At 35.3% G+C, this 57,671-nt stretch carries 55 protein-coding genes, 2 rRNA genes and 1 other annotated feature (1 of these 58 running past the window's edge); of the genes, 39 read left to right on the forward strand and 18 right to left on the reverse strand.

Annotated features, from left to right (window positions below; genetic code table 11):
• Both BUC25_RS07845 and rrf read left to right on the forward strand, forming a co-directional pair.
• Positions 1–309, forward strand: a 23S ribosomal RNA gene (locus tag BUC25_RS07845); the annotation flags it as partial.
• A 91-nt stretch (positions 310–400) separates the two neighbouring features.
• Positions 401–517 (forward strand): 5S ribosomal RNA (gene rrf / locus BUC25_RS07850).
• A 547-nt stretch (positions 518–1,064) separates the two neighbouring features.
• Here rrf and BUC25_RS07860 read toward each other — a convergent pair.
• Positions 1,065–2,324, reverse strand: coding sequence for a BaiN/RdsA family NAD(P)/FAD-dependent oxidoreductase (locus BUC25_RS07860; protein ID WP_073201333.1), 1,260 nt, complete (start codon positions 2,322–2,324; stop codon positions 1,065–1,067).
• 153 nt (positions 2,325–2,477) lie between these two features.
• Here BUC25_RS07860 and BUC25_RS07865 point away from each other — a divergent pair, with 153 nt between their 5' ends.
• Positions 2,478–4,118, forward strand: coding sequence for a putative polysaccharide biosynthesis protein (locus BUC25_RS07865; RefSeq protein ID WP_244535161.1), 1,641 nt, complete (start codon positions 2,478–2,480; stop codon positions 4,116–4,118).
• Positions 4,119–4,135: 17 nt separating this feature from the next.
• Entirely contained in the window at positions 4,136–4,837 is a 702-nt protein-coding gene (locus tag BUC25_RS07870) for a pseudouridine synthase (protein ID WP_073201335.1), read from the forward strand.
• A 51-nt stretch (positions 4,838–4,888) separates the two neighbouring features.
• Here BUC25_RS07870 and BUC25_RS07875 read toward each other — a convergent pair whose 3' ends face one another.
• Entirely contained in the window at positions 4,889–5,107 is a 219-nt protein-coding gene (locus BUC25_RS07875) for an HTH domain-containing protein (RefSeq protein ID WP_073201336.1), read from the reverse strand.
• Positions 5,108–5,251: 144 nt separating this feature from the next.
• Between BUC25_RS07875 and BUC25_RS07880 the strand changes: the two genes are divergently transcribed.
• From BUC25_RS07880 to BUC25_RS07895, 4 genes are all read left to right on the forward strand, one after another.
• Positions 5,252–6,268: a potassium channel family protein gene (locus BUC25_RS07880; RefSeq protein ID WP_073201337.1), complete on the forward strand. Its 1,017-nt coding sequence runs from the start codon at positions 5,252–5,254 to the stop codon at positions 6,266–6,268.
• Between the two features lie 2 nt (positions 6,269–6,270).
• Positions 6,271–6,822, forward strand: coding sequence for an RNA 2',3'-cyclic phosphodiesterase (gene thpR / locus BUC25_RS07885; protein ID WP_073201338.1), 552 nt, complete (start codon positions 6,271–6,273; stop codon positions 6,820–6,822).
• Positions 6,823–6,831: 9 nt separating this feature from the next.
• The gene (locus BUC25_RS07890; RefSeq protein ID WP_073201339.1) at positions 6,832–7,755 is read left to right on the forward strand and encodes an NERD domain-containing protein; all 924 of its coding nucleotides are present in this window, start codon (positions 6,832–6,834) and stop codon (positions 7,753–7,755) included.
• Between the two features lie 139 nt (positions 7,756–7,894).
• On the forward strand, positions 7,895–8,698 hold the full coding sequence (locus BUC25_RS07895) for a phosphotransferase (RefSeq protein ID WP_073201755.1): 804 nt from the start codon (positions 7,895–7,897) through the stop codon (positions 8,696–8,698).
• On the opposite strand, the gene BUC25_RS07900 is transcribed toward BUC25_RS07895, so the two are convergent.
• Positions 8,679–8,960, reverse strand: a complete 282-nt coding sequence (locus BUC25_RS07900; RefSeq protein ID WP_073201340.1) for a YtzH-like family protein — start codon at positions 8,958–8,960, stop codon at positions 8,679–8,681. The two genes, BUC25_RS07895 and BUC25_RS07900, sit on opposite strands and share 20 nt — an antisense overlap.
• A 225-nt stretch (positions 8,961–9,185) precedes the next feature.
• On the opposite strand from BUC25_RS07900, the gene trmB reads away from it, so the two are divergent.
• Positions 9,186–9,827 carry a tRNA (guanosine(46)-N7)-methyltransferase TrmB gene (trmB, locus tag BUC25_RS07910; RefSeq protein WP_073201342.1) on the forward strand — a complete coding sequence of 214 codons (642 nt, stop codon included), beginning with the start codon at positions 9,186–9,188 and terminating at the stop codon, positions 9,825–9,827.
• 304 nt (positions 9,828–10,131) lie between these two features.
• Here trmB and BUC25_RS07915 read toward each other — a convergent pair whose 3' ends face one another.
• Complete coding sequence (locus tag BUC25_RS07915) at positions 10,132–10,449, reverse strand: PepSY domain-containing protein (protein WP_073201343.1); 318 nt, start codon at positions 10,447–10,449, stop codon at positions 10,132–10,134.
• A 224-nt stretch (positions 10,450–10,673) separates the two neighbouring features.
• On the opposite strand from BUC25_RS07915, the gene BUC25_RS07920 reads away from it, so the two are divergent.
• The 11 genes from BUC25_RS07920 (at position 10,674) to ytxJ (ending at position 20,944) form a co-directional block, all read left to right on the forward strand.
• Positions 10,674–11,741: a M42 family metallopeptidase gene (locus BUC25_RS07920; protein ID WP_073201344.1), complete on the forward strand. Its 1,068-nt coding sequence runs from the start codon at positions 10,674–10,676 to the stop codon at positions 11,739–11,741.
• Between the two features lie 8 nt (positions 11,742–11,749).
• Entirely contained in the window at positions 11,750–12,262 is a 513-nt protein-coding gene (locus BUC25_RS07925; RefSeq protein ID WP_073201345.1) for a DUF84 family protein, read from the forward strand.
• A gap of 122 nt (positions 12,263–12,384) precedes the next feature.
• Positions 12,385–12,912, forward strand: coding sequence for a hypothetical protein (locus BUC25_RS07930; RefSeq protein WP_073201346.1), 528 nt, complete (start codon positions 12,385–12,387; stop codon positions 12,910–12,912).
• Positions 12,913–12,914: 2 nt separating this feature from the next.
• Positions 12,915–13,232: a thioredoxin family protein gene (locus BUC25_RS07935; RefSeq protein WP_073201347.1), complete on the forward strand. Its 318-nt coding sequence runs from the start codon at positions 12,915–12,917 to the stop codon at positions 13,230–13,232.
• A gap of 260 nt (positions 13,233–13,492) precedes the next feature.
• Entirely contained in the window at positions 13,493–14,296 is an 804-nt protein-coding gene (locus BUC25_RS07940) for a DUF1444 domain-containing protein (protein ID WP_073201348.1), read from the forward strand.
• Positions 14,297–14,311: 15 nt separating this feature from the next.
• On the forward strand, positions 14,312–14,845 hold the full coding sequence (ytpR, locus tag BUC25_RS07945; RefSeq protein WP_342039392.1) for a YtpR family tRNA-binding protein: 534 nt from the start codon (positions 14,312–14,314) through the stop codon (positions 14,843–14,845).
• A 350-nt stretch (positions 14,846–15,195) separates the two neighbouring features.
• The gene (locus BUC25_RS07950) at positions 15,196–17,316 is read left to right on the forward strand and encodes a DNA translocase FtsK (RefSeq protein ID WP_073201349.1); all 2,121 of its coding nucleotides are present in this window, start codon (positions 15,196–15,198) and stop codon (positions 17,314–17,316) included.
• Positions 17,317–17,566: 250 nt separating this feature from the next.
• Positions 17,567–18,865 carry a UDP-N-acetylmuramate--L-alanine ligase gene (gene murC, locus BUC25_RS07955; protein WP_073201350.1) on the forward strand — a complete coding sequence of 433 codons (1,299 nt, stop codon included), beginning with the start codon at positions 17,567–17,569 and terminating at the stop codon, positions 18,863–18,865.
• A gap of 819 nt (positions 18,866–19,684) precedes the next feature.
• Positions 19,685–20,092 carry a DUF948 domain-containing protein gene (locus BUC25_RS07960; protein ID WP_073201351.1) on the forward strand — a complete coding sequence of 136 codons (408 nt, stop codon included), beginning with the start codon at positions 19,685–19,687 and terminating at the stop codon, positions 20,090–20,092.
• Between the two features lie 21 nt (positions 20,093–20,113).
• A complete protein-coding gene (locus BUC25_RS07965; RefSeq protein ID WP_073201352.1) occupies positions 20,114–20,548 on the forward strand; it encodes a YtxH domain-containing protein in 435 nt (144 codons plus the stop codon).
• 75 nt (positions 20,549–20,623) lie between these two features.
• Positions 20,624–20,944: a bacillithiol system redox-active protein YtxJ gene (gene ytxJ / locus BUC25_RS07970; RefSeq protein ID WP_073201353.1), complete on the forward strand. Its 321-nt coding sequence runs from the start codon at positions 20,624–20,626 to the stop codon at positions 20,942–20,944.
• 96 nt (positions 20,945–21,040) lie between these two features.
• Here ytxJ and pilM read toward each other — a convergent pair whose 3' ends face one another.
• Positions 21,041–23,164, reverse strand: coding sequence for a pilus assembly protein PilM (gene pilM / locus BUC25_RS07975; RefSeq protein ID WP_073201354.1), 2,124 nt, complete (start codon positions 23,162–23,164; stop codon positions 21,041–21,043).
• A 158-nt stretch (positions 23,165–23,322) separates the two neighbouring features.
• On the opposite strand from pilM, the gene BUC25_RS07980 reads away from it, so the two are divergent.
• The 4 genes from BUC25_RS07980 to motS all read left to right on the forward strand — a co-directional run bounded on the left by BUC25_RS07980 (position 23,323) and on the right by motS (position 27,946).
• The gene (locus tag BUC25_RS07980) at positions 23,323–24,387 is read left to right on the forward strand and encodes a bifunctional 3-deoxy-7-phosphoheptulonate synthase/chorismate mutase (RefSeq protein ID WP_073201355.1); all 1,065 of its coding nucleotides are present in this window, start codon (positions 23,323–23,325) and stop codon (positions 24,385–24,387) included.
• Between the two features lie 871 nt (positions 24,388–25,258).
• Complete coding sequence (gene ccpA / locus BUC25_RS07985) at positions 25,259–26,254, forward strand: catabolite control protein A (RefSeq protein ID WP_073201356.1); 996 nt, start codon at positions 25,259–25,261, stop codon at positions 26,252–26,254.
• An 86-nt stretch (positions 26,255–26,340) separates the two neighbouring features.
• A complete protein-coding gene (motP, locus tag BUC25_RS07990) occupies positions 26,341–27,165 on the forward strand; it encodes a flagellar motor protein MotP (RefSeq protein WP_073201357.1) in 825 nt (274 codons plus the stop codon).
• Positions 27,155–27,946: a flagellar motor protein MotS gene (gene motS / locus BUC25_RS07995; protein WP_073201358.1), complete on the forward strand. Its 792-nt coding sequence runs from the start codon at positions 27,155–27,157 to the stop codon at positions 27,944–27,946. The genes motP and motS overlap by 11 nt, the downstream gene beginning before the upstream one ends.
• 634 nt (positions 27,947–28,580) lie before the next feature.
• Here the strand turns inward: motS and BUC25_RS08000 are convergent.
• The 4 genes from BUC25_RS08000 to BUC25_RS08015 all read right to left on the reverse strand — a co-directional run bounded on the left by BUC25_RS08000 (position 28,581) and on the right by BUC25_RS08015 (position 34,230).
• On the reverse strand, positions 28,581–29,750 hold the full coding sequence (locus BUC25_RS08000; RefSeq protein WP_073201359.1) for an acetoin utilization protein AcuC: 1,170 nt from the start codon (positions 29,748–29,750) through the stop codon (positions 28,581–28,583).
• Positions 29,740–30,390: a CBS and ACT domain-containing protein gene (locus BUC25_RS08005; protein ID WP_073201360.1), complete on the reverse strand. Its 651-nt coding sequence runs from the start codon at positions 30,388–30,390 to the stop codon at positions 29,740–29,742. The genes BUC25_RS08000 and BUC25_RS08005 overlap by 11 nt, the downstream gene beginning before the upstream one ends.
• A gap of 12 nt (positions 30,391–30,402) precedes the next feature.
• On the reverse strand, positions 30,403–31,023 hold the full coding sequence (locus tag BUC25_RS08010) for a GNAT family N-acetyltransferase (RefSeq protein ID WP_073201361.1): 621 nt from the start codon (positions 31,021–31,023) through the stop codon (positions 30,403–30,405).
• Between the two features lie 195 nt (positions 31,024–31,218).
• Positions 31,219–34,230, reverse strand: coding sequence for a transglycosylase domain-containing protein (locus BUC25_RS08015; protein WP_073201362.1), 3,012 nt, complete (start codon positions 34,228–34,230; stop codon positions 31,219–31,221).
• A 122-nt stretch (positions 34,231–34,352) separates the two neighbouring features.
• Positions 34,353–34,564, forward strand: a binding site (T-box leader).
• A 68-nt stretch (positions 34,565–34,632) separates the two neighbouring features.
• On the opposite strand from BUC25_RS08015, the gene tyrS reads away from it, so the two are divergent.
• Positions 34,633–35,904 carry a tyrosine--tRNA ligase gene (tyrS, locus tag BUC25_RS08020; protein ID WP_073201363.1) on the forward strand — a complete coding sequence of 424 codons (1,272 nt, stop codon included), beginning with the start codon at positions 34,633–34,635 and terminating at the stop codon, positions 35,902–35,904.
• Positions 35,905–35,991: 87 nt separating this feature from the next.
• Here tyrS and BUC25_RS08025 read toward each other — a convergent pair whose 3' ends face one another.
• The 3 genes from BUC25_RS08025 to BUC25_RS08035 form a co-directional block, all read right to left on the reverse strand.
• On the reverse strand, positions 35,992–37,020 hold the full coding sequence (locus BUC25_RS08025; protein WP_073201364.1) for a DUF3231 family protein: 1,029 nt from the start codon (positions 37,018–37,020) through the stop codon (positions 35,992–35,994).
• Between the two features lie 237 nt (positions 37,021–37,257).
• Entirely contained in the window at positions 37,258–38,277 is a 1,020-nt protein-coding gene (locus tag BUC25_RS08030; protein ID WP_073201365.1) for a cytochrome d ubiquinol oxidase subunit II, read from the reverse strand.
• Between the two features lie 6 nt (positions 38,278–38,283).
• A complete protein-coding gene (locus BUC25_RS08035) occupies positions 38,284–39,621 on the reverse strand; it encodes a cytochrome ubiquinol oxidase subunit I (protein ID WP_073201366.1) in 1,338 nt (445 codons plus the stop codon).
• 273 nt (positions 39,622–39,894) lie between these two features.
• Here BUC25_RS08035 and BUC25_RS08040 point away from each other — a divergent pair, with 273 nt between their 5' ends.
• Complete coding sequence (locus tag BUC25_RS08040; protein WP_073201367.1) at positions 39,895–40,350, forward strand: SRPBCC family protein; 456 nt, start codon at positions 39,895–39,897, stop codon at positions 40,348–40,350.
• A 145-nt stretch (positions 40,351–40,495) separates the two neighbouring features.
• Complete coding sequence (locus BUC25_RS08045) at positions 40,496–41,923, forward strand: alanine/glycine:cation symporter family protein (protein ID WP_073201368.1); 1,428 nt, start codon at positions 40,496–40,498, stop codon at positions 41,921–41,923.
• A gap of 62 nt (positions 41,924–41,985) precedes the next feature.
• Here BUC25_RS08045 and BUC25_RS19870 read toward each other — a convergent pair whose 3' ends face one another.
• The gene (locus BUC25_RS19870) at positions 41,986–42,288 is read right to left on the reverse strand and encodes a LysR substrate-binding domain-containing protein (RefSeq protein ID WP_084543412.1); all 303 of its coding nucleotides are present in this window, start codon (positions 42,286–42,288) and stop codon (positions 41,986–41,988) included.
• A gap of 215 nt (positions 42,289–42,503) precedes the next feature.
• On the opposite strand from BUC25_RS19870, the gene tnpB reads away from it, so the two are divergent.
• The 6 genes from tnpB (at position 42,504) to BUC25_RS08080 (ending at position 47,146) form a co-directional block, all read left to right on the forward strand.
• Positions 42,504–43,634, forward strand: coding sequence for an IS200/IS605 family element RNA-guided endonuclease TnpB (tnpB, locus tag BUC25_RS08055; protein WP_073201370.1), 1,131 nt, complete (start codon positions 42,504–42,506; stop codon positions 43,632–43,634).
• A gap of 234 nt (positions 43,635–43,868) precedes the next feature.
• Positions 43,869–44,762 carry a sigma-70 family RNA polymerase sigma factor gene (locus tag BUC25_RS08060; protein WP_073201371.1) on the forward strand — a complete coding sequence of 298 codons (894 nt, stop codon included), beginning with the start codon at positions 43,869–43,871 and terminating at the stop codon, positions 44,760–44,762.
• A 24-nt stretch (positions 44,763–44,786) separates the two neighbouring features.
• The gene (locus BUC25_RS08065) at positions 44,787–45,224 is read left to right on the forward strand and encodes a carboxymuconolactone decarboxylase family protein (RefSeq protein ID WP_073201372.1); all 438 of its coding nucleotides are present in this window, start codon (positions 44,787–44,789) and stop codon (positions 45,222–45,224) included.
• A gap of 319 nt (positions 45,225–45,543) precedes the next feature.
• Positions 45,544–45,756, forward strand: a complete 213-nt coding sequence (locus BUC25_RS19775; protein WP_342039393.1) for a VOC family protein — start codon at positions 45,544–45,546, stop codon at positions 45,754–45,756.
• Positions 45,756–46,532 (forward strand): DNA alkylation repair protein, encoded by a 777-nt coding sequence (locus BUC25_RS08075; protein ID WP_073201373.1) that lies wholly within the window; start codon positions 45,756–45,758, stop codon positions 46,530–46,532. The genes BUC25_RS19775 and BUC25_RS08075 overlap by 1 nt, the downstream gene beginning before the upstream one ends.
• 20 nt (positions 46,533–46,552) lie before the next feature.
• Positions 46,553–47,146: a TetR/AcrR family transcriptional regulator gene (locus tag BUC25_RS08080; protein WP_073201374.1), complete on the forward strand. Its 594-nt coding sequence runs from the start codon at positions 46,553–46,555 to the stop codon at positions 47,144–47,146.
• 113 nt (positions 47,147–47,259) lie between these two features.
• Here the strand turns inward: BUC25_RS08080 and BUC25_RS08085 are convergent, their stop codons facing one another.
• Both BUC25_RS08085 and BUC25_RS08090 read right to left on the reverse strand, forming a co-directional pair.
• Entirely contained in the window at positions 47,260–48,231 is a 972-nt protein-coding gene (locus BUC25_RS08085; RefSeq protein WP_073201375.1) for an aldo/keto reductase, read from the reverse strand.
• Positions 48,232–48,302: 71 nt separating this feature from the next.
• Positions 48,303–49,055, reverse strand: a complete 753-nt coding sequence (locus BUC25_RS08090; RefSeq protein ID WP_073201376.1) for an SDR family oxidoreductase — start codon at positions 49,053–49,055, stop codon at positions 48,303–48,305.
• 141 nt (positions 49,056–49,196) lie between these two features.
• On the opposite strand from BUC25_RS08090, the gene BUC25_RS08095 reads away from it, so the two are divergent.
• Entirely contained in the window at positions 49,197–49,640 is a 444-nt protein-coding gene (locus tag BUC25_RS08095) for a MarR family winged helix-turn-helix transcriptional regulator (RefSeq protein ID WP_073201377.1), read from the forward strand.
• Between the two features lie 747 nt (positions 49,641–50,387).
• The gene (locus BUC25_RS08100; RefSeq protein ID WP_073201378.1) at positions 50,388–50,930 is read left to right on the forward strand and encodes a DinB family protein; all 543 of its coding nucleotides are present in this window, start codon (positions 50,388–50,390) and stop codon (positions 50,928–50,930) included.
• Between the two features lie 24 nt (positions 50,931–50,954).
• Here BUC25_RS08100 and rpiA read toward each other — a convergent pair whose 3' ends face one another.
• Positions 50,955–51,623 carry a ribose-5-phosphate isomerase RpiA gene (gene rpiA, locus BUC25_RS08105; protein ID WP_073201379.1) on the reverse strand — a complete coding sequence of 223 codons (669 nt, stop codon included), beginning with the start codon at positions 51,621–51,623 and terminating at the stop codon, positions 50,955–50,957.
• Between the two features lie 390 nt (positions 51,624–52,013).
• Here rpiA and BUC25_RS08110 point away from each other — a divergent pair, with 390 nt between their 5' ends.
• Entirely contained in the window at positions 52,014–52,586 is a 573-nt protein-coding gene (locus BUC25_RS08110; RefSeq protein WP_073201380.1) for a dihydrofolate reductase family protein, read from the forward strand.
• Between the two features lie 141 nt (positions 52,587–52,727).
• On the opposite strand, the gene rpsD is transcribed toward BUC25_RS08110, so the two are convergent.
• The gene (rpsD, locus tag BUC25_RS08115) at positions 52,728–53,330 is read right to left on the reverse strand and encodes a 30S ribosomal protein S4 (protein WP_058307086.1); all 603 of its coding nucleotides are present in this window, start codon (positions 53,328–53,330) and stop codon (positions 52,728–52,730) included.
• 239 nt (positions 53,331–53,569) lie between these two features.
• Positions 53,570–54,049 (reverse strand): GAF domain-containing protein, encoded by a 480-nt coding sequence (locus tag BUC25_RS08120; protein WP_084543413.1) that lies wholly within the window; start codon positions 54,047–54,049, stop codon positions 53,570–53,572.
• Positions 54,050–54,450: 401 nt separating this feature from the next.
• Between BUC25_RS08120 and ezrA the strand changes: the two genes are divergently transcribed.
• The 3 genes from ezrA to BUC25_RS08135 form a co-directional block, all read left to right on the forward strand.
• Entirely contained in the window at positions 54,451–56,157 is a 1,707-nt protein-coding gene (gene ezrA / locus BUC25_RS08125; protein WP_084543414.1) for a septation ring formation regulator EzrA, read from the forward strand.
• Positions 56,158–56,180: 23 nt separating this feature from the next.
• Positions 56,181–56,501 carry a hypothetical protein gene (locus BUC25_RS08130; RefSeq protein ID WP_073201382.1) on the forward strand — a complete coding sequence of 107 codons (321 nt, stop codon included), beginning with the start codon at positions 56,181–56,183 and terminating at the stop codon, positions 56,499–56,501.
• Positions 56,502–56,667: 166 nt separating this feature from the next.
• Positions 56,668–57,671: the 5' portion of a cysteine desulfurase family protein gene (locus BUC25_RS08135; RefSeq protein ID WP_073201383.1), read on the forward strand. The gene runs 136 nt beyond the window's last position; only the first 1,004 of its 1,140 coding nucleotides appear in the window; the start codon lies at positions 56,668–56,670; its stop codon lies off the right edge, out of view.

Consider the following 57,671-nt stretch of genomic DNA (forward strand, 5'->3'; position numbering starts at 1 on the left):
GTCGTGAGACAGTTCGGTCCCTATCCGTCGTGGGCGTTGGAAGTTTGAGAGGAGCTGTCCTTAGTACGAGAGGACCGGGATGGACACACCGCTGGTGTACCAGTTGTTCCGCCAGGAGCATCGCTGGGTAGCTACGTGTGGAAGGGATAAGTGCTGAAAGCATCTAAGCATGAAGCCCCCCTCAAGATGAGACTTCCCATCTATTCGATAGAGTAAGATCCCTCAGAGACGATGAGGTAGATAGGTTCGAGGTGGAAGCATGGCGACATGTGCAGCTGACGAATACTAATCGATCGAGGACTTATCTATACTAAAATAAAGTGCGGTTTGTTTGAAGCTTGTTTTTCTTTTCTTATCTAGTTTTTAGTGTATATCCCTTTTATTATAATATAAGCCCGAGTCTGGTAACGATAGCGGAGAGGTCACACCTGTTCCCATGCCGAACACAGCAGTTAAGCTCTCCAGCGCCCATGGTAGTTGGGGCTCGCGCCCCTGCAAGAGTAGGACGTTGCCAGGTATATAAAAAAGCTTAGTAATCATTTAAATGTTTACTAAGCTTTTTTTGTATCTATTTATTGATTGTATTTACATTGCCATAAACCAAGGAACTAATCGAAGGTTAAAGCGCATAACTACTTTTCAGTTATTATTTCTTCTTTACTATAAATTTCATACGCAATATAGCCTAACAAATAGCCTGTTCCTGCTCCTAAACTTATTGTAAATAGTACAGGAAGTGAAGAAAACATACCTATGATTATGCCTAAAGCGCAACCAAAAATCATTCCTAATGGTATTAAACTACCTAACAAATTTTGAGCGCTATGAGGCTTTTTCTTGCCGAGAGTTCCTTGGATTTGTCTTTTTTTAGCATATTAATTACAAGTAATACAATTTCTCCCACAATTAACATAGGCAAAATAGCTATAACAAAACCCATTTATAAACCTTTTGATTTTGAAGACAAAGCCGAATATTCATTTTTTCACGGTTCTTCATGGTTTAACTGTTATAATGCAAGAACAGAACATTAAAAGACAATTGCTTTCTATACGAATATTTTTTTATAAGCTCATGGTTTCCCATGCTGCATGCATTCCTGCAACTCTCCCTGTTACCATTGCCGCAGTAATATTGTATCCTCCGGTGTAGCCATGTATATCTAAGACTTCACCACAGAAATATAAACCATGCATTAATTTAGATTGCATCGTATTTGGAATAACTTCTTTTATCGAAACACCGCCACCCGTTACAAAGGCTTTCTCTAAAGGCAAGCTGCCATTAACTTTAAAAGAAAACCCTTTTAAGTCATCAATAAAATGCTCTAATTTTTCCCGGGAGATATTGGCGTTTTTGATGTCAGTAGATATACTACTACGTTCTAATAAAAAATCTAAATATCTTTCAGGCACCATGCCTTTAGTTGTATTTTTAAAAGTTTTTTTAGGGTTTTCATTAATTGCGTTTAATAACTCCTGAATAAGTTGATTAACAGTTTTATCAGGTATTGCATCGATAGTAACATCAACACTTTTTTGACCTTTCATTAATAGCTTGACAATATACTGGGAACAACGCAATACAGCAGGACCTGAAATACCGAAATGTGTGAACAACATATCCATTTGATGGGTAACCACTTTTTTCCCTTTATTATCATATACGGTTAGACTAACATTTCTTAGTGCTGTACCTTGTAAAATTTTTTTCTTAATAAACGTTTCATTAGAAACAATCGGTACTTCGGTAGGATATAGCTCTGTTATCGTATGACCCGCTTTTTTAGCCCAGGGAAAAGCATCACCTGTTGAACCTGTATGGGGTACGGCTTTTCCTCCTGCCGCTATTATAATAGCTTTCGTAGAAATTTTTGTTCCATCTTTTAAAATAATATGATGAATAGTCTCTCCATAATCGATTGCTTGTACTACAGTATTCTTCTTTACCGTTACATTCCATTTATCTAACTCATTCAATAAGGCGTTGACAACATCGCTCGATTTATTACTCATCGGAAACATTCGACCATGATCTTCTTCTTTGAGGGCTACTCCAAGCCCTTCAAAATATTCGATAATATCGTAATTATCAAAAATAGAAAAAGCACTATATAAAAATCGACCATTTCCAGGAATATGTTTAATTACCTCATCTGCAGGCAATCGATTTGTGACATTGCACCTGCCTCCACCAGAAATAGCGAGTTTCTTTCCTAATTTATTTCCTTTATCAATCAATAAAGTTTGGGCGCCTTGTTCAGCTGCAGCAATTGCAGCCATTAACCCAGATGGACCACCACCAATTATTGTTACGTCTACCATAGTTATATTACTTCCTTCCGCTTTGTTCACATACTGTATTAAAATTTTATATCAAATGGGGGAGAATCACAAATATATAAGTGTAATTATCTGTCGAAATCAATAACATTAATTGGATTGCTATGTTAAAATAGTTTTGGTTAGATTATTTTAATGAATAAAGGTGAAAGTATGTCGAGTTCGAATTTTTTACGTGGAACACTCTTGCTTACGGGAGCAAGTTTTTTATCCAAATTTTTAGGGATGATCTATACCATTCCCTTTACAAATATGGTTGGCGAAACAGGTATGGCGCTTTATGGATATTCGTATATTCCATACACAATAATGTTGAGCATGTCTACAATAGGTGTCCCATTAGCTGTTTCAAAATTTGTTGCTAAATATAATTCTTTTAATGATTATTATTCGAGTATGAGAATGTTTAAAGTCAGTACCGTGTTAATGCTGATCACTGGTTTTATAGCTTTTATCATTATGTATTTTGGTGCCGGAGTATTTTCTGGCTGGATATTGTCCGAAGAAAACAAAAATATTACACTGAATGAGGTAAAAGATGTTATACAAATGGTAAGTTTTTCACTTATCATTATTCCTAGCATGGCCATTATGAGAGGTTTTTTTCAAGGAAACAAATCAATGGGGCCTACCGCTGTATCACAAGTGATTGAACAAATTTTTAGAATTGCATTCTTGCTTGTTGCCGTTTTTATAGTGGTAATCGTTTTACAGGGTGAACTAGCAACTGCAATAGGTTTTGCTGCTTTTTCAGCATTCATTGGTGCTATTGCATCATGGGGCGTATTAGCTTTTTATTGGAAAAAAAGAAAAAAATACTTAGATGCTGCAATTGAAGGTCAGAAAAAGAAGGAAAAAATTCCTGTTTCTACTCTATTAAAAGAGTTATCTCGATATGCGGGTCCGTTTGTATTAATTGGAGTTGCGATTCCCCTGTACCAGCTGATTGATTTATTTACCTTTAATCATGCGATGGCTGAAATTGGTAAGGCGGATGTAGCTGATATTGCTTTCTCTGTTTTCAATGTTCAAGGGCATAAGCTTGTGATTATTCCAGTGACAATCGCTACTGGATTGTCTCTTGCATTGATTCCTGAAATAACAGATGCTTATAACACGAAAGATACCCTAAAATTAAAAAAACTAATTAATCAGGCATTACAAATCATTATGTTTTTCGTGTTGCCAGCTATAGTTGGATTAATTCTCTTATCAGACTCTATTTATGGAAGTTTGTTTAGTTTAGATAATATTGATGTTGCAGGGAAAGTGTTTGCTTGGTATGCACCTGTTGCATTAACATTTGCGTTTTTTACTGTTACTTCATATATTTTACAAGGTGTAGAAAGACAAAACTTCACTTTAATAAGTTTATCAGCAGGTATATTAACTAAAATTTTATTGAATTCCTTATTTATTCAAGTATTTGCAGAAATCGGAGCAATACTTGTGACGCTTATTGCTACTAGCATCGCGGTGATCCTTAATGTATGGCAAATAAAAAAGGCGATCGATTTTCAATTTAAGAATTTTTATAAACTAACTCTTTTAATGTTAATTTTTACTGCAATTATGACGATTGCTGTATTAATTGTAAAAGGTATTTTAGGAGTCTTCTTAGAGGTTGATAAAAATCGTTTCGATGCGATTATTATGATGGTGGCAGGTGTTGGTGTTGGCGGATTCATTTACCTGTATTTAGGCTATGCATCAACTTTATTTGAGAGAATTACAGGTAGAAGAATAGCTGTTATAGACAAACTGCTCAGAAGATAGAGAAGGAGGTTTTCCGAATCCGACTAGATAAGTTTCTGGCCAATATGGGTTATGGTAGTCGAAAAGATGTGAAAGCATTGATTAAGAATAAAAGAATAACCGTCAATGATGAGATCATTAGAAAATCTGATATAAAAATTGATCGTTATCAAGATCAAATAAAATGTGATGATCATATCATTACATATCAAGAATTTATCTATATCATGTTACACAAACCATCTGGTTATTTATCTGCAACAGAGGATAACAAGCAGAAGACAGTGTTAGATTTAATTAAAAAGAAGGATAAGATATTAGATCCGTTTCCTGTTGGGCGATTAGATAAAGATACGGAAGGTCTATTATTGTTAACCAATGATGGGCAGTTAGCTCATGAATTATTATCACCTAAAAAGCACGTCGATAAAAAATATATAGCAACCGTAGCAGAAAAAGTCACAGAAAGCGATGTGAAACGTTTTTCAGAGGGTGTGGTATTAGATGATGGTTATCTAACAAAACCAGCCCAATTAAGCGTAATTGGGGAGTATAGGGTGCAAATTATCATTACTGAAGGGAAATACCATCAAATAAAAAGAATGTTTGAAGCAATTGGGAACAAAGTATTATATTTAAAAAGAATTTCGATGGGGAGTTTGACTTTAGATCGTGATTTAGATAAAGGAAAATACCGTGAACTAACAAAAGAAGAAATAACGCAATTACGAAGAAAATAAAATACCAGTATTTGTAACAAATACTGGTCAAGAATTTATACATTAAACGTTTCAGGAGATTTTTACTTTTTTGTTTGTGATTATCCAACTTCCCCGATTCGGACTGTTAACGAGTCCATTAAATGCTAGCAAATGCAGGTCTCGTTGTACGGTACGATCTGTAATACCAAACTCTTCAGCTATTTGACTCGTGGTCACTGGTCCATTATCTCTTATGAATATATAGACAGCTTTTACACGAGTGAGCATGCGGGTGGTTGATTGACTCAAAAAATCACTCCTTCAAAGTTTTCACTTAAAACCTTGTTAAAGTATATTCATGTTGTACTTACTATTTTACACTTTATTGAAGAGTTTTTCTAGCTTAAAACATATAATTTACAGATAATTTAAAAAATTGGAGGTCTTACAGTTATGTATATACTCAAACATCTGATGAGAAAAGTAGTTCAAATATCCAATTATGTACTTTTTATAGCAAGCTTTTTACTTGTTATTTTTTCATCAGTGTTCATTATGTTAATAGAAAAAGAAACTTTCCCGACTTTTTTTGATGGTTTCTGGTGGGTAATGACTACGGTGACCACGGTCGGATACGGAGATTTATATCCAGTAACAGTGGCAGGCAGATGGTTGGCATTATTCTTATATGTATTTGGTATAGGGTTAATCGGTATTGTCATTGGAAAAATTATCGATGGTTTAGCAGTCTATCGAAAAAAACGTGAAGAAGGTGATATTGTGTATAAAGGAAAAGGGCATTATATTATTATCGGGTGGTCTCAAAAAGCGAAGTTCGCGATCAAAGAAATGATTGCTACTAATACGGAAATTGAGATTGTTATTATTGATCAATTAGAGAAAGCACCGATTTTAGATCATAACATTTTTTACATAAAAGGTAATGCTAGTGAGAAGGGTCCATTAGAAAAAGCCAATATTCATGAAGCAAAGTCTGTTTTGATTTTTTCCGATGATGCTATATCTGAAGGTCAGTTAGCGGATGGAAAAACCCTACTGATTGCGTCAACTATTGAATCAATGGCTCCTGAAGTTCATACAATTGTTGAAGTAATGGAAGAAAGTCATATAAAAAATTTCAAATATATGAATATTGATGAATTTATTATCTCTAATGAAACGATTTCTTCCTTGTTTGTACGTTCGGCGTTTCGTAACGGTGTGTCTAATATTTTTGGTCAATTACTTCGTCGTTCACATGGAGATGATTTATACCATGTACCTTCAAAACAATCTTGGGCTACATATAGAGATGCTTTTAATGAACTGATTGAAAAAGGAGCAACACTTGTAGCAGATCGTGATCAATTGAATATTAATCGTATGCTCGATCAACCGATTCCGAATGAAGCAGAATTATATGTTATTTGTGATAAAGCTACGTATCATTCTATTTTAAAGGCAAATTAATTATGAAAGATTCAAATAATCATTACTTTATCGCAGTTAAATTAGACGATAAGACTAAAGAATGGATTCATGATATTCAAAAAACGTGTAGAGACACGTTTGATTTTAAACAATGGGTAGACCCTAATGATTTTCATATAACTATGCATTTTTTTGGTGCAATCGCTCAAAAGACATTAACGCAAATTGCCAGTGATTTAGAACAAATAACCGTGCGCAATAGTTTCTCATTAGAAATTGGACAACTGTCAACTTTTGGTCAATCATTAAAACCACGTGTTTTATGGATCGGTGTATCCAATACTCCGGAATTGACATCTTTGCATCATGAGGTTCAAACGGTTATTGGTCAATATGTGAATACAGATAAGAGAAGCTTTACACCACATATTACATTAGCAAAAAAATGGGCAAATACTCACACTATTAACAAAGAGAATATCAATTTTACTACAAAAACAAAAGAGATTAAGATAAATGAAATAGTAATTTATGAGATACACCCTGATAAAAAACAAAAATACCTGATATGGGATCAATTTAAATTGAAATGAGGTGGCAGTGTGGCTCAATTAATTAAACTTGATAATTATATCTCCCGTTATGAACGAGATATTTTTCATTATCCTAGTCAGTTTTCTCGGTTGAAAACAGAAAATTGGGAGAGGTTAAAATATTTGTGGGAAGATCAACTGCAATTAAAACTAGAAGTGGAAGATCAAGAAGAATTAAATGAAACAAATTTCTCAAAATGGCGTTCATTTTTTAAGAGTCGCTCAGAAGCTGAAACAGAGGAAGCAGAAGATGAATATGACCTAGATTATTTGCCAGAGACGGAAGAAGCGTTAAAGCAATATTTTTTAGATGCGTTATTCCCTTTTCAATTAAAATGGGCTTCGACTACCATTAATGAAATGTCATTTATTGATAAAGGATATTATCATGATTATTTATTAAAATATTTTTTACAGAGAATCCCTGATACACATTTATTGATGTATTTTCCTGTTTTTCAAATAAAGAATGGGCCACTAGAAGGGGATATCATACTCATAAGTCCTTTAGAAATTGAAATAATTACTTTAATTGATAAACCAAGTAATCAAACGATTATCCCTAATGATAGCCGGGTTTGGTATTTGGAAGAAAATAATATACAAAATAAGTTTTTAAGCCCTCTTATTAGCACTAAAAGAACGGAAAAGGTAATTCAAAGTATTTTAAATAAATATCAACTAGATTTTCCAGTAAAAAAAGTAATTTTATCGAGAACCAATACTATGAATTATCAACTTGAGCCTTATAATACTAAGTTTGTTGATCGCGACCATCACGAAGAATGGTTAAAACACAAGCAACAATTATATACACCTCTAAAGCATCAGCAATTGAAAATAACAGAAGCATTATTAAAGCATTGCGAATCCATTGCAGTACAGAGACCGGAATGGAAACATGAAGATACAACAGAATCATTCTGGAAGTGACAAAAAAAGCTATTATTTTTGTCGAAAAATAAATTTTTACTTGAAATTGTACCTAATTTTGCGTTAATCTATTATTACTATTCCCTTTTTATAGATAAAGAGGTTAAGAGATTTTTTAGAGGAATTGAGGGTGACAGCTGTGGAACATATTTTAGGAGAAGATTGGACGATTTTCCCTGCCGGTGGATCAACTGGTGCGGCTTATTATGCCCAATCGAATCACAAACAACTATTTTTAAAACGTAATTCATCTCCATTTTTAGCTGTATTATCTGCTCAAGGAATTGTACCGAAACTTGTATGGACGAAGCGTCTTGAAAATGGTGATGTAGTAACAGCTCAACAATGGCTTGATGGAAAAGCATTAAATATTGAAGAAATGCAGCACCCTAAAGTAGCTAAGCTATTAAGTAAGATACACCATTCCTCGGAATTATTAGATATGTTGTTACGTATTGAAAAAACAACAGTTGTACCAGATCAAACCTTAGTACGTGTAAAACAATTTGTACAAGGTAATATACAGGCACGTAATTCGATTTCTGTTTATAAGGCGATCAAATTCTTGGAAAGTCGCTTAATGGATATATATTTTGAGCAACAAGTTGTATGTCACTGTGATTTGAATCACCATAATTGGATGTTATCTACTAATGGTGAATTATATTTGATAGATTGGGATAATGCACGTGTTGGAGATCCGGCAATGGATATAGGAAGAATACTCCAATCTTATATACCGAAACAAGAATGGGATCAATGGTTAGAGCATTATGGAATGGCGAATAGCAAAAATTTTATGCAACGTATGCATTGGTATCTCATAGTGGATGAGATTATTGGATACATCTGGAGTGAAAATCGCAAAAAACGAAAAGAAGCTAATACTCATTTACATGAGTTAAATCAGCTTCTGGAACAAGTTAATGATTGGAATCTTTAATAATTTGTAACCACTGTTGAATATCAGGCTGGTGGCTGGTTATATGTTCATCTAAGTTATCAGAATTGGCACCTAAGTTTCCATATTGATCAATTCCATCCAAAATATCAACAAGTTTACTGTTCATATTAGGCTGTTGTTGAATCGATTTGATTAATCTGGAAATTTGTTGACATTCAGAAGAGCTTCCACAACATTCTTCAGCATGTAAGCTTAAAAGATCATGTAATAAATCTAATTGGTTGTTTACGTTTAACACCATGACTAATATCCCACCTTTTAGGATTAGCATAAACGAAATAAAAGAAATTATACATTTCTTAAGAGAGAAGGCTTTTGCCAACTATTTGGCAAAAGCCACTTTCATGTACGATAGCAAAAAAACAAGAAAGCACCTGCTAAAAGGTGAAGTGAATGTTTATTTTATTTATAAAGATATAATACAAAGGTAATCATACTAAAAACAGAGCGTAAAGGAGAACCGAAAATGAGAGCAAGACACAAACCTTGGGCAGATGATTATTTAAAAGATAATCCAGACATAGTGGAATTAAATCCCTCAGAGTATAAAGGAAATTGGCAACACTTAAAAAGTGGTGATAAGCCTATTCACTTAGAAATTGGTTCAGGTAAAGGTCAATTTATTGAAGGTATGGCAAACCAACATCCAGATATTCATTTTGTAGGGATGGAAGTTGTAAAAAGTATTATTGTATCAGCGGTTGAGAAAGTTAGTGAGGCTGGATATTCCAATATTACTCTAATTAATGAAAATGCTCAAGACTTGTCAGAGCTATTTGAAGATAATGAAGTCGATCAGATCTATTTAAATTTTTCTGACCCTTGGCCAAAGAATAGACATGAGAAGAGAAGATTAACATATAAAACTTTCTTAGAGCAATACTATAGAATTTTAAAATCTAATGGAGAGTTGGTAATGAAAACAGATAATAAAGGTTTGTTTGAATATTCTTTGGAAAGCTTTTCGCAATATGGTTGCATTTTAGAGGAAGTATCCTTAGATCTGCATCAATTGCAGGATCCATTAAATGTTATGACAGAATACGAAGAAAAATTTTCTGCCAAAGGACAACCCATCTATCGCTGTCGCGTTCGCTTTCCTGCATAACAGAATTCAAGCGAAAAAGCAGGGGAATCTACACAATAAACGGTGTGGTTATTGTGAAATCGATATTTTGCAGAGATTGCTTCGCTTTTACATATGATAGCGCTAGGCGTCCACTTCGATTTCAGAGAATTAGTATGGTCTTGAAGATCTACTTTGAAAATCGTTTTCCTTTTCAAAGATAGCTGAGAAGCATTTCTCTCGGAAAACGAAGTGGGCAAGCCGTAGCAGTTGTATCGCAATCTCTCTTTCAAAATTACAATTTCAGATATTACATAATATGTGCCCCAAACTTCATATGTAATCACTACTTATGCTGGGGAAACATTTCAAGCAGGGTGCCGGTATGGGCATCTATATAGAACTCATATGGAATGTATTCGCCGTTGGTATGTTTTGTGATACCACCATGATATACATCGTATTGCAGGTCATTTTTTTCAAACGGTTCCGGCTTCATATAAATCCATGAACCACTAACTTCGTATTTCCTTTGAAACCTTTCTTTAACTGACTTTAAGACCTTTTCCGGCTTAAGATGTTGTTTTTCTTCTTGTTGTTGCCTGAGTATGTAACCTATAATGAAGGCGATACAGGCAATAATAATCGTATTATTCTTTTTCATCATTTCACTCCATCCATAAAAATAAGTTGTCTGACGAAACATATACTTACATCTTAAAGATAATAATAGAAAAAAAGCAAGTAAAAAGATGTGTTAAAATATAGGAAGAATTCAATCAACAGGAATTTCAAACTTTTGCTATTTGATAGCGATACCTGTCACAATGACGATAACAATAATAGTTACACTTATAAAAAGGCATAAAGTGAAAGGATGAGATAACAATGAATCAAGAAACATTGGAATTGTTTAGAACATTAACTGAATTACCTGGAGCACCAGGTAACGAACATAAGGTACGATCTTTTATGAAACAAGAATTAGATAAATATGCAGATGAAGTCATTCAAGATCGTTTGGGAGGTGTATTTGGAATTAAAAAAGGGAAAGGCCCTAAAGTTTTGGTAGCCGGACATATGGACGAAGTAGCGTTTATGGTTACACAAATTACTGATAATGGGATGATCCGCTTCCAACCATTAGGTGGATGGTGGTCACAAGTTCTATTATCCCAACGAGTTGAAATACATACAAATGACAAAAAGATTATAGGGGTGGTTGGGTCAATTCCTCCACATAATTTGACGCAAGCAGAAAGAGCGAAACCAATGGAACAAAAAAATATGTTAATTGACATTGGGGCAGATGATAAAGAAGATGTTGAAAAAATGGGTGTAAAACCAGGCCAGTCCATACTACCTGTTTCTTCTTTTACTCCAATGGAAAATGAAAAAAAAATATTAGCAAAGGCTTGGGATAATCGTTATGGCTGTGGATTAGCAATTGAGTTATTGAAAGAACTACAAGACGAAACCTTGCCTAATCAACTATATTCAGGTGCTACCGTACAAGAAGAAGTGGGATTAAGAGGAGCCAAAGTAGCAGCAAATATGATTCAACCTGATCTTTTTTATGCACTTGATGCTTCACCAGCCAATGATATGTCAGGAGATAAAAAAGAGTTCGGTCAACTTGGTAAAGGAGCACTTCTTCGTATATTTGATCGTTCTATGATAACACATCACGGTATTCGTGATTTTGTGTTAGATACAGCTGAAACCAATGATATTCCTTATCAATATTTTGTATCTCAAGGAGGAACAGATGCTGGGAGCGTTCATTTGTCTAATCACGGAGTGCCTTCAGCAGTAATCGGGATATGTTCACGTTATATCCATACACATGCTTCTATCATTCATATTGATGATTATCAGGCAGCCAAAGAATTACTGATTAAATTAGTTAAAACAACCGATCAAAATACAGTAGACATGATTCGTTCTAAAGGATGACAGAAAAAATGATTATAATGGTGGGTTCTTTCAATAAAGCAAAAGTAAATGCAGTGAAAAATGTCTTTTTAGATGCAACGATTACTAGTGTAGAGGTAGAGTCGGGTGTCAGTACTCAACCGAGAACAGATAAAGAAACAAGAGAAGGTGCGATTAATCGTGCAATGGCAAGTAAAGATGTAAAAGAAGATAGTTATGGTATCGGGCTTGAAGGTGGGGTTATGCAAATAGGCGATCAATTATTTCTATGTAATTGGGGGGCACTTGTAACACCAAGCAATGCATGTTTTACAGCTAGTGGAGCAAGGATTCCATTACCTAATGAGTTTGCAAAACCACTATTAAATGGGGAAGAATTAGGAGATGTTATGCAAGAATGGACAACTATCAAAGATATTCGCCATCATCAAGGGGCAATAGGTATATTTACCAATGCAACAATTTCACGAGAAGAGATGTTTACACATGTTGTTCTACTCCTAAAAGGGCAAATGGAACAGCAGACGCATTCAGGGAAATAGGTAAGGAATGATGGTTTAACTGATTTATCTTGAATTGGAATGAATTTTCTCTTGTGAAATATATAAAAAATAGTATGATAGTAAAAGGGGGAAAAAAGAACTAAAATATCAGGAGGATTTTTATGAAGTTTGAAAAAACTGGTTTAGTAGTTATTTCCTTTTTGTTTGTTTTTTTAATTGGAATTAGCATTTGGTCGATCCAGCCGAAAGAGGAAGTCTTAGCTAATGCTATAGAAGTGGCAGAACAACAATTTGCGCTCGAATCTAAAGTGCAAAACAAACAAGTAGAAAATTTCTCGCTATATTTACCCGAAGGTTATAAAGTTGAAGAACAAAATAATAGTAATTTATTACTAAATAAGGAAGAAAAAAGATTTATTCTATTTTATAATGAGTTAGAGACACAAACAAGTAGATTAAATTATGAAGCTGCTAAGGAAAGTAACAATCATAAATGGTTAGAAGCTTTTGAAGAAAAAGAACGCTTTGGCTATATAAACATTAAGGAACGGGAAGAAGGATTTGAAGTAGAGCTAGGTGTTGGAGGCGTCAAGGTCACTACACGTAGTTCCAAGGAAGATTTAGTAGGTGATGTAGCGGATATGATGGATATCGCTAATTCAATAGCCTATGAAGAGACAGGAGCATAAAGATGAAAACATTACAAACAGAACTTGAATTTGACCAGTTAAAAACAGAAGAAAAGGTAATCTTTTTATTTTCAGCAGACTGGTGTCCGGATTGTCGTGCTATTGAACCAATTTTGCCTGAAATAGAGGAGCAATATCAAGCTTACACATTTGTTTATGTAGATAGAGATAAATTCATTGATATTTGTGTTCAAAATGATATTTTTGGTATTCCTAGCTTTTTGGCATATGACCGTGGTAATGAACTAGGGCGTTTTGTAAGTAAAGATAGAAAAACAAAAGAAGAAATAGAAAACTTTATTAACGGCTTGTCCCAGTAGTACAAAAATGACTGTGGTAGTTGTATCTTTTCACTAGTAAAATCTAAACGATTAATCGAATTAGTTTTCGATAACGTTTGGATTTTTTTGTAGGGATAAAATAAAGGCTACTTTCATTTTTAAGCGAGATTGGCATTATTCACAAGTATCGTAATATTTAGGGGCGCGTTAAATAACCCATATTGCGCAAAGTTTTTCATTTTCATTAAAAAGTGATACAATACCATAAGTGTTTTCTTCCAAAAAGGAGGACGAAGAAGATGAAAATGACATCGATCAAAATGAAAAGAAAACTGGATGAATTATTCACCCGTGATGATTGGAGAGTATCCTTTAATCGAGATAAAGATATATATCGAGTGGAATGGAAAGATACCAAACAAGGTGTAAAAATAAATATTCCTAATGTTATAGCAAAATATGAAAGAAGAGGCGATATTGCGCTAGAAGAGCTACAATTTCATGTTAGTGAATCATTAAAAATGATGAATGAAGAGCACCAATTAGAAGGTAAAGAAAAACATATTTATCCCGTCATACGTGCTACTTCTTTTCCAAAAAAAACAAAATCTGGTACAGCATTAGTGTATACGGAGCATACAGCTGAAACCAATATATATTATGCTTTAGATTTAGGTACAACATATCAATTGATTGATGAGAACATGTTAAATGAACAAGGTTGGAGCTATGAAAGATTAAAAGAAATATCGTTATTTAATATAAGATCTTTAGATGTAAATCCCAAAAAGGATATCGTAGCAGAGAATGATTTCTACTTCATCGCGACACAAGATGGATATGATGCAAGTAGAATTCTTAATGAAGCTTTTCTGGAGGAAATGAAAGCAAATGCAGTAGGTGAAATACTTGTAGCTGTTCCCCATCAAGATGTACTCATTGTAGCAGATGTGAAAAATAAAATGGGATATGATATTCTTGCCCAAATGACAATGAAATTCTTTGCAGAAGGTCGTGTTCCAATAACATCCTTACCTTTCGCTTATGATGAAAAGCATTTAGAACCAGTATTCATTTTAGCCAAAAATAAACCAGAAAAATAAGAGAGGATATGAAAAATGTTTGTATATTATAATCAAAAAGGTGTAGGTGATGTACTTCTTTTGCCTTTGAAAAACAGTGAATCAGTAACATATAAACGAAATCAAGATATTGCAACGATAATCGATGAAGAAACAAATGAAATAATCGGTTATAATATATTTAATGCTTCCAACTATTTTAACGAATTATCGACAGGTAAGACAAAATTAACAGAAGACTTATTAATTGAATTAAAAAAAGCATTTGAGCTAAATAATCTAACAGACAAACTGGATATTGATTTATCACCCAAATTTGTCGTCGGATATGTAAGTGATATCCAACCACATGAAAATGCGGATAAATTACGTGTATGTCATGTAGATGTAGGTACTACAGACCAGTTACAAATTGTATGTGGTGCTCCAAATGTGGATAAAGGGCAAAAAGTAGTAGTTGCTAGAGTCGGTGCTATCATGCCTAGTGGATTGGAAATAAAACCAACCAAGCTTAGAGGTGTTGACTCTCATGGTATGATTTGTTCGCAAAAAGAACTAGGTTTTACCTAATGCCCCAAAAGAAAAAGGAATTTATGTATTACCAGCTGAAGAAAAAATTGGCAGTGAATTTCAATTTTAAACCCTTTGTCCTTGGACAAGGGTTTTTTACTCGAAAACAAAGATAACATTTAATGTCGTAGTGTAAGATCCAAGCGGCAAAAATTAGTCAATTTAACGAATCACTCTACGACTATGAACATATGATTCGTTTGATGAAAACGGAACCTTCGTAGCTCTTGATGATGCTTTTATGATTAATCATGAAATTAGCTATTACATTCAATCGTTTCATGATAAAATAGGAAATAAGTTCTCGATTGAAAAATCGTACATAAATTAGGAAGAGAGCGTGACGTACGATGTGGAAAAATCTAAAAAAACGATGGGAACATTTATTTGATGACAATGAACAAGAAAATCCAAAGAATCCAACAACGAATACAATGTATAAGTCAATAGAAACAAAAATGGCTTATCAGTATCCTAAAAATAATTTAAACAAGAGGTTAACGAGAAAGCCAATACATAATAAAGAACGAAAGAAACCTGAAGATACTGTAGATTCTAATCTGGAACAAATTCACCATCAGCAACCATTTAAAGCCCAGGAGGTACCATCACCTGTTTATGGCTTTCGCAGTAATCAAAAGAAACAACAAGAGCCATCAAATGAAGAGATTGATCCATCTGCAGAGGAAGTTACTGACAATACACATTTAACTGAAAGTATAGATCGTAACTGCAATTCTATGGAGACCGCAAATGAAGAAACATTAAACTATGATTTAAAAAATCAACAAAAACCGACAAATAACCGTGTAGAAGTTTCTAATAGTATAGAAAGTAGAAAAGAGAGGAAAAAAGCAATAAATCGAAATACCTCTAAACCATTAAATGTAATAATGACACCTCGTGATAAATGGCGACAACAGAGGAAACGCCAGGAAGTAGCCATAAACGGTAACCAAAACGAGGATAAAGAGGAATCAACATTCGATACTGTGCAAAAAAATGAACAAAAAATCAATCAACGACATGAAAGCACCAGTTTCAACCATGCAGAAGTAAAAAAAACGGTTCCCATTCATTTGTTAAATGATGCTTTGCCATCGGTAAATAATCATAGAGAATGGGTTGATCAACAGGCAGAGACATTACAAACCACCCTACGCTATTTTAATATTAAGGCAAGTGTAGTGGATGCGACCCAAGGCCCTTCTGTAACTAGATTTGAAATTCAACCGGAACCAGGAGTTAAAGTAAGTAAAATTAAGAATTTAAGCGATGATATAAAGCTTAATTTAGCAGCAAAAGACATCCGAATGGAAGCTCCTATTCCTGGTAAAAGCACGATAGGTATAGAGGTTCCGAATTTACATTCAGAACCAGTATTTTTGCAAAAACTGTTAGAAAGTGATGTGTTCTCAGGAAACACTTCACCATTGACGGTTGCGTTAGGTGCTGACATTGAAGGTGAATCCGTCGTAACTGATTTAAAACAAATGCCACACGGTTTGATCGCAGGAGCGACTGGTTCAGGAAAAAGTGTTTGTATTAACACGATATTAATAAGTTTATTATATAAGGCAAATCATGAAGAAGTGAAATTCTTATTAATTGACCCAAAAATGGTGGAATTAACACCTTATAATGATCTTCCACATCTTGTTGCACCGGTAATCACGGATGTGAAAGCTGCCACTTCTTCACTAAAATGGGCGGTACAGGAAATGGAAGACAGGTACTCCAAGTTTGTAAAAGAAGGAGCACGGGATATAGGTCGTTATAATGAAAAAATGAAACAACAACACCGTTATGACGATCATATGCCCTATATTGTAATTGTGATTGATGAACTGGCTGACTTGATGATGACGTCCCCACAAGATGTGGAAGACGCTATCTGTCGAATTGCTCAAAAAGCGAGAGCCTGTGGTATTCATTTGCTAATTGCTACACAAAGACCATCAGTTGATGTCATAACAGGTTTAATCAAGGCAAATATTCCAACTAGAATTGCCTTTAGTGTCTCTTCACAGGTAGATTCGAGAACGATATTAGATACCAACGGAGCAGAAAAGTTACTAGGAAAAGGTGATATGCTGTTCGTAGAAAATGGCTCGAGTGAAACCAAAAGGATTCAAGGTGCCTTCGTTTCAGATGATGAAATCGAACGAATTACCAATTATGTAAAACAAATTGCAGAGCCAAATTATTTATTTGAGCAAGAACAATTGATACAGCAAATATCATCAAACGAAGTAGCTGATGAGCTTTACCAAGAAGCGGTTGAATTCGTATTGGAATACAACGGTGCGAGTGCATCTTTACTACAAAGGCGATTTAAAGTAGGATATAATCGAGCAGCTAGACTGATCGATATGATGGAAGATAACGGTATAATATCTGGACAAAATGGCAGTAAACAGCGAGAAATATTAGTTAGTAGAAACGAAGTAATGAATGAAACAAACTATTAAAAATATAATGATTGATTTAAAGAAAGCTATATCTCAGATTGAAGAGGTTAACAAACTTCTCAAGAACACTCATCCTTGTTTTCGTATATAATAGGATAAATGATGTACGTAAAGTTAAAAATATAATTAACACTTGACACAAAGTTATATTTATTGGATGATTGATTCTTGTGCGTTCTATGAATCATAAGGAAAACAATCGTGATTAGTTATATGTATGCTTATCACATGATTTTGGAGGTTCTTTTTTATGGAAACTTACCATTTTATTGGTATTAAAGGTACAGGAATGAGTGCATTAGCACAAATTTTAGCTGACTCTGGAAAACAAGTTCAAGGTTCTGACATCGAAAAACATATATTTACTCAAGAAGCATTAAAAGATAAAGATATTCTGATATTACCTTTTTCTGAAAATAATATAAAAGATGGACTGATCATCATAGCTGGAAATGCCTTTAAGGACGATCATGAGGAAATTAAAAAAGCAAAAGAACTCGGTCTTCCATTTTATCGTTATCACGAATTTCTAGGTGAATGGATCAAACAATTTACAAGTATAGCTGTTACTGGAGCACATGGTAAAACATCTACTACCGGTTTACTTTCACATGTTCTTGATAAATCATGTTCGATATCCTACTTAATTGGTGACGGAACGGGAAAAGGTGCAGAAGAAAGTCAGTATTTTGTATTTGAGGCTTGTGAATATCGCAGGCATTTTTTAGCTTATCATCCAGATTATGCGATTATGACTAATATTGATTTTGATCATCCAGATTATTTTAAAGACATTGATGATGTGTTTGATTCGTTTCAACAAATGGCTGATAATGTAAAGAAAGGTATTGTTGCATGTGGGGATGATGAACATCTGCAAGCAATTCAAGCAAAAGTACCTGTGCTTTATTATGGTTTGAAAGATGGTAATGATTTCCACGCCAAAAATATAATAGTGGACGAATTTGGTACTACTTTTGATGTTTTTGTACGTAATAATTATTATGATACCTTTCAAATAAACTCATTTGGCGATCATAATATTTTAAATGCCCTGGCAGTAATAACAATTTGTCATTATGAAGATTTTTCAGCTTCGCAAATGAAAGAAATTGTATCGTTCCAAGGAGTAAAAAGAAGATTTACCGAAAAACAAATAAATAATCAAGTTCTAATCGATGATTATGCTCACCACCCAAAGGAAGTGGATGCAACTATTGAAGCTGCAAGAAAAAAATATCCTGATAAAGAAATAGTAGCTATTTTTCAACCACATACGTATTCACGTACTAAAACATTTATGAATGAGTTTGGTGATGCCTTAGCGCAAGCGGATGTCATTTATTTATGTGATATATTTGGATCTGCAAGAGAATCAAACTCTAACTTATCGATTAATGATTTGAAGGATTTAATTCAAAACAGTGAATTAATTGGCTTGGATAATATTGATATATTAGCTAATCATTTTGGGAGTGTGCTCATTTTTATGGGCGCTGGAGATATTCAGAAATATCAAGAAGCATATGAAAAAACTTGTATAAAATAAGCAGGATTCATAGAAGTTTTGTAGAAATTAATAATAACAAGTAAAAAAGAAGGACCAGCATCCTTCTTTTTTTGTATAAAGATGTTACAACTTCAACTTCATATAAGCAGTATTATGCGCCATAACCTAATGGGAATTTTGACATGATGTATGTGTGGAGTATCCGCTACGGCTTGCCTACTTCGCTTTCCAGGGGGCGCGTCTTCAGCTAACTTTGTAAAGAAGATCACTTTACAAAGTGGATCTTCAGATCGCGCTAATCCCCTAGGAGTCGAAGAGGACGCCTACGCTCAGTGAGACTCTACAAAGATTACAAATGCTAACAGTTTGTGTTTTCATAAAATAATTTAGCTTAAGTCATTAAAAAATGGAAGAGTATCCTAAAGCTAGTGATTAAAGCCATCATAATTATTCTTACTTAAGTTGTAGAGCATAAAAAAAGTGCAGGCGTCCGCTTTTACTCCTGTGGGAAGTTTTTATCCGAAGATCCACTTTTTAAGCGCACTTTGCTTAAAAAGTTAGCTGAGGAGAAAAACCCGCTGAAAGGGAAGCCGACAAGCCGAAGCGGTTGTTACACAGTTCTCAAATCTCATAATTAGAAACTAGAGTTATGTCGCATAATTTTTCTTATGTGTTATAGTGAAGGAAATGGTCGGCGGAGTTTTGGATGTTTACTGTCCAATTACTCGCTGTTTGCATAATAGATAATAATTCTTTTTGCGTGTAATTAAACTGAATCTTGTTTAGAATAGATGATAAAGGGTATAACATTATTATCAGAATAATTAGGTAATACATATCGAAGGAGTGAAAGTGCTAATGGAAATTCTCTTATACCTTGCAGCAATCATTGCAGCAGTTGCTTTTGCAGTACTAGTTATTTACTTAGTATTAGTATTAAAAGAAACAAAACGAACGATGTCCCATGTTGCTGACACGCTTGAAGGTTTAGAAAAGCAAATGGAGGGTATAACAGTTGAGACAACTGCTTTATTAAATAAGACGAACAAATTAGCGGATGATATTAATGACAAAACAACAAGACTTAACACCCTTGTTGACGGCGTGAAAAATATTGGTGATAGTGTAAAAGATTTCACCCAATCGATACGTACAGTATCTCAATCCGTTAACAGAATCGCTGATGAGAACAGGGAAACTACAGCGCAAGCCATAAAATGGAGTACTGTAGTAATGGAAATGTTTAAAAAAAATAGAAATAAATAATTAATAATGGAGGAATGAGAAATGACACAACATCAAAATAATGAGGAAAATCAAAACATTAACAGTAAGGACTTTTTAATAGGCTCTTTAATCGGTGGTATTGTGGGAGCATCATTAGCTTTAATTTTCGCTCCGAAATCTGGTAAGGAATTAAGAGGTGACCTCAATCAAGGTGCACATTATGTGAAAGATCGTGCTAACGAATGGAAAGATGTTGCATATGAAAAAAGTGGTGAGTGGAGAGATTACGCTAAAGAACAATCACAGACTATTGGTCAGTCAGTAAGTGAAAAATCGCAGGATCTATCTAATAAATTAAAAGAAACGAAAGCAACAATTCAAGAAAAAATGTCTAAGGACGAAGATCCAGAAAAAGCTGCAGAAGAAGTAGCACAAGCTATTGAAGAAGCTGCAAATGCAGTAGAGGCTGAAGAAGTTAATAATAGAAACGTATAATAAAATAACTCTAAAAGTGGATTGTTGAAAAAGAACAGTCCGCTTTTTACGTTATACACCAAGGAGAGAGAATAAATGGAAATAACAGATATTCAAACAATTGAGGAATTCCAATCTGTAGTTACTAACAACAATCAAATGTTATTGTTGAAACATAGTTTGACTTGTCCAATTAGTGACTCAGCTAATCAAGCTTTCCAACAATTTAGCGAGCACACTGATACACCTCTTTATCGATTGTATGTACAGAATGCTCGAACGTTGTCAGATTATATAGCTAAGACTCATCAAATTAAACATGAATCGCCCCAGGCAATCAAGTTTGAAGATGGAAAGCCAATCTGGAATGCAAGCCACTTTGACATTACAGCGGACAACCTTAAAAAAATGGTTTAATATACGAAATTATTCATTGAATTATAAAAAGCCGCCATGCTAGAAATGGCGGCTTTTTATACGTACAGGATTTTATAACTCTTGCTGCTTTAAGTCTCACTTTATCTCTATTTGATCATTTGGGTTTAGTTGTTCGAAAAAAGTAACAGGTTGGCCATTTCTTTTTAATTCAACTTTGCCCTTCACTTGTGAGAGATCAATCGAAATAAATCGGAAGATATCCTGAAAAATAAATGGTTCCGATTTTTGTTCGATAAATTGCAGTTTATCCTGATCTTCTATTTCATCTTCTAATGAAACAACCTCACCTCTTCGATACACTTTAATTAATTCTTTGGTCAGTTTAATCGGTTTATTATTGTAAACAATTTTTAACGTTTTTTGATAATTCATTTCCATTTTGTTAAGAAGCTCTACAAGTGTTGGTTGGTTACCCGTATAGGATTCCAGCTTGTCTCCATTTTTAAGTGGAGTATCTAAAATAGCAGGAACACCATTATGCAACAATGTACTGCTATATTCAGTAAATTCTTTTATTTGATCATCGATCCATATTGTAAAAGGCGCATTTATTTGATTTTCCATGTCATGATCTTTCAGAAATTGTTGTAAGGTAATTTTTTGATTATAGACAATTCGATCGTCATCTTCCAATAAATATGTAGATGATACTTTTTGATTATTTACTTGAATGTTAGGTTTTAAAGTAAATGCCTCTTCATTGTAATAAATGGTAATAGAAGATGTTTCACCAATAAATTCGGCTAGTGTCAACTTGGCTGGCTCTCCGTCTATCCCTTTTTCAATTGTGAGAGTATCTCCGTTTTCTACCGTGTCATCAATACTTTTTTCTTCATCGTTTAGAATGATTTTTGGTGCTGAACCAAAACTACCGGGCAATGTCACTTGTTTGCCATTGTATGTAACGATTGCTGCCATTCCAGGTTTACCATATAATTTTTTTATATTAATTCCAGCAGCAAGTAAACAATCCGCGATTGTTAGTTCTTTCATTTCAAATAATCGAACCACACGGTCATTAACCTTCACACTAATGTAGTGAACTGGATTCTGTTTAGCAGCAATTGCAATACCAATTGGTGTGATGAATTCGGGACCTATTGGAAGATTTTCATCCTTTGATAATAGTTGAATCGCATCAACGCCCCGAATTGCTACTCGATTTGTTGGAAGCTTCAATTTTATAGCAAGTCTTTTGGCTAATTCCGGTGTCTGACTCCCGCCACCAACTAACATGACAGCTTTAGGTGCAGAACCATTTAATACGATGATTTCTTCAGCAATCGAGCTTGCAAGCGATTCGACAGCTGGCAATACATTGTCCACTAACTCCTCATATGCGACTTCCTGTTCAAATCCAAGAATATCTTCCACAGCAGCTTTTTTATGTACTGTTATTTCTTTTTTAAAATCTTCAGCTTGGTTGAAGTCTAATAAATAATGATCACTAATTGCTTCGGTTATTTCATCACCTGCTTTAGGTACCATTCCATAAGCTGTTACAGTACCTTCGGAAGTTAGAGCAATATCACTTGTACCAGCACCTATATCGACGAGAGCCACATTAAGGCGTCTCATGGAAGGAGGAATTAATACATGTATTGCGGCTATCGGTTCAAGAGTTAAAGCTTCTAATTGCAAGTCTGCACGGTTTAAGGCGGATAATAGAGATTCCACTACTACTTTAGGTAAGAAGGTAGCAATTATTTCTATTTCTGCCTCATCTCCTTGTTGATCTATTAACGAGCCGATCTCCTCGCCATCTAATAGATATTTAATAACGGAATAACCTACACAATAATAATTATGGCTCGGATCTTCTTCCTCACTGGTAGCTAATTGATATTGCGCTTTCTGCACAGCTTCTAACTCAAGAAAAAGTATATCCTCCTCATTCATCAAAGGTTGTTTGGCAATTTCTTTAGTTGTATGTACACGATTTGTTTTTAATGCACGTCCTGCAGCAGCAACACATACCTTCTCTAAAATAATATCGTGCTTTTGTTCGAGATGTAATTTCACTTTTTGAATTACCTGTGCAACGGAAACAATATCATGGATTTGACCATCTACCATTGATCGCTCATTATGCTCAATCATATAATAATCAATTAAATGATAAAGATCATTTCTCTTTTCCATAAGTAATCCAACTACCGATCTTGTTCCGATATCGAGTGCAAACATATGTTCAGTCATGAGTTTTTTCCCTTCTATTATTAAAAAATTATAAATATTCTATAAAATATTACTAGTAATGGGTGACAAGACGTTAAATTTTAGCTATAATTATCCCTAATTATATAAAAAGTATAACATTTTTTTAGAAATTTAAAATAGGAGTAGGGGGATTTATAATGAGTAATGAACAATTGGATCAGCTTCGTGAAAAGCTTGACCAAGTTAACTTGGAAATATTAGAGTTAATTAACAAGCGTGCGGAATTGGTGAAAGAAACTGGTCAAGTAAAAGAAAAACAGGGTGCGAACCGTAGTTATGATCCAGTTCGTGAACGTGATATGTTAAATCTTATCAAAAAACATAATAATGGTCCTTTTGAAGATTCTACGATCATTCATTTGTTCAAAGAAATTTTCAAAGCAGGACTTGAACTGCAAGAAGATGACCATAGTAAAGCATTGCTTGTATCTCGTAAGAAAAAAGCGGAAGATACAGTTATTGATATAAATGGTGATAAATTTGGTGATGGAAACCAGCACTTTATTTTTGGACCGTGTGCAGTAGAAAGTTATGATCAAGTAGCGGAAGTAGCAGCCGCGATTAAAAATGAAGGTTTAAAATTAATTCGTGGTGGAGCATTCAAACCGAGAACGTCACCTTATGATTTCCAAGGGTTAGGTTTCGAAGGTCTTGAAATTTTGAAAAAAGTATCCGATGAGTATGGTTTAGCTGTTGTAAGTGAAATCGTAAACCCAGCTCATATTGAAGAAGCGGTAAATTACATTGATGTCATTCAAATCGGTGCGCGTAATATGCAAAACTTTGAATTGTTAAAGGCAGCTGGAGAAACGAACAAACCTGTATTATTAAAACGAGGGATGTCTGCAACAATTTCTGATTTTATCAATGCAGCGGAATACATTAATTCAAAAGGAAATGGACAAATTATTTTATGTGAGCGTGGTATTAGAACATATGAAAAAGCAACACGTAACACATTAGATATCACAGCTGTTCCAATCCTGAAACAGGAAACACATTTACCAGTTATGGTTGATGTAACGCATTCTACTGGTAGAAGAGACTTATTATTACCAGCAGCTAAAGCAGCACTAGCAATTGGAGCAGATGGTGTGATGGCTGAAGTACACCCAGATCCTGCAGTGGCATTATCCGATGCAGCACAACAAATGGACATCCCAACGTTCCATAACTTTATGAAAGAATTATTGAATAAATAAACAAAAACTCCTGCCCAGCAGGAGTTTTTTTATACTTATCAACAGAAAACGTGATGTATATAAGCAAGACAATACGACACTATTGTAGTGGTCATTACGAGATATTATTTGTGCTTTGCAACCGCTACGGCTTGTCCGTTTCCCTTTCCGCGGGTTTTTCTCCTCAGCTAACTTTGGTAAGCAAAGACCACTTACCAAAGTGGATCTTCGGATAAAAACTTCCCGCAGGAGTGGAAGCGGACGCCTGCACTTTTTAATGCGCTACACCTAAATAAGAATAAAAATGTTTGCTTTATTCCAGTCGCGTATGATTTTGTCTTTAGATTACTTATCATTATTAACAAAACAAGCTCATATCTGTAACAAACCAAAATGCTAGCACTTGCAATCTTTGTAGAACTTCATTAAGCGTAGGGGTCCACTTCCACTCCTATGGGATTCTTTTTCCTAAAGATCCACTTTTCCATGCGGTTTTTGCTTGGAAAAGTTAGCTGAAGGAAAAAGCCCATGGAAAGGGAAGTGGACAAGCCGGAGCGGTTTTTACGCACACACACCATTTCATAATTACCAACTAGAGTTATGTCGCATTGTCCATCTTATGCGTTATGAAATTTGTCCAACTTTTAGAGTTTTACTTTCATTTTTTTTGTAACGGTAATTTGAAAATTAAATATTTTGACGTTTTGTAGACATAATTTATGAAAATTTTTCATAATTGATTGTTTTTTATTGTTAATTTTCATGAAAAATTTGTTATAATATGAGTGATATACATAAATAATGTAGATATGGTGGAATCTTTGCAGAAATACTCGATCTAGCGTATGATGAGAGAAATATACCGTTAAATAGAAAATTGGAGGTTATAATAATGAATATAACAATTTATGACGTAGCAAGAGAAGCAAATGTCTCCATGGCTACGGTATCACGTGTTGTCAATGGAAATCCAAATGTAAAACCAGCGACAAGAAAAAAGGTGCTAAACACAATCGAAAGATTAGGTTATCGTCCGAACGCAGTAGCACGTGGACTTGCAAGTAAAAAAACTACTACAGTGGGTGTTATTATCCCAGATATTTCAAGTATTTTCTTTTCAGAATTAGCCAGAGGTATTGATGATATCGCAACGATGTATAAATATAATATAATTTTAAGTAATTCCGATCAAAATAAAGATAAAGAATTACGATTAATTAATACCATGTTTGAAAAACAAGTGGATGGTTTAATTTATATGGGTGCCACTATTAGTGAGGATCATGTACAACAGCTTAAAACATCACCAGTTCCTGTGGCTTTAGCAGCATCTATCGATTCCAGTGAAACAATTCCTGCAGTTAATATCGATTATGAACAAGCGGCATATGAGGCAACATCTTTCTTAATTGAAAATGGCACAAAACATCCAATATATGTAACTGGTGAAGAAGATTCAGTTGTTAATACTAAAAAATATGATGGATATGTAAAAGCAATTAAAGAACATAATAAAGAAGTTAACGAGGACTACATTATTTCAGCTGAATTTTCTCATCAATCTGGGGTAGAAGCTGCTGAACAGATCCTTAAAATAAAAAATTATCCTAAAGCTGTCTTTGCTGCTACGGATGAAATGGCTGTAGGTATTATCCACGGTTTACAAGACAATGGTGTGAAAGTACCAGAAGATGTAGAAGTATTTGGTTTTGATAATACAAGACTAGCAACAATGGTACGTCCAACACTTTCAACAGTCGTGCAACCTATGTATGACATTGGAGCTGTAGCAATGCGTCTGTTGACGAAATTTATGAATAAAGAAACAGTGGAAGAACAAAATGTAGTTTTACCACATCAAATTGTTAAAAGAAACTCAACAAAATAATAGAATTGCCGATAATAAAACTAGGGTGATTTATCACCTTAGTTTTTTATTAATTTTGCGAGCTTTTTACTAGGGAGAGAATACAGATGAATAAAAGAGATTTATTTACTCCAATTGGCATTACTATTGGATTTTTAATGATTATGTTTGGAATTGTAAGTAGTGGAGGTATGGGAGGATTTGTAGGATTTGTTCAAGGATCCTCTGCACTAATAGTTCTTGGCGGTTTATTGGCAGCACTACTTGTTAATTTTAATATTAAACAAATGAAAACGACTAAATATGTCATTCAGGAAGCATTTAAACAGAATGATCATGATTTAGCTGATTTGATAGAATTATTTGAGAGGTTATCAGAGCGAGCGAGGCGTGAAGGTTTATTAGCACTTGAAAATGAATTGGATGAGGTCGATGATCCATATATACGAAAAGGTATTTTGCTTGCAATTGATGGGATAGAACCAGAAGTAATCAATGATATTATGAACGCTGAAATAGATGCAATGGAAGATCGTCATTATCGAGGTCGTCTTATTATCGAAAAAGCGGGCGAGTATGCTCCAGCTTGGGGGATGATTGGTACATTAATTGGTTTAATATTAATGTTACAGAATTTAGAGGATCCCACCACTTTAGGTCCAAGTATGGCGGTTGCCTTATTAACCACGTTCTATGGGTCTGTACTAGCAAATTTGGTATTCACTCCCATGTCAGGAAAATTAGAAACAAAAACAAATGAAGAAGTTTTTATGAAACAGGTCATCATTGAAGGTGTCATTGGTGTTCAATCTGGACAAAACCCAAGAATTTTAAAAGAAAAGCTTAGTGCCTTTCTATCAGATAAAATGAAAAATAAAAAAGTTGTAGAAGATGAGGAGAGCTATACGGAGGAATCCTTAAATGAAGCGTAGGAATAAACGACCAGAAAAAAAAGGTGCACCACCGTGGATGACGACCTATTCAGATATGGTAACACTTATTCTTGTTTTCTTTGTATTACTATTTTCAATGTCTCAAATAGACGCTGAAAAATTTAGAGCAATAGCCGAGGCATTTAGAAGTGAAACGATATTTGAAGCAATGCCGTCTATTATTGAGGAAGAACATCCAACAGAAAATACGGAAGTGCTGAAAGAAGAAGAGAATGATGATAAGCAAGAGGATGCTACGCCCGCTGAAGATGAAGCGAATGGCTCAGAACTAAATGCGGTGACAAAAACACCTGAACAAGATGAATTAGACGAATTGTTAGCAGAAGTGGAAAACTTCTTAAATGAAAATGACCTAAATCAGGTTATATCAGCTACTAGAACAGATCAAGGTGTAGTATTGGTTTTACAGGAAAGTGTTTTATTCGAAACAGGGGAAGCAAATGTACTTGAACCAGCTAAGCCCTTCTTAAATAAAGTGAGTACCTTACTTTCAAATATACCTAATGAAGTAAGGGTTGAAGGTCATACAGATGATCGACCAATTTCTAGTTTTCGTTACCCTTCAAACTGGGAATTGTCTGGTGCAAGAGCAAGTAGCGTTATTCGACATATACTAGCTACTAACAATTTTAATCAATCACGTTTTATTGCAGCTGGTTTTGGAGATACAAGACCAGTAGCTTCGAATAATTCTCCCGAAGGTTGGAGTGCGAATCGAAGGGTAGAAATAGTAATTTTAGATTCAGAGCAAAATTCTTAATAATTAAGTTTGTTACAAAACAATTTTATATTTAAAGTAATCCAAACGCTTCGAATAGATTTCGAACGTTTGGATCTTTTGCGTATAAGGAAGGAACTGCGACATGGCAGAAGTGGTAATTATGAGATTTTATATGTGCTTTGCAACCGCTTCGGCTTGCCCGTTTTCCTTTCCGCGGGTTTTTACCCTAAGCTAACTTTTTAAGCAAAATTCGCTTAAAAAGTGGATCTTAGGGTAAAAACATCCCGCAGGAGTGAAAACGGCCGCCTACGCTTTAAATGGATACTACAACTGTGGTCACAGCTAACATTTGAACTTTCTATAAGTATTTCGTATACATTATGCGATAGTAGTCTTTATTTAAACTCTTTCATCCATTGTAGAATTCTATCTAGCGCAGGCGTCCACTTCGACTCCTGAGGGATTAGCATGATCTGAAGATCCACTTTGAAAAGTGTTTTCCTTTTCAAAGTTAGCAGAAGAGCATGCCCCTCGGAAAGCGAAGTGGGCATGCCGTAGCGGTTATTACGTTCATAATCTCTTTCAAAATTACTACAATTCAAATAAACATACTGCACAGTATCTTGTTACTGTGCAATTATATATTCATTCGTCAGTGTAGTAACGAAAAATATTATGTTCCAGCTTCTTTTTTATTGTCGATAAACTTCAAAACTTGTTTATACATTTTTCGATTATTGTAAGTAATCTCTTCTCTTCTTGGTATATCGCGATAGAACGTTTCTGAATCTTGCCAACTTGTTGGAAGAGCTACTGGAGATAATGACTTCCATTTTTCAAGCCAGTCTTTAGTGATATTACCTTGAAAAATAGCGTTATCTTCATTCATAATCTTCCATAATTGCGACCATGCTCTAGGTACCACTTTCCAAATATCATATCCACCACCACCGAGAGCTATCCATTTACCATTACAATATTTATGGGCAAGATTATGTATGATGACAGGTATCTGTTCAAAAATATCTAATGTACAATGAAGATGTGTTAATGGATCTAATGCATGTGCATCTACTCCGTGTTGACTTATAATAATATCTGGGTCAAAGTATTCCGTAATTTCTTCGATACCTTTCTGAAAAACTTCTAAATAGGAGGCGTCCTCCGTAAAAGCATCTAAAGGAAAGTTAAATGAATAGCCAAATCCATCTTTCACACCACGTTCACTTGTTTTTCCTGTACCAGGATATAAATATCTACCAGTCTCATGAAAAGAGACAGTACATACATTAGGGTCATCATAAAAGCAATGTTGTACACCATCACCGTGATGTGCATCCGTATCAATATATAAAACTTTAAGATTAAAATGTTTTCTGATGTATTGTATAGCTATTGCGATATCATTAAAGATACAAAATCCGGAAGCTCGTGTAGGAAAACCATGATGCAAGCCCCCCGCTAAATTTAGGGCGTGTTTTACTTTTCCTGATAAAACCTGGTTACAGGCTTCAACAGATCCGCTTGCTGTCATAAGTGATGCCTCGTACATTTTAGTGAAACTTGGTGTATCATGTGTTCCAATACCATATTTGTGTGGATCTATTTCTTTTCCTTCACTAGCCTGTTTGACAGCCTCTATATAATCTTTAGAATGTACCGATAAGATGTCTTCTTCTTCAATCAACTTTGGTGCAATGATTTGATCTTCAGTTAAAGCCTTGCTCAATACTAACAAATCCTTTGTTAATAACAAGCGGTTTTGATTGAATGGATGTTCCTCATGAAAAGAATAACGTAAGAAGTCATCGGTGTAAATAAAAGCTGAGTGCTTAGAATTCATCATTATCCTCCCTGTATGGATATAGAATTTGATATTCAGAGTTCTTAAAATCATTGATAACAGGCAGAGGGTTCATTGTTTGAATGCGGAAGACCAGCACTTTGAATCCAGGACTTTCAGGATTAGGATAACTGTAAACGGATACAATTTTGATGTTCCTATTTGTGAAAAATTGACAGACATCTGATAAGACACCAATTTGATCAGGCACTTTGATTTCTAATTGTGTGCTGGGTGCGTGGGTCCCCGTTAATTGAATGAAAGCATACAACATATCCTTCTCTGTTACGATACCTACTAATTGCTTATTTTTCACTACAGGTAAGCAAGCAAATTCTTTTTGATAGAAAATTGTTGCTACTTCTTCAAAAAACTCATATGGATGAGTCGTTACAACAGGAGTAGACATAATTTCATTTATCGGACGTTCTAAAATACCTTTATTATAATTGTTATCTAATAAGGAAGGACTAGCATCTCTCACATCACGGTCCGATACGATACCGATGACATTATTATCGTTATTTATTACAGGTATATGGCGAATGTGATTCTCTTGTAATAAAAAAAGTGCTTCTTGTACTGTTGCCTCAGCAGTTAGCGTGATCACATTGGTTTTCATAATCTCTTTTACTAACATTTATTCACTCCTTTAAGATAAAAATCGAAGTCGATCAAATATCTCTATTTCTTTTTTATTTACATGTTTTCCAATACGGACCATTAAACAATTGGCAGGGTGTGCCATTATTTCAGGTTCATTCGTTGGAGCAGGATACAGGTCACCTGCTTTCATCATTTTTTCCATGATTTTACGATAATCCCATACGCTTAACTTCGAGTAGTTTAAATCCCAATGCCAATAGTATTCGGTTGATAGAATAATGTAATCTTCCATGTTTTCGTCTTTCATCGAAAGTTCTATTAACCGGGATGCTAATTTATTCCCTCGGTAGGCTGGCGCGATTTCGATTGCACCTAATTCCAAAATATTTTCATATGGATATTTCGACCATCGTTCGATAGGGTCAGGGTGAAGGTAAGTGACGTATCCTATAATCTCCTGGTCCACTGTAGCAATGAAAATTCTCGCCTCAGGAAGAGTAGCTATTTCCATTAGTGCATTTAATTGTTCAGTTGGTGGACGGAATGCTGTAAGTTCCTTGTTCATCGTTAAGTTTGTTAGTTTATGAGATGTTACAGGTCCTTCTAATACAATCGTTGCTCCATTTGTTTCAATCGATTCAAACTGATAAAGCTTTGTGTGTTTCAAAAGTTCTATCACCACCTAGATAGGGTTATAACTATATTATATCGTATAAAAAGAGAGTTTAACAGCGTAACAAAAGCCCTCCTGATTTGGTTCAATATTATGCAAAAAGAGAACAATAAGATTATCTGCAAGTTGTTTTTGAATTTCTTTATACAAAAAGACACTCTTATCTATATAAGATAAGAGTGTCTCGTTTTATTCATCATCTGGATTCGGTTTTGGTTCAGGTTCAGGATTATTATTTGAATTGTCATCATCGTTATTGTTGTTACTATTTGAGTTCTCATTCCCATCGTTGTTATTATTTTTGTCATTATTCGAAGAACTGTCGTCAGAGTTCTTGTTGGATTTTTTATTATCCTTGTCAGAATCTTTATCAGGTTCAGGTTCAGGTTCAGGTTCAGGTTTTGGCTTTGGTTCTGGTTCAGAAAAGTCGCCCTTTACAATTACTTTAGATGGACTGGACTCTTGTCCAAAATAATCGACTGCTCTAATATGATACACAGCTTTACTACTTGGTACGGTAAAGGAGGTATCAGAAGTAGAGCCAATACGTTGGAAATTTGAATCATCCGGATCGCTTGCACGATAGATGCGATACCCTACAACATCGTTGCTACTAGAGTGCTTCCAATTTAATTTCTGATTGTTTATATTTAAGGAAGTCGGAGCATTAGGTGCTTTACCATCATTATCCACTTCATTTTCATCTGGATATTTAATGTCTTCCCATACGCCGGATTTTCCAGCTGTTAATTGTTTGATATTAGCCAAATTGTTATAGCCCATATCATTTAACCACTCAGGATTAAAACTAACACCATCTCCATCGGTAAACTCTTCTGGAGTATTTTCTCCTGCTAAAACAACCTTATCTTTGATCGTAGCATAGTTTTCTTTAATCAAACTGTAGTCACGTTTAGATGGTACATATTTAGCGTTATAAATATCTGATTGAACTAACCCAAGCTTACTGCATAGATCAGAAACTAATAAACCAGATGTAGCACAATAAGATCTTGATACAATTCCACCTGGACTTTCGAAATTTTGAGATGGAGCCATTAATTCAGGTCGAATTTCTGTAGCAGCATTTACTAAACGAGCCCAAAATGTATTATTGCGGCTACTATAACCATCATCTAAACGTTGCTTATAGTCATATCCCATCCATGTTCCAATAGTTACATTAGGATTGGTAGCTACAAACCATGCATCTTTATAATCATTTGTTGTCCCTGTTTTTCCAGCCCAATCGACACTTTTATTGGTTAGGTTAGCTCGGGCAGCTGTACCAGTACCACGTGTTAAAACGTCACGAAGCATATCAATCATTAGGTAACTTGTTTGTTCACTAAATACTTCGACTTTTTCACTCTCTTGTTCAAAGATAACTTCGCCATCTTTTGTTTCGATTTTATCGATCATATAACCATCTACAAAGCTCCCCATATTACCAAAAGTGGCATAAGCATTTATATTCTCTTCGATAGTTACCCCGTTTGTAGGACTTCCTAACACGAGGGAATCATATCCACCTTCTTCTTCAGCGATTGAAGTGAAGCCCATTTTCGCTAGGTAATCTGACACAATATGGCTTCCGTTGACTTTGGTGAAAACAGCAACAGCTGTAGCATTGTGTGAACGGTAAAGTGCTTCTCTTACAGGAGTTAGTCCGTAGAATCTGTTAGAGAAGTTTCCAGGTGAATAACCTTGTGCATATGTTCTCTCCACATCTGCTATTACGCTACCAGGCTGGACTTCTCCCATTTCCATAGCTGGGCCATACCCTGCTAGTGGTTTCATCGTACTACCATTTTGACGAAGAACATTCGTTGCGTGATTTTTTTGAGAAACTTCAAAGTCACGTCCACCTACAAAACTTAGTATTTTACCTGTTTTATTCTCAATTAAGACTGATCCTACTTGAACCGGTTGATCACCTAGTTGAACCATTTCTCCTGTTTCAGGATCTTCTATCATGATTGGCTTATTAGTGTTCTCATTACGAGCTAATTTATCTCTGCCATAATTATTATATTCTTTAGCGACCTTTTGAAAAACATCATAAATTTCTTTGTCGATCGTGGAATGAATTTTATATCCATTTTGACCTATTTCACGATTGGCACGGATTTCATATTCTTCTTGTAGAATATTGCTAGATTCTAATTCTTCTTTCGAATAACCATCTTGTTCCGCTAGCACTTCTACTAAGATATCGATGGTACGATCCTTTAATTCTTGCATTAAGTATGGATATTGTTCTAATATCGATTCTTCCGCCGGTATAAAATCAGCAACAATATCATACTCCATTGCATCTTGATATTCCTCTTTGGTGATATATTCTGCTTCTAGCATTCTGCTTAGTACAGATCTCATTCTGTTTAAACCTGGTTGAAGTCCTGCTTCATCTTTTACACCGCCTCCATTAAGGAAGGGTGTATAATACGATGGACTTTGCGGCAAACCAGCTATAAAAGCCGATTGAGGTAAATTTAATTCAGCTGCATCCACACCAAAAATACCCTCTGCAGCAGTTTGAATACCTGCAATATTCTGTCCGGATGAGTTTCTTCCAAAAGGTACAATATTTAAATAAACTTCCAATATTTCATCTTTATGAAAAAATTGTTCCAAGCGCATGGCTAATAACATTTCTTTCGCTTTCCTTTCGAAAGAAACCTCATTTGTTAAAATCTGATTCTTAATGACTTGCTGTGTTAACGTACTTCCACCTGATTTAGTAGCAGAATTTGTTACCTCTTGAAAAACAGCACGCATGATAGCCTTTGGAACAATACCGTTATGTGTATTAAAATATTCATCTTCTGTTGCAATTACAGCATTTCGAACATTTTCACTTACTTTGTCAAGAGAAATTTGTTCTCTTAAAAGATCAGAACTGACTTCAGATAAGAATACATTATCAGCAAAATACAACTCGGAAGTTTCTTCATAGTTATAAATCGCACTTGCCATTTGCTCTTCCGTTTGGATTTCTTCATTGTCTACCAGTGAGGCAAAATAACCTGCCCCTAATCCGGCCAAAAAGAACCCTCCGACAATACCAATTGTAATAAAAAACAAGAGGACATTCCATAATATATGATAGCTTATACGTGTTGAGCGTTGGATGGTTTTTTTCTGCCATATCTCCTTCATGGACTGCCATGTTTTATGAAAAAATTCTTTTATATTCATACCATTACCTCCAATTATTCCCCTACATATTATAGCATAAACGTCAACTGAATTTGATATATTTTTTATAAAAATATTGCATTTTCAATACAATTATGCTAATAATGTTATAACATTTAAATATTATGGCTATGATTGATTGAAGTAGTACTAAGATTCCCTTTTGCAGAGAGCTAACGTATGGTGAAAGTTAGTAAACAGTCTTATGACGAATTACGTTCAAGAGCTTCTTCATGTTGAATGAAGACGGTGTGGTCTGCATCGTTATTTCCTTAAGTGGCAATAAGTTATTTATTGCAACAAGGGTGGTACCGCGAATTTTCTCGTCCCTTTTTTTTTCAAGGGAGGAGTTTTTTTATGTTTTTAAGCACATTTTAAATGAAAAAGAGGAGTTGAGATGTAATGCATATTTTAGATGAACTGGCAAAAAGAGATTTAATTCAGCAGACAACCGATGACGAAGGGTTAAGAAAGCATTTAGACGAAAACGTAGTAACTCTTTACTGTGGGTTTGATCCTACTGCAGACAGCTTGCATATTGGTCACTTATTACCTGTCCTTATGTTAAAAAGATTTCAAAAAGCAGGTCATCGGCCGATCGCATTAATTGGTGGGGGAACAGGAATGATAGGTGATCCAAGTGGTCGTTCTACCGAAAGATCCCTCAATAGTCCTGAAGTAGTAAAAGGATTCAGTGATAAAATTAAAGAACAATTAGCTGGGTTGTTAAATTTTGATCAAGGTGAGAATAGTGCAGTTGCTCGTAATAATCATGAATGGTTATCAACAATGACAATTATTGAATTTTTACGTGATATTGGTAAGCACTTTAGTATCAACTATATGTTGGCAAAAGACTCTGTAGAATCACGCCTTGAAAATGGTATCTCATTCACCGAGTTTAGCTACATGATGTTGCAATCGATTGATTTCTTAAACCTCTATGAAAAAGAAAACTGTACATTACAAATTGGTGGAAGTGATCAATGGGGTAACATTACAGCAGGAATGGAATTGATTCGTCGGAAACAATTTGAGAAAGAAGAAGAGGAAGCAGAGGTTTTTGGACTTACAGTTCCACTTATTACCAAAAGCGATGGGACTAAATTTGGTAAAACAGCCGGGGGAGCGGTCTGGTTGGACCCTGAAAAAACGACTCCATACGAATTTTACCAATTTTGGATTAATACCGATGACAGAGATGTGCTTCGTTTCACTAAATACTTCACATTTATCGATTTTGAAGAAATTACTGCATTAGAAAAAGAGTTAGAAGAAGCACCTGAAAAACGAGTTCCTCACAAACGTTTGGCAGAAGAAATGACAAGAATGGTGCATGGGGAAGAGGCATTGCAACAAGCACAAAAAATTACTGAAGCGTTATTTAGTGGTGATTTAGCTTCATTAAATGCCGAAGAAATTGAACAAGGCTTTAAAGATGTTCCTTCGGTAGTGATTAATAATAAAGAAATCGGCTTAATTGATTTATTAGTGGAAGCAGGAATTTCTTCGTCAAAACGACAAGCACGTGAAGACATTAAGAATGGTGCGATCTATATTAATGGTGTGAGAAATCAAGAATTAACACATCAATTAACTGAAACAAATCGTATTGAAGATAAGTTTACGATCATTCGCCGTGGTAAGAAGAAGTACTTCCTAATTCGCTTTTAAGTGGTTGATTGAAGTAGGTATGAAAGAGGAAAAATCAGTAGTTCAGTTTAGGAGTACAAATCAAAGTTTGTACCCTTAATTGAACTACTATTTAATTTTTGTTAATTTTTCTCTGTCATCACATAATGGAGGTTCTTCCAGCCATTTGTTTTCAATCATGATATTCAAACCATCTTCCATATACTTAGTCATTTCTGCAGCAAGTCTTGTGTAGTGAAGAACTAAGTCGGCACGTTGGGAAGTACCAATGGCTGTACCATAGAAACTGATGGTTGTTCCACCAAAAAAAGATTTGTGGTACATCATCAGTCTGTCAGAAAACGGTGATATTGTCGAATTGGTAATCTCCGAGCTAATGGATTCAGGAAAAGGGAGCTCTTCCAATGCTAATACAGATTGAAGAATTTCTATATGCTTTGAATACATTTTGGAACCTCTTAACAAATATTTTTTAGCTTCTTTTGAGTCAGCAACTTGTGAGAATGCCATTGTAAAAGCTTTGCTTAATTCCACTTTTTTTAAGTCCCAAAAAAGGTGACTTATCTCGATACAGCTTAATGGTCGATTGCCTCCCAATAAACCTTCTATAAATGCTTGCTTTTCGACAAAATGGACAGAATCGGCTGGACTTATAGTTGGTGGTCTTGATACCACTCCCATTTCCAATAGTGTATCTACAGAATCATTGAACAACTTCATTGTTTCATTTTGGCATTCAACAAAATAATTTCTTATGTCACGTCGTACATTAGTAGTTAATGCAGCAGAATACCCAGCTAATCCGTTGACACTCATTACATAGGTATAGGTCAAACATAGAGTATCTTCGAATAAACGAGGTGCTGGTAAATGTACATCTTTCTCAGTAAATCCGTGAGGTATGGGGAATTTTTCTTCAATAAAATAGTCTTTAATAATTGGAATATGTCTTTCGGCAATTTTTAAAGCAAAATTTAACACACGGCGAACGGCTTGATCTTCTGCGTGTTCTAGCATATATTTGTACATGCATATTGCCATTGTATCATTATGATACTGTGACCAAAGATTAGCAATCTCTGGTGCTGTAAGCTTTATGGTTTGTGGTGTTTCTGTATTTGTATTTGGACTGGCCATTTCATTACCTCCAACTCACTTCGCTTTATTATCTAGTAGACCAAATCGATTCGATTTAACTATCAATAATAACTTACCCTGAACAGAGATAATATATAAGCAATTTTCATCAATTTTTCCCTTATAAAACAAGTTTGAATTCGCAATTATTCCTTCCAAACCAACCAAAAGGTTACAATAAAAGCAATAATAATAATGACAAATGGACCATAGAAATAAATAAATTCATCCATAGAATCACCCCTTATATTTTCCTTCTACATAGTTCTTATTAAATAAAAATAGCCGTAACAATAAAAAGAGAGAAGGGAGTAATAAACATAAGCCAGCTAAAAAAGCTATGATTAGGGCGACCGCCATTCCTTCACTGGTAAACCCTTGCTCAATCGTCAAGAAAGGGTAGAGAAGATATGGATAATGAGAGATACCGTAGCCAAAAAATGCTACAAGAAATTGGCCAATTAAAAGAATAAATGCTACCCCATAGTTTCCTTTTTGCCAAAGCAGTCTAACGGTAGCCAAAAATAACATGCCAGAGATTAGAAATAACCACCATAGATTAAGCATATTCTGAAAATGTTCAAAGTTATGTGATCGTAATTCCACTATAATTCCTGATGCAGTGACCATTGTTGGAACGGACCAAATTAAAGCATATTTTCGAAGCAATGCTGTAGCTTCGTCATCTTTTGCTTTATTGGCATACCATGTGAGAAACACGGCAGAAATATATAATACGGAAGCAAGACTTAACACGACAATACTCCATGTTAAGGGACTGGTAAATAACTCAGCATAGTTTAATGATATGCTGTTCGCTGATTCTTTAATAAAGCCGCCTTCTGAAATAGTTAATACGATTGAAAGCGAGGCCGGAATTAAAAGACCAGAAAATCCATACAAATAGATCCACATCTTGCTTTTTAATTGACCATATGTGCTAAAAGCATAATAGGAGCCACGAATAGCTAAAAGCACAAGGGAGAGACTGGCGGGAACTAATAGGACAGTTCCATAATAATAAGCGGTACTTGGGAAGAAACCAACTATCCCAACAAAAAAGAACACCAGAAAAACATTCGTAACTTCCCATACTGGCGACAGGTATCTTTGAATGATGTTACTAATAATATGATGTTTGTTTGTTAACACACTATACGCATTAAAGAAACCTGCACCAAAATCGATCGATGCTACAATGATGTATCCAAATAAAAAGACCCATAATACGGAAATTCCAATTAATTCATATGCCATTGTCGATCACCTTCTTTCCTTCTGACGGTCTAATAATTCCTGTTCAACTGGATTATGTTTAAACATTCTAATTAAAACAAAGGCACTTGCAAATCCAAGAACCAAATATAACAATATAAACAAATAAAGCATCAGATCTACTTGGCCACTTGTGGTGGCGGCATCTTTTGTTTTTAAAAGTCCCCTTAATACCCAAGGTTGTCGACCCACTTCCGCAAGCCACCAACCAGCTTCAATTGCTAACATAGAGAGAGGTCCTGAAACAACAATTAACCATAAGAAGAATCTTTTAAAAATAAATTTTCTCCTCAACCAATTACCCAGTACATAAAAGCTTGATAGTAATGCGGCGAACATTCCGATTAATACCATTGTTATGAATAGATAATGGATATATAAAGGAGGAATTTCATCCTCTGGGAATTGATCCAAGCCGATCACTTCAGCGTTTGGGTCACCGTGAGCTAGGATACTTAATGCGTAAGGTATTTTTAAAGCATATTTGACTTCTTCTCCATTCTCAAGAATTCCAAAGAGAGTAAGGGAAGCTGCTTCTTCTGTTTCAAAATGCCACTCCAAAGCCGCCAATTTCTCTGGTTGGTATTCAGCTAAATATTTTCCGGAAAAATCCCCAATAATGGCCGCAGCAATCGAAAATACTAATCCTACTTTCATTGTTAATAATAGCGCCTTTTTATGATAGTCATGATTGGATCCCTTAAGCAGTCGATAGGCACCTATTGCAGCTAGAATAAAAGCAGATGTCATATAAGCGGTCGCCAATACGTGAGCCACTTTGGTTGGCATGGCAGGATTAAACATTGCAATGATTGGTTGAACATTAATCAAGTCACCATTCGAGAATTCAAAACCTTGTGGCGCGTTCATAAAAGCGTTGACCATCGTAATAAAAACAGCAGAAAAAGAAGCTCCAATAGCAACAGGGATCAGTAATAACATATGCTTACGCTGATCTTCGAATCGATCCCATGTATACAAATAAATACCTAAAAAGATGGCTTCAAAGAAAAAAGCAAATGTTTCCATAAATAAAGGTAATGCAATTACATTTCCAGCGAGCTCCATGAAGGTAGGCCATAATAAATTTAACTGGAGTCCTATCGCAGTACCGGTAACGACGCCAACCGCCACCGTGATAATGAACCCTCTTGTCCATCTTCTAGCAAGCAAAATATAATGCTCGTCCTGTTTTTTTATACCCATCCATTGTGCGATAAAAATTAACAAAGGAATTCCAACGCCGATCGTTGCATATATGATATGAAAAGATAATGTAAGTTCTGTTAATAACCGACTAAAAAATACTGCTTGCTCATTATCCATACGCTAAACTCCTTATCCTGAAAAGATTCTGCCAAATAGTGATAATCCAATGATAAATGCTACTAGAAAAGCTAAGCCAATTAACCATTTCTCCTGTTTTTTATAGATAGCCACCACCCCCTATATCTATCCTGTATCTTTGTTTTAAGTTTATGCTTGTCCTTACACTTAATAGTAAAATTTTTCCCTAATAATGAAAAAATAAAACAGTGAATATGTTTGCGGAATATTTTTAATAAATTATACATAGGTAGTAACGAGGGGGAATGATAAATGCCAACCGGAAAACACATCATGAAATTAGAGGTCCCGATCTCAAAAGTATGGGAATTTGTAAGGGATATGAACAACTGGGCGCCATTAGTACCAGGTTATTTAGAACACAAACTTATTTCAGAACGTCAATCGACTTGGAAATTTAAAGGTGATATTGGAATTATACAAAAAACAGTGGCACTGAGAATCGATATTAAAGAATGGATAGAGCCAACTACTGTTAAATTTAATCTTACCGGCATCCATGATAATATTGCTGGTAAAGGATATTTTGCAGCAAAGGAACTTACAGAAAATTTAACAGAAATAAGCGGTAATCTGGATATTCAAGCTGGTGGTATGAAAGGACCGATGGTGAATAGCATTTTAAAGTCTTTGGTACCCAAAACAACCGAAGACTTAACAGAAGCGGTCGCTAGTAAGATAGAAAAAGTAGAAGTCATCGTCAAATGAATATGTTCGGGAAAATAAAGATTTGAAGTACAGATATCAATACATAACCCTGTCCAAGATTTTTGGGTAGGGATTTTTTTTACAAGATTTTGTAATATGTTATTGAATTTTGGGGTATATGTAGTGCATGAGAGGAGTGAATGACATGGAAAAAATAGAGTATTTCATCACAAAAGTGGTAGATTGGGGAAACCTTATCCTATGGGATTATGTACTTCTATACTTACTAATCTTTGCTGGTTTGTTTTTCACAATCCGCTCCAGATTTGTACAATTTCGTTTATTTGGAGAAATGTTTAAAGTAATATCTGAGGAAGCTGTGGAACAAAGTGGGAAGCGGGGAACCAACGCGTTTCAGGCATTTAGTATAACAATAGCATCACGAGTTGGTACAGGAAATTTAGCAGGTGTCGCTCTTGCTGTTGCAATCGGGGGACCTGGCGCTGTTTTCTGGATGTGGATCATAGCCTTAATCGGAATGTCTACAGCTTTTATTGAAAGTACGTTAGCACAAGTTTATAAAGTTCCTGATAAAGAAGGTTTTCGTGGTGGACCAGCTTATTATATGGAAAAAGCATTAGGTCAAAAGTGGTTGGGGATCTTATTCTCTATTTTAATCACAATAACATTTGGTTTCATTTTCAACGCGGTGCAAGCCAATACAATATCTCAAGCGGTAGACCAAGCGTTTAATATTGATCCGATTTGGACAGGTATTGTACTAGTGGTGTTAGCAGGTATCATCATTTTTGGTGGTATTAAACGGATTGCATCTGTTGCTGGAGTAATTGTTCCGGTAATGGCTGTTATTTATATGGCGGTAGGATTTTATGTTGTTTTTACTAATATAACAGCTATTCCTGATGTATTTATGCTTATTATTCGTAATGCATTTGGCTTGGAAGAAGTGTTTGGTGGTGGAATTGGTGCAGCGATGATGTATGGGATTCGACGTGGGTTGTTTTCTAATGAAGCTGGTATGGGTAGTGCACCAAACGCTGCCGCAACAGCGGGGGTCAATCACCCGGTAAAACAAGGATTAGTTCAATCATTGGCGGTATTTTTTGACACGATTGTAATCTGTAGTTTAACAGCGTTTATTATTATCTTATACGATAATTTCTATCAAGCTTCTGAAGATGGGATTCAATTAACTCAAGTTGCCTTGAGCGCTCATGTAGGTGAATGGGGATCGATCTTCTTAGCGATTACTATTTTCTTCTTTGCATTTAGTTCTGTAGTGGGCAATTACTATTACGGAGAAACAAATGTAAGCTTTCTAAATCATAATGGGATTTGGCTAACCATTTATCGTGTTCTAGTATTAGCTATGGTAATGTTTGGTTCACTTGCCTCTATACAATTGGTTTGGAATATGGCCGATATGTTTATGGCGCTAATGGCGGTAGTTAACTTAATCGCAATTCTGTTATTAAGTAAAATTGCTATCCAAGTATTACAAGATTATATGCAACAAAAGAAACAAGGTAATGATCCCAAATTCCATTATAAAAATGTCAAAGGTTTGAAAGGCATCTCCTGGTGGGGTGCGCAGGATGAGAACAAAAAATAGTTGAAAGAGTAAAAAAAGATTTGGTGATGTTTATAGAATATCCACCAAATCTTTTTTTATATTTATCTTAGTTTTTTTGTGTCGGCTTGAATAAAGATTTTTTCTTCTAATAAATCAAGTATGGATGTAATATTTTTAGATTTCCATTTCTTTTTATGGTGTACAGCATAAATAGCGAGCGGTTGATTGGGTAAGTCTGCTTCTATATCGGTTAAGATCCCTTGTGCTATTTCCTTCTGCACGCAAAAAGTAGGTAAAATCGATCGGCCTAATCCTGATATTACACATTTTTTGATCGCCTCTATGCTGTTTACTTCGATTTTTACTGTTGCTTCTGTTTGATGAATCGTTAGATAATGATCGATAAAAGGTTAAACGAGTGTAATCCAAAGGTTTTAAAAGAAGAGACACATGCGGATATTGATCGTACTTAGGCGAGAAGACTCCTTCCTCAAAACGCGAAGCGTATAGGTGGGAGATGAATCGCCTTTTTTTAAAGAATAGTCAAGTTATCTTTTGTGCGAATATTTGTTCGGTTGTATAATAGAAGATAGATAAAAACGGAAGGAGTGAACAACCGATGGCTGTTCATCACAAAGCATATCAATATCGTATTTTTCCGAATAAACAACAACAAACCTTCATGGTACGGTCTTTCGGTTGTTCACGTTTCGTGTTCAATCATTTTCTCGAAAAAATCAAAAATAGAGATGAAGAAAACCAAAAAACACTACAAGTGAATGCGTTTAAGAATGAACTAAAAAGCATGAAAACAAACTATGTTTGGTTGAAGTTAGTCGATAGCATCAGCTTGCAGGCAAGCATTGAGCATTTGAACGATGCAATGGTTCGGTTTTTCAATAAGCAAAACAAATTCCCACAATTCAAAAGTCGCAAACATCCGGTAAAAAGCTACACCACCAAGTCCGTGAATGGCAATATCAAAGTGACAAAAACACATATTAAGTTACCAAAAGTAGGATGGATTCGATACGCTAACAGTCGCCCTATCCCGGATAGTGCGGTGATTAAACACGTAGTAGTACGTCAAAATGCAGCTGGCAAGTATTTTGTATCTATCAATGTAAAAGAAGAGGTTAAAAAAAGAGATAAAACCAACCAAACCATCGGTTTAGATATGGGATTAACACATTTCGTTATTGATTCAAATGGCAACAAAATCAACAACGAACGTTATTTTCAATCTTTAAAGAAAAAGTTGGCTAAAGCTCAACGTTCTCTTTCTCAAAAACAAAAGTTTTCGAATAATTGGCACAAACAAAAGAAAAAAATAGCTACTATTCATGAGAAAGTAGTGAATAAAAGAAAAGACTTTCAACATAAACTGTCTTCTGAACTAGTCCAACAGTATGATGTCATTGCCATCGAGGACTTATCTGTTTCCGATATGTTGAAGGATAAATTATATAGCAAATCCATCCAGGATACTTCCTGGAGTGAATTCACGACGATGTTAGCTTATAAATGTGATTGGTATGGCAAAGAACTTGTAAAAGTAGGGAAGCATTTCCCTTCTACGCAAATATGTTCTTCTTGTAAACAGAAGCATCCGATTACCAAGGATACTTCTATTCGAGTATGGACATGTCCGACTTGCCAAACTAATCATGATAGAGACATCAATGCAGCTGTTAATATTCTTGAAGAAGGTATGCATCTTTCAACCGTCGGTGCGACGGGGATAGCCTGATAAATTTAGAGCCGTTAGGTTCTATGACCCAGGAATCCCCTTCCTCAACAAGCTTTTGCTTGTAGGTGGGGGTAGTTCAAAAAGCTATTAATCCGGAAAATGATGCAGTAGAATTAATGCTTCAAAGAGCTTATGCTTTAGGTTATGATTATAATGAAAAATAAGAGGTGTAATTAATATACTTACAGTATTGAAATTGAAATTTCCTTACTGAAGTGAAAGTGGTGTCATTCTATGGAAGCTCATGAGGTATTCCAATGTTATAAACGAATAGGTTTTACTACTGCTTATCAAATGCTAGGAACCATTCAAGACACTGAAGATATATTGCAGGATGTGTACCTGCTCTCTGATAAAGTAGATTGGGCTGTTGTCCGAGATCCTAAATCCTATTTCACAAGAATGGTGATAAATAGTTGTAAAAATCGTTTGAAATCTGCGAGAGACCAAAAAGAAGTATATCCAGGACCGTGGTTACCAGAACCTATTATTATAGATGACCTGCACGATCCCCTGCATCATGTAATACAAACGGAAAAGATAACGTATGCTCTCACTGTTTTAATTCAAAGTCTAACAGATTTAGAAAGAACGGTTTTTGTATTGAGAGAAGTGCTAGTCTTTGAGTATAGTGAAATCTCCTCAATACTTGAACGATCGGAACCAGCAGTTCGAAAAATTTTTAGCAGAACAAAGCAAAAATTAGAGGATAAGACTGGTAAGCTTAATGACTTATTGCCCATTGATTCAAAATTAGTTTCATTATTCATCGATGGAGCGGAAACGGGAGACTTCACTGCTTTTATAGAGTTATTAACGGGAGATGTCGAACTTATTTCAGATGGTGGTGGAAAAGTACTTGCTGCTTTACGTCCAATTGTAAGCAAGGTAAGGGTAAAAGCATTTTTGGAAGGGATTTATCGAAAAGGAAGCTTCATTGGTGCATATCATATGGTATGGGTATTTGGTGGCTTTGCGATTGTTCAGGAAATACAAGGTGAACCAGTAAAGATAATTCTATTTAATCATGGAAAAGAAGGCATTAAAAATGTTTACTTCGTGATGAATCCTGATAAAATTTTTTTAGTAAACATGTCACAAATCATACCTCCTTTTTGTCTTAATTAGTGAAACTTAAAAGGAGGAATTTTTATGTCCAGAATAAACTATGGAAAGGTAGCTCCAAATGCTGTTAAGTTATTGATGAAGTTGGAGGAGTATAAAAAGGAAGCAGGAATACAGGAAGAATTAATCCATTTATGTAAAATTAAAGCTTCACAACTGAATAAATGTGCTTTTTGTATTAATATGCACACCCAGGAAGCCTTAAAAGCAGGGGAAACGGAACAAAGAATATACTGTCTGCAAGCGTGGCAAGAGACCAGTATCTATTCTGACAAAGAAAAGGCAGTACTTGCACTCACTGAAGCAGTCACCCTTATATCAGTAGATGGTGTGCCAGACAAAGTTTACGAAGATGTCCGAGTATATTTTGATGAAAAGGAAACCATTGATTTAATCATGATCATTATTACGATCAATAGTTGGAATCGTTTATCGATCGCGAATCGGAATATAGTAAGCAGGTAATCTCTATCTGTAAAAATATATTGCCAGATACTTGCAATTATCTGGCAATATATTATAATAATTATACATACATAACGTATGTATAATTATTAGGAGGAGTATTCTTATGAATAGTTTTTATCCAGTTATCATGGCGGAGGATTTAGAAAAGACAAGTCAGTTTTAACAGTTTCATTTAGGTTTTAGTACCACGTTTGAGATCGATTGGTATGTAAGTTTAAAAAAAGAAGAGGCCAATTATGAGTTAGCGATAATTGACAGGAAACATAAAACAATCCCTAAAAGTTATAGTAATAAGGTGCAAGGGCTTATCTTAAATGTGGAAGTAGAGGATGTTGATGTTTATTATAAGCGAATGATTAAAGATCAAGAGCTACCATTACTATTGGATATTCGTGATGAACCATTCGGCCAACGTCATTTTATCACAGAGGATCCCAATGGCATCTTAGTGGATGTAATCACCATTATCCCACCAGATCCATCGTTTATGGAGAGTTATCATGACAAGGTTTGGGAGGATAACGCGTAATGGGTAATTATATTCCATTAAAATATTATTTTGATAAACAACTTGCTATTCGTTTATCAACCTTAATCAAAGAACATGATTCACAATTTGATGCTACTACTTTCATTTATAAGGTGGAACAAGAAGTAGAGGGAAAAAAATTAAAGGCGCGAGTTGAGGTTATTGCAGATCAACTCGCGATTCACTTGCCGTATGCTTATCTCAGTGCTGTTACTATCCTAATAAACACATTAGGTGAAGAAAATCCAACAGAACAAGGTATGTTTACTAATGGATATCACCTCATGCCAGTCGCTAAATTTGTAGAGAAGTATGGATTGGAAGATTTTGATTTATCAATGCAAGCATTATATGAAATTACGAAAAGGCACACATCCGAATATGCGATCAGACCTTACCTACAATCGGATATGGAGAAGAGCTTGCACTATTTACACAAGTGGATGAAAGATGAGAACGCGCATGTAAGAAGGTTAGTGAGTGAGGGTACGCGTCCTAGACTTCCATGGGCTAAAAAAATAGCTCCTTTAAAAAACGATCCGCAAAACAATTTATCACTACTAGAAGGATTATGGAAGGATTCTTCGCCATATGTACAAAAATCTGTTGCCAATCATATAAACGACTTAACAAAAGATTCTCCTGAAATTGTGCTATTATGGTTGAAGGAAGAGTGTAGGATACAAGGGAGTAATAAAGTGATTCGACATGGGTTAAGAACATTAATCAAACAAAAAGATTCCGAAGCACTAAGATTGCTCTCTTCAATCAATTAATGAAATAAAGGTGTGTTCAGATGAGAAAAACAAAAGAAGAAACAAAGCTTACGATAAAAAAAGTCCTTGAGATAGCAACTTTAAAATTTGCAGAAGATGGATATGCAAATGTGTCACTGGAAGACATAGTACAGGAAACCGGGTTAACCAGAGGAGCCATTTATCATCATTTTAAAAATAAAAAAGGTTTATTTGCATCTGTTTTTGAAGAAGTGCAAAAAGAAATAGCACAAACGATCGAAATAGAAGCAATGAAGTCTAATGATAAATGGATACAATTGATAAATGGCTGTCGTGCCTTTTTAACTGCAGCATCTGAAACAGCACACCAACGAATACTACTAATCGATGGACCTGCTGTGCTGGGTTGGGACACATTCCGTAAACTGGATCAGCAATATGCGATGAGCGGGTTAAAAGAGCAATTAATCATAATGAATCAAGATAACTCCATCGATTTGAAAGATATATCAGTCGAAGCTCTTACACATAGCCTCTCAGGAGCAATGAATGAATGTGCGCTATGGATTACTGAAAAAAATGATAGACACATAGCCATTAATGAAGCAGTACAAGTGATTGAAAATTTTATGTTAGGGTGGAAGAAAAAATAATTAAACCGTGCAAGTTAGTAGAAAACTATTAAATTGTTTACCCTTAGCAATTAAGAAAATATAAAAAAAGAGCGAACACCTTTTAAGTGTTCACCCTAAGCGCAGTTGTGTATTTACACCAATGGATGTGGTACATAAAGTTCTTCCAAACTCTTAATTTCTTCAGATGTCAATTTTACTGATAACGCCGACACTGCATCTTCAAGATGGCTTATCTTGGTCGCCCCAATAATCGGTGATGTGACCTCTTCCTTTTGCAACAGCCATGCAAGTGCGACCTGTGCTCGTGGAATATCTCGATCTGCTGCAACCTCCGCCACTCTTTCCGCCACTTTGCGATCAGCTTCTTCTGTCTTGGTAAACAGGGCCTTTGCTACTTGGTCATTTTCTGATCGAGCGGTCTGCTCATTCCAATCGCGGGTTAATCGACCTGCAGCAAAAGGTAAATATGGCGTAACGCCAACTCCATCATCTTTACAAAAAGGTAGCATTTCTCTTTCTTCCTCTCTATAAAGCAAGTTAAGTCTATTTTCCATGGATATGAAACGAGTCCAACCGTTGCGTTCTGCCACATGTTGAGCTTTTGCGAACTGCCAGGCTGACATGGAGGATGCTCCGATATACCTTACCTTACCGACCTTAACTAGATCATGTAGTGCCTCCATTGTCTCTTCAATCGGTGTGTTAGGATCCCATCGATGGATTTGATACAAATCGATGTAGTCTGTACCCAATCGTCTTAGACTATTATCAACTTCAGTCATAATCGCTTTGCGGGAAAGCCCCATAGCATTTGGACCTTTACGCATTGGAACGAATACTTTTGTAGCAATGACAACTTCGTCACGGCGAGCGAAGTCCTTTAATGTTCGTCCAAGAATTTCTTCACTTGTGCCGTCAGAGTACATATTAGCGGTACTGAAAAAATTTATTCCTAATTCAAGGGCTTTTTTTATGATTGGTCTGCTCTTTTCTTCATTTAGTGACCATGGCGTGTTTCCTCGTTCAGGTATTCCGAAGCTCATGCTTCCAAGACATAGTTCTGAAACATCCAAACCAGACTTTCCGAGTTTTTTATTTTCCATTTGTATAACTCACTCCTTCTGTAATATGTCAAAAAATTAATGATTATTTAAATCAGCGAGAGACCCCATCATCACCACGGAAGTTGACGTCTCTCATTTGAAAACGAGCCTGTAGGACCGTTCTCGTCAAGAAGAGCAAGGCTCACCGGATGGCAAGCTGCCTGTTGAACGGTTCCTGTTCCTTCAAAATTGTTGAGGTCAGTTGCAGTAAAGCCCGGGCATACCGCATTGACTTTAATACCTGTTGATTCAAGTTCAATAGCAAAAGCAAGCGTGATGGCGTTAAGGGCAGTCTTTGAAGGGCTATAAATTGCACCGAACATTTCACGATGCGAATTGTTCGGATCAGCGTTGAGTGCCAGCGATCCTGCACCACTAGATATGTTGACGATGCGTGCAGCAGGTGCTTTCCTAAGAAGAGGTAGCATCGCTTGAGTAACAGCAATTACACCAAATACGTTTGTCTCAAATACCGTGCGTACCTCATCTAGAGACGCAACGCTTGGTCTGCCTGAATTACCTACCTCTTCAAGCTTCCTTCCAGGCTCACCCGCATGCGATATGCCCGCATTGTTGATAAGTACATCGAGACGACCTAGCTCGATACGGATACATTCTGCTGCTGATTCGATTGAATGTTGATCGGTAACATCAAGCTGTATGGCCCGAGCATCTGCCCCGACACTAATTGCTGCTTTTTTCCCTCTTTCAAAATTTCGTGAACCAACAAGGACAGTGAATCCGTGTGACGCAAGTTCCTTTGAGATTTGAAGACCAATTCCCTTATTGGCCCCAGTAACCAAGGCGACAGGTTTAGTATGCATTGTTAAATTCTCCTTTCTATATGCAACTTTTGTCATTACTGGTAAGCTTCTCCCATTACACATTTTCACTTGGTTGATGTATCAACCCAAATACACTTTATCACCTTGCGGTTGACGTGTCAACTATGATATCCTTTATTTATGAAAAGAAAAATGATAAGTGAAGAAGAAATGCAAATATGGCATATGTGGAAAAGCTCTTATACGAACATTTTTGGACGTGTTGTAAAAGACATGTTCGAGCAAACTGGGCTATCGGAGGGGGATTTTGGTATATTAGACCGATTGGATCTTTATGGAAAAGGCAAGCTACGCCAGCAAGAATTAGCAGACTCAATGGATTGGACCAAGAGTCGGTTGTCCCATCATTTAACGCGGATGGAAAAACGTGGACTTGTTTTAAGGGAACCATTAGAAACTGAACGCGGAGTGCAGGTAATCACTACTTCGGCCGGAAAATCAGCATTGAATAATGCACGCCCTGTCGTTTCCGTGGCAATACGTGAGCATTTTTTAGAATTATTAACTGAACAAGATATTGATTCGATTACTAATCTGGCGGAAAGAGCAAAAGCAAAGTCTTAATCGGCTAGTAAAGCCTCACCATCTTAACTGCATTTTTTGATGTTATGCAAGAAGAGTATAATAATAAGGGACAAACTTCTTTTACAGTAAAATGGAAGTTAGGAATATGTAGAAAGGATAGAAAGTTGGTATAAAAAGAAGTAATAGTTGAAGGCTTTCTAGGAACTTTTTAAAAGTCGATATTGATGGGCAACTGAAAAGTTGAACATACGTGCTGATTATATTTAAGATTTATATTATTGTCCAAACACATAATTAATATAATAATGGCGACGCCTACTCGGTTTTGTTTTACAATCGCACCCGCTGAAAAGAGCTTGCTTAAAAAAACTGAACTAAAACATTTCCTCTTTACAGTGTTTCAATGCACAAATAATATGCGCAGGTGCTTTGGCCGTCAGAAAGTTAATCTGGCGGCATTGCATTTATAAACCATTTATAAAGTTGTGCGGCGACAATTTTACAAGCTTTGCGACGTAGGACGGACAATCAGTTTGTTAATCATCACGGTAGTCGGTTGAACGTGTCCATTACGATGTTATTTATCATTGGAAGGATCGGCTTTACGGTATTACTGATCTGTATCATAATCGCAAGTGGAAAAAGCTGTCCTTGCATTCTAAACTGGTGCTGTTGACCTCTGGCATCCTTACCGTCACGGGATTTCTTGTAAACTTGTATCAACAATATTCAACTTTACGTAAATCTTAGAGAAACCGCCGTATACCGAACGTTAGGGGGAGTAGAATGCAAAGCTTATATATGAAGAATCATTTTAATAAGATATATCAACAAAGAGAAGAATTCCAAGGTGTCTTAAAAAAATATAAAAATAAAGAATGGGAACGACCTGTTGAAGGTAAATGGTCTTTTGGTGAAACATATTATCACCTATATCTAATGGTCAAACGATTTCGCCAGTTAAATAAAATATATGTACCAATATATAAACCGATTGCAACAATAAGACGAAGAGCATCATATAAAACCGAAATACATGATATTTATGCAGAATATAAACAGAATAACAAACAACCGATGAAAGCTCCTTCTGTTTTGTTACCACCTAAAGGAATTCAGGATAAAATTACGTTTGAAGAGATAATAATTAACCTGGAAAAGGAAACGCATATACTAGAAGAAGGGTTAGCTGATATCCCTGCTGATATTGCTGGACATATCCGTTATCCTGATCCTATAGCTTATTATCCTAACTTAATTCAAAGTATCAAATTAATAGGAATACATGAAGAACATCATTTTAATCTGTGCAAGAAATATTACCAGTAAATCTTACATTCCAGAGAAAACTCTTTAACTAATTATTGTCACTTCTCCATTTTCTTTACCTAGCACAATACTATCAGCCATATTAATAAAGAGACCATTTTCAACTACACCAGATATCATGTTCAACTGCTGATTTAGTTCAGCAGGATTGTCAATCATCTCAAAATAACAGTCAGCAATATAATTTTGATTATCTGTTACAAAAGGAGAAGCATCTTGATTCATTCTTATTTTTGGCGTGCAACCCAGTTTTTTAATCGTGTTAATCGTGGTTTCCCAACTGAATGGTACGATCTCCACAGGTAATGGAAACTTACCTAATTGAGTAACATATTTCGTTTCATCGATTACTACAATAAATTTTTCAGAAATAGAAGCGACCATTTTCTCACGTAATAAAGCGCCACCCCCACCTTTTATAAGCTCAAAATCATGATTGGCCTCATCGGCACCATCAATTGTTAGATCTAAATAATCAACAGAGGACATAGATACTAATGGTATACCTAAATCTATTGCTAACTTCTCCGTTTGTATAGAAGTCGGGACTCCTTTGATATCTAAGCCTTCTTTCACAAGTTCTCCTAACTTAATAATTGAAAAATAAACCGTTGATCCTGTTCCAAGACCCACAGTCATACCATCCTCAACATAATGTACCGCTTTTTCACCAGCAATTTTTTTAGGGTTCAAAATGTTTCCCTCCTAAACTAAATCTTATCTTTCATTAGATAGTATAAATGTATCATCACACTTTATTGTGTTCAAGAGAATGAGGAAGCTCAGTATTGACTAAGAACAGATTTTCAAGCATTTTTATCAGAGATTGAAGAGAGGCACTGAAAGGTTTAATGCAATTTTGAGTACTACTAAAACTAATATACACCCAAAAGCACATTTAGAGAAGGAAATATTGTAAAATAAACGTGTTAGGGTGTGGCATGCTCTGGATGAAGTGAAAATTATGAAACAGAAGTTAACGGTGACTGTACTGGTGGCTTTTTGATTTATTAGAACCGCTCCAAAATTTACTATTTAATAGTACTGGTCCAGATTGAGGAACCAACCAAGGGAGGAAAAAGTATGTCCAATGATGTAAGTACAAGAAGCATAATATTAGATTTAGCTGTAACTCTAGATGGCTTTATTGAAGGGAAAAATGGTGAAGTTGATTGGTGCATAATGGACTCTGAGATGGGGTTTACTAATTTCCTGAATCAAATTGATACTATTTTGTATGGAAGAAAAAGTTACGATTTATGGGGACAATATATTCCAACAATGAAAGATACTAATGCAGAAAAAGAAATGTGGGAATTAGTTCAAAGTAAAGAAAAATATGTGTTTTCCAGAACGCAGAAAGGGTCTGACAAAAAAGTAATTTTCATAAATAATAATATTCCTGAAGAAGTAAATAAATTAAAGAATCAGACGGGTAAAGACATTTGGTTATACGGTGGAGCAAGTCTTATTCAAACTTTTATCGATTTAGGTCTTGTGGATGAATTTAGACTATCTGTTCATCCTGTTATTTTAGGAGAAGGAAGACCACTGTTTACAGATGTAAAACAGAGGTTAAATTTAAAATTAATTAGTACAAGAACTTACTCTTCCGGCGTTGTTCAACTAATCTATCACTTGAATCAAGATGAATAATATTAATTACACAACAATCGGGCGCGTTTGCTGAGGGAGAGTACATTATTCTTACTAAGTACAGAAAAAACGAAAAACCCCAGAAATGTTGGTCTAACAACATTTCTGGGGTTTTTGATTTCTCTTTACGAAGCGAATTTATTAACGAGAGTAGAACTCAACAATAAGCGCTTCGTTAATTTCTGCTGGTAATTCAGAACGCTCTGGTAAGCGAGTGAAAGTACCTTCTAGTTTGTCTGCATCGAATGATACAAATTCAGGTGTGAAAGAGTTAGCCTCAATAGCTTCAGCAATAATGTCTAGCTTTTGAGATTTTTCACGAACACCAATTACTTGACCAGGTTTTACTTTGTAAGAAGGAATGTCAACGCGACCTCCGTCTACTGTAATGTGACCATGGTTTACTAATTGGCGAGCTTGACGACGAGTACGTGCAAGACCTAGACGGTATACAAGGTTATCAAGACGAGATTCAAGTAAGATCATGAAGTTCTCACCATGGATACCTTTCATAGCGCCAGCTGCGTCAAATAGGTTACGGAATTGACGTTCTGTCACTCCGTACATGAAACGTAGCTTTTGTTTTTCTTGTAATTGTAAACCATATTCTGATAGTTTACGACGTTGATTAGGTCCGTGTTGACCTGGTGCGTAAGGACGTTTGTCTAACTCCTTACCAGTACCTGTTAATGAGATACCAAGACGACGAGACTTTTTCCATACAGATCCTGTATAGCGAGCCATAGTGCATCTTCTCCTTTATATATGAATTTTGCATAAAATAAGACAGTGTGTCCCTCAACTCGACAGCTATTTTGTTTTTCATGCATCCTCGCCCTAGTAGCAGAGAGTTACTCGATGCACCTTACATTCGTTCGTAAGGAACAAAATAGTCAGCCAGCGGTTCACATAGGCTACCTTTTTTACACAAAGTTCATTATATGATGGGAGAGAGGGAATGTCAACAGTAACTTGCTATTCCATTAGATATATTTTTCTAATGTTTCTACAAATTGTTCTAAATATTTTTGATCGATTTCGTCAAAACGATTTTTGTTTGGGCTATCAATATCAAGTACTCCGAAAACTTCTCCGTTTTTGATAATAGGAACAACGATCTCTGATTGGCTTGCTGCATCACAAGCAATATGACCAGGGAATTGATGAACGTCAGCAACTAATTGTGTCTTCTGTTCTGATACAGCCGTTCCGCAAACACCCTTACCACTCTTAATACGAACACATGCCGGTAATCCTTGGAAGGGACCAAGCACAAGTTCATCTTCCTTCCAAATATAAAATCCGACCCAGTTCACATCATTTAAGAATTGGTTCAATAATGCCGATGCATTAGATAGGTTAGCAATTGTATCTGGTTCATCTTGAAGTAATGCGTCTAATTGCTTAATAACGATCGGATAGTCTTTTTCTTTTGCGCCTTTATAATCTGTTGTCTCAAACATGTATTCCACTCCCTTAATCATCGTAAATGTAAGAATTTTATATATCATACAACACATTTGGTGTTGTTACAAATGAATGATTTTGCGAGGAATAGAACAGGAATCGATAAAAATATTCAAAAAATAGTAAAAATCTTAGCAAAAAGCCTTGGAAACATGGTATCATTACAAGTAATATAAAATGAGACTTAGTCAGTGGGATTTTTTGACTCCTACCGACTGTAAGCGAAACTTATAAGGAAGTTAGCGTCCGTTTATCCCCTGCTTAACTTTTTTGTGAATCTCGAATCTTGAAATAGGGGTAATACGAACGTTTACACCGTGATAAAAGTAGTGTCAAAATTTAATGAAAAATAGAGAAAAATAGAACAGTTATCGGTTGGTTTGAAGGAGGATTACTTATGTTGGAATTCGTGATTGGCGGAATTCTTATTATTATTGCGTTAATTATTGTTGGACTTATTTTTAGAAAGAAGATCTATGATCACGTAGATCGTTTAGAAGCATGGAAAATGGATATTATGAATCGGAATGTAACTTCTGAATTAGCAAAGGTCAAACAGTTAAATCTCTCTGGAGAAACGCAAGAAAAGTTTGAAAGCTGGAAAGAAAATTGGGATATTATCCTCACAAGAGACTTACCTGATATGGAAGAATATTTATTGGATGCGGAAGAAGCGGCAGACAGATTCAGAATCAAAATGGCTAAGAAAAACATTCGAATTGTAGGAGAGAACTTACAAAGCATTGAAAAAAATATTGAAGATATGTATAAAGAATTAGATCATTTACTTGATTCTGAAAAATACGCTCGTCAACAGATTGAAGAGTTAGCTCCTCGTATTAAAGAGTTAAAAAAATATTTATTACATAATCGTACACAATTTGGTAAAGCCGAGATTATTTTTGAAGCAGACTTATCAAAATTAGAAAAAAAACTGTCTGAATATGAACAGTTAACCGATGATGGTAATTATATTGAGGCACAAGAGCTTATTGAACTATTAATAGAAGAGATTGACATAATCGAAGAGAAGGTTAGCACGTTTCCAGAGATCTACCGTCAGTGTAAACAAACACTTCCTAATCAAATGAAAGAACTACTAAAAGGTATGGATGAGATGGAAGAAGAGGGGTATCGTGTTCAACATTTTGGTTTTGAAAAAGAATTAAAACAATATGAAAACCATCTGATTAATTCAATAAGAGAACTAGAAAACGGGGAGACCGATTCGATCGTTGAATCTCTTGAACAAATGGAAGACCGTTTGAATGAAATGTTTCAGTTACTTGAGAAAGAAGCTAAGTCAAAATCAATTGTTGAAAGTACAATTCCTAATCAACAGCAAAAATTAAAAGAAATTCTTGAAAGTGTGCAAGACACGGGTAATCAACTTAAAGAATTACAGCAAACGTACTATATTGAAGAAGCAGATCTTGAATTATTTTTAAGTATCGAAAAGTGGTTAGAGAAATTAGAAAATCAATTTGAGCAAATAGAAGCCGATTATCAAGATCGTAAGTCGAATCATCTGGAAATAAAAGATAAATTAGATATCATTGCTGAAGAAATAAATAAATTAGATAGTGCACATGATGACTTCCAAGGGAGAATTCGTGATCTTCGCAAAGATGAGATCGAAGCAAAAGAAAAAATTGCTCAATTGAAAAAAGACCTGATACGTACAAACAAACAGTTGCAAAAAAGTAATATTCCGGGGATACCGTCCTTTATTGTGAATGCTTTAGAAGAGGCAACAGAGAAATGTGAAATTGTTTTAAAACAGTTGCAAAAACATCCTTTAGATATGGGAAAAGTGCAACATAGTATCGGAGAGGCAAATAAATCCGTAAACAATTTTGTGGAGCAAACCAGATTATTGTTAGATCAAGCACGATTAGTGGAGTTAGCTATTCAATTTGGCAACAGGTACCGTAGTGCTCATCCACTTCTCTCAGCACAATTATCAGAAGCTGAGAAGTTATTCCGAAATTATAAATATGAGAATGCTTTAGAAACAGCAATAAAAGCTTTAGAAGCAGTTGATTCAAATGCAATGGCTAAAATCGAAGAAATGGATCAAGCGGTCAAGCAAACAGCAAACTAACTTAACAAAGGCGGGAAATCATCATGAAATGGCTGGTCACAGCTTTATCACTTATTACTGTAGCCATATGGGTAGTTGTAATATTTTTCTACGTAGATGTAGATCAGAAGACTAACATTTATGCAACAGAGCATACACAAATGACAGATACAAAAGAAAATAAAAATGCAAATTTTATATTTCGCACTAAAAATGCATCACAAGAAGATGAAGTAAAGGAAGTTGCAAACCAAGAAGAGACGGAAGTAAGTAATAAATCATTAAAAAATGTCTCGCTTCCACTCACGGACGATAATAAAGTATCCATTGATGAATTATTATCAGCTTTAAATATTAAATTCTAATGTGCTTGGCGGACATACTAAAGATATTCCTTTTTTTGCAGGAATATCTTTTCTATTGTCTATCGGAGAAGGCTTTAAAGTCTATGGAAACAGGCAATTTATTTATTTTCACGATGGATAAAATATGATAAGATATAGCAATGTGTTTAGAAAAAGAGGGATTTGGATGATTTATTTAGATAATAGTGCAACAACACAGCCTGATCAACAAGTATTGGATAGTTATACGAAAGTGGCGACGCAATTTTTCGGAAATCCTTCCTCCATTCATGGAATCGGTATGGATGCAGAAAGACTTTTGAGAAAATCTCGTGAACAAGCAGCTTCCATATTGGATGTGAATTCCCATGAAATAATTTTCACGTCAGGTGGAACAGAAGGAAACAATTTAGCTATAAAAGGAATTGCCTTGCAACACAGAAATCGTGGGAAACATATTATAACATCTACAATAGAACATCCATCGGTAATAGAAGCATGCATTGGACTTGAAGCTTTAGGGTTCGAAGTCAGTTATTTAGAGGTGGATCAATCAGGTTTTATTAATATAGAAACATTAAGGAAAGAAATTAGAGAAGATACGATATTAGTTTCAATAATGCATGTGAACAATGAAACTGGAACGGTTCAACCGATAAGAGAAATTGGTGAAATAGTAAAACAATACCCAAAAGCATTGTTTCATGTTGACCATGTTCAAGGTTTTGGTAAAGTTGCCTTAAATCTGAACGACAGTCATATCGACTTATGTACTATTTCAGGCCATAAAATCCATGGATTGAAAGGGACAGGGCTACTTTATGTGAGAAATGGCGTACGGTTATATTCACTGGCACATGGTGGTGGACAGGAAAGAGCAGTGCGTTCTGGTACAGAAAATGTTGCAGGTATAGTAGCACTGGTAAAAGCAATGCGAATAGCAAAAGAAAAACAACAGGATATAAAAACGTTGGACAAATTACAACAGAAATTAGTCGAACATTTACAAGGAAATAAAAGAATCGTAATCAACACACCAATTGAGAATAAAGCACCACATATCGTTAATTTCTCTGTTCCTGGACTAAAGCCAGAAGTAGTTATTCATGCATTAGAACAATATAGTATTTATATATCCACTAAATCTGCTTGTTCTTCAAAAAGCAGTGACGAAAGTGCAGTATTAATCGC

It is taken from the genome of Gracilibacillus kekensis, from assembly GCF_900143085.1.
GTDB lineage: Bacteria > Bacillota > Bacilli > Bacillales > Amphibacillaceae > Gracilibacillus > Gracilibacillus kekensis.

What these genes read in the sequence shown, in the direction of transcription:
- BUC25_RS07860 (WP_073201333.1), bottom strand. Translation starts at nt 2,324, where the DNA reads ATGGTAGACGTAACAATAATTGGTGGTGGTCCATCTGGGTTAATGGCT.
- BUC25_RS07865 (WP_244535161.1), top strand. Translation starts at nt 2,478, where the DNA reads ATGAATAAAGGTGAAAGTATGTCGAGTTCGAATTTTTTACGTGGAACA.
- BUC25_RS07880 (WP_073201337.1), top strand. Translation starts at nt 5,252, where the DNA reads ATGTATATACTCAAACATCTGATGAGAAAAGTAGTTCAAATATCCAAT.
- thpR (WP_073201338.1), top strand. Translation starts at nt 6,271, where the DNA reads ATGAAAGATTCAAATAATCATTACTTTATCGCAGTTAAATTAGACGAT.
- BUC25_RS07900 (WP_073201340.1), bottom strand. Translation starts at nt 8,960, where the DNA reads ATGGTGTTAAACGTAAACAACCAATTAGATTTATTACATGATCTTTTA.
- trmB (WP_073201342.1), top strand. Translation starts at nt 9,186, where the DNA reads ATGAGAGCAAGACACAAACCTTGGGCAGATGATTATTTAAAAGATAAT.
- BUC25_RS07915 (WP_073201343.1), bottom strand. Translation starts at nt 10,449, where the DNA reads ATGAAAAAGAATAATACGATTATTATTGCCTGTATCGCCTTCATTATA.
- BUC25_RS07920 (WP_073201344.1), top strand. Translation starts at nt 10,674, where the DNA reads ATGAATCAAGAAACATTGGAATTGTTTAGAACATTAACTGAATTACCT.
- BUC25_RS07925 (WP_073201345.1), top strand. Translation starts at nt 11,750, where the DNA reads ATGATTATAATGGTGGGTTCTTTCAATAAAGCAAAAGTAAATGCAGTG.
- BUC25_RS07930 (WP_073201346.1), top strand. Translation starts at nt 12,385, where the DNA reads ATGAAGTTTGAAAAAACTGGTTTAGTAGTTATTTCCTTTTTGTTTGTT.
- BUC25_RS07935 (WP_073201347.1), top strand. Translation starts at nt 12,915, where the DNA reads ATGAAAACATTACAAACAGAACTTGAATTTGACCAGTTAAAAACAGAA.
- BUC25_RS07940 (WP_073201348.1), top strand. Translation starts at nt 13,493, where the DNA reads ATGAAAATGACATCGATCAAAATGAAAAGAAAACTGGATGAATTATTC.
- ytpR (WP_342039392.1), top strand. Translation starts at nt 14,312, where the DNA reads ATGTTTGTATATTATAATCAAAAAGGTGTAGGTGATGTACTTCTTTTG.
- BUC25_RS07950 (WP_073201349.1), top strand. Translation starts at nt 15,196, where the DNA reads ATGTGGAAAAATCTAAAAAAACGATGGGAACATTTATTTGATGACAAT.
- murC (WP_073201350.1), top strand. Translation starts at nt 17,567, where the DNA reads ATGGAAACTTACCATTTTATTGGTATTAAAGGTACAGGAATGAGTGCA.
- BUC25_RS07960 (WP_073201351.1), top strand. Translation starts at nt 19,685, where the DNA reads ATGGAAATTCTCTTATACCTTGCAGCAATCATTGCAGCAGTTGCTTTT.
- BUC25_RS07965 (WP_073201352.1), top strand. Translation starts at nt 20,114, where the DNA reads ATGACACAACATCAAAATAATGAGGAAAATCAAAACATTAACAGTAAG.
- ytxJ (WP_073201353.1), top strand. Translation starts at nt 20,624, where the DNA reads ATGGAAATAACAGATATTCAAACAATTGAGGAATTCCAATCTGTAGTT.
- pilM (WP_073201354.1), bottom strand. Translation starts at nt 23,164, where the DNA reads ATGACTGAACATATGTTTGCACTCGATATCGGAACAAGATCGGTAGTT.
- BUC25_RS07980 (WP_073201355.1), top strand. Translation starts at nt 23,323, where the DNA reads ATGAGTAATGAACAATTGGATCAGCTTCGTGAAAAGCTTGACCAAGTT.
- ccpA (WP_073201356.1), top strand. Translation starts at nt 25,259, where the DNA reads ATGAATATAACAATTTATGACGTAGCAAGAGAAGCAAATGTCTCCATG.
- motP (WP_073201357.1), top strand. Translation starts at nt 26,341, where the DNA reads ATGAATAAAAGAGATTTATTTACTCCAATTGGCATTACTATTGGATTT.
- motS (WP_073201358.1), top strand. Translation starts at nt 27,155, where the DNA reads ATGAAGCGTAGGAATAAACGACCAGAAAAAAAAGGTGCACCACCGTGG.
- BUC25_RS08000 (WP_073201359.1), bottom strand. Translation starts at nt 29,750, where the DNA reads ATGAATTCTAAGCACTCAGCTTTTATTTACACCGATGACTTCTTACGT.
- BUC25_RS08005 (WP_073201360.1), bottom strand. Translation starts at nt 30,390, where the DNA reads ATGTTAGTAAAAGAGATTATGAAAACCAATGTGATCACGCTAACTGCT.
- BUC25_RS08015 (WP_073201362.1), bottom strand. Translation starts at nt 34,230, where the DNA reads ATGAATATAAAAGAATTTTTTCATAAAACATGGCAGTCCATGAAGGAG.
- tyrS (WP_073201363.1), top strand. Translation starts at nt 34,633, where the DNA reads ATGCATATTTTAGATGAACTGGCAAAAAGAGATTTAATTCAGCAGACA.
- BUC25_RS08025 (WP_073201364.1), bottom strand. Translation starts at nt 37,020, where the DNA reads ATGGCCAGTCCAAATACAAATACAGAAACACCACAAACCATAAAGCTT.
- BUC25_RS08030 (WP_073201365.1), bottom strand. Translation starts at nt 38,277, where the DNA reads ATGGCATATGAATTAATTGGAATTTCCGTATTATGGGTCTTTTTATTT.
- BUC25_RS08035 (WP_073201366.1), bottom strand. Translation starts at nt 39,621, where the DNA reads ATGGATAATGAGCAAGCAGTATTTTTTAGTCGGTTATTAACAGAACTT.
- BUC25_RS08040 (WP_073201367.1), top strand. Translation starts at nt 39,895, where the DNA reads ATGCCAACCGGAAAACACATCATGAAATTAGAGGTCCCGATCTCAAAA.
- BUC25_RS08045 (WP_073201368.1), top strand. Translation starts at nt 40,496, where the DNA reads ATGGAAAAAATAGAGTATTTCATCACAAAAGTGGTAGATTGGGGAAAC.
- tnpB (WP_073201370.1), top strand. Translation starts at nt 42,504, where the DNA reads ATGGCTGTTCATCACAAAGCATATCAATATCGTATTTTTCCGAATAAA.
- BUC25_RS08060 (WP_073201371.1), top strand. Translation starts at nt 43,869, where the DNA reads ATGGAAGCTCATGAGGTATTCCAATGTTATAAACGAATAGGTTTTACT.
- BUC25_RS08065 (WP_073201372.1), top strand. Translation starts at nt 44,787, where the DNA reads ATGTCCAGAATAAACTATGGAAAGGTAGCTCCAAATGCTGTTAAGTTA.
- BUC25_RS08075 (WP_073201373.1), top strand. Translation starts at nt 45,756, where the DNA reads ATGGGTAATTATATTCCATTAAAATATTATTTTGATAAACAACTTGCT.
- BUC25_RS08080 (WP_073201374.1), top strand. Translation starts at nt 46,553, where the DNA reads ATGAGAAAAACAAAAGAAGAAACAAAGCTTACGATAAAAAAAGTCCTT.
- BUC25_RS08085 (WP_073201375.1), bottom strand. Translation starts at nt 48,231, where the DNA reads ATGGAAAATAAAAAACTCGGAAAGTCTGGTTTGGATGTTTCAGAACTA.
- BUC25_RS08090 (WP_073201376.1), bottom strand. Translation starts at nt 49,055, where the DNA reads ATGCATACTAAACCTGTCGCCTTGGTTACTGGGGCCAATAAGGGAATT.
- BUC25_RS08095 (WP_073201377.1), top strand. Translation starts at nt 49,197, where the DNA reads ATGAAAAGAAAAATGATAAGTGAAGAAGAAATGCAAATATGGCATATG.
- BUC25_RS08100 (WP_073201378.1), top strand. Translation starts at nt 50,388, where the DNA reads ATGCAAAGCTTATATATGAAGAATCATTTTAATAAGATATATCAACAA.
- BUC25_RS08110 (WP_073201380.1), top strand. Translation starts at nt 52,014, where the DNA reads ATGTCCAATGATGTAAGTACAAGAAGCATAATATTAGATTTAGCTGTA.
- rpsD (WP_058307086.1), bottom strand. Translation starts at nt 53,330, where the DNA reads ATGGCTCGCTATACAGGATCTGTATGGAAAAAGTCTCGTCGTCTTGGT.
- BUC25_RS08120 (WP_084543413.1), bottom strand. Translation starts at nt 54,049, where the DNA reads ATGTTTGAGACAACAGATTATAAAGGCGCAAAAGAAAAAGACTATCCG.
- ezrA (WP_084543414.1), top strand. Translation starts at nt 54,451, where the DNA reads ATGTTGGAATTCGTGATTGGCGGAATTCTTATTATTATTGCGTTAATT.
- BUC25_RS08130 (WP_073201382.1), top strand. Translation starts at nt 56,181, where the DNA reads ATGAAATGGCTGGTCACAGCTTTATCACTTATTACTGTAGCCATATGG.